This is a genomic window from Streptomyces sp. NPDC002088, from assembly GCF_040296605.1.
GTDB lineage: Bacteria > Actinomycetota > Actinomycetes > Streptomycetales > Streptomycetaceae > Streptomyces.
On sequence record NZ_JBEOXO010000048.1, the window covers coordinates 1 to 40,469 of the forward strand.

Here is a 40,469-nt window from a genome sequence, read left to right on the forward strand (position 1 = left end):
TGCAGGAGCTCGACCTCGTCGCCTATCTGCGGTTCGCGTCCGTCTACCGGGCGTTCGACTCGCTCGAGGACTTCGAGGCCGCGATCGCGGAACTCCGGGAAGAGACGGGTCACCCCGCCGCGGACGACGATGACCGCGCGGACCGTGAGAACGATGCAGGCGTGGTCGCGGGGAGCCAGGAAGAACATCACGGGCCCGGAGGGACTGCCCAAGTCCCCGAGCCCGCCCACGCCGCCGACTGACCGGCGGGCCGGAGCCGGACGGAGACACCGGATCCGGCCGCGCGGCGGCGATCGAAGACCTGTTGCGGGCGGCAGCGTGAGGATGCCCGCAACACCAGACAGAACACCGTGCCCCGGGAACATCGGGGCACTTCAGGGCGTTTTTGCCCGTACAGGGAGGCGGCATGACAGAGACGGCGAGCGGTCCGGCACGGAGTTCCCGCGCCAAGGGCACCAAGGCGAACAAGGGACTGCGTATCGAGCGCATCCACACCACTCCCGGCGTGCACCCGTACGACGAGGTGGCCTGGGAGCGCCGTGACGTCGTCATGACCAACTGGCGCGACGGCTCGATCAACTTCGAGCAGCGTGGCGTCGAGTTCCCCGACTTCTGGTCGGTGAACGCGGTCAACATCGTCACCAGCAAGTACTTCCGGGGTGCCGTGGGCACCCCGCAGCGCGAGACCGGCCTCAAGCAGCTGATCGACCGCATCGTGAAGACGTACCGGAAGGCCGGCGAGGACTACAAGTACTTCGCCTCGCCCGCCGACGCCGAGATCTTCGAGCACGAGCTGGCGTACGCCCTCCTGCACCAGATCTTCAGCTTCAACAGCCCCGTCTGGTTCAACGTGGGCACCCCGCAGCCCCAGCAGGTCTCCGCCTGCTTCATCCTGGCCGTCGACGACTCCATGGAGTCGATCCTCGACTGGTACAAGGAAGAGGGCATGATCTTCAAGGGCGGCTCCGGCGCCGGCCTGAACCTCTCCCGCATCCGCTCCTCCAAGGAGCTGCTCTCCTCCGGCGGCAATGCCTCCGGTCCGGTCTCGTTCATGCGCGGCGCCGACGCCTCCGCCGGCACGATCAAGTCCGGTGGCGCCACCCGCCGTGCGGCCAAGATGGTCATCCTCGACGTCGATCACCCCGACATCGAGGACTTCATCGAGACCAAGGTCAAGGAGGAGGAGAAGATCCGCGCCCTGCGCGACGCGGGCTTCGACATGGACCTCGGTGGCGATGACATCACCTCCGTCCAGTACCAGAACGCCAACAACTCGGTCCGCGTGAACGACGAGTTCATGAAGGCCGTCGAGAACGGCGAGAAGTTCGGCCTGCGTGCCCGTATGACCGGTGAGGTCATCGAGGAGGTCGACGCCAAGTCCCTGTTCCGCAAGATGGCCGAGGCCGCCTGGGCCTGCGCCGACCCGGGCATCCAGTACGACGACACGATCAACAACTGGCACACGTGCCCGGAGTCCGGCCGCATCAACGGTTCGAACCCGTGCAGCGAGTACATGCACCTGGACAACACGTCCTGCAACCTCGCCTCGCTGAACCTGATGAAGTTCCTGAAGGACGACGGCAAGGGCCACCAGTCCTTCGACGCCGAGCGCTTCGCCAAGGTCGTCGAGCTCGTCATCACCGCGATGGACATCTCCATCTGCTTCGCGGACTTCCCGACCCAGAAGATCGGCGAGAACACGCGTGCGTTCCGCCAGCTCGGCATCGGCTACGCCAACCTCGGCGCCCTGCTGATGGCGACCGGCCACGCGTACGACTCCGACGGCGGCCGTGCCCTCGCCGGCGCGATCACCTCCCTGATGACCGGTACGTCGTACCGCCGCTCCGCCGAGCTCGCCGCGGTCGTCGGCCCGTACGACGGCTACGCCCGCAACGCCGACGCCCACAAGCGCGTCATGAAGCAGCACTCCGACGCCAACGGCACGGCCGTCCGCATGGACGACCTGGACACCCCGATCTGGGCCGCCGCCACGGAGGCCTGGCAGGACGTCGTGCGCCTCGGCGAGCAGAACGGTTTCCGTAACTCCCAGGCGTCCGTCATCGCCCCGACCGGCACCATCGGTCTCGCGATGTCCTGCGACACCACCGGCCTCGAGCCCGACCTCGCCCTGGTCAAGTTCAAGAAGCTGGTCGGCGGCGGCTCGATGCAGATCGTCAACGGCACCGTCCCGCAGGCCCTGCGCCGCCTGGGCTACCAGGAGGAGCAGATCGAGGCGATCGTCGCCCACATCGCCGAGCACGGCAATGTGATCGACGCCCCGGGCCTCAAGCAGGAGCACTACGAGGTCTTCGACTGCGCCATGGGCGAGCGCTCCATCTCCGCGATGGGCCACGTCCGCATGATGGCCGCGATCCAGCCGTGGATCTCGGGCGCCCTCTCCAAGACGGTCAACCTCCCCGAGACCGCCACCGTCGAGGACGTCGAGGAGGTCTACTTCGAGGCCTGGAAGATGGGCGTCAAGGCGCTCGCCATCTACCGTGACAACTGCAAGGTCGGCCAGCCGCTCTCCGCGAAGACCAAGGAGAAGGAGAAGGCCGAGGTCACGGCGAAGGCCGAGGAGACCATCCGTACCGCGGTCGAGAAGGTCGTCGAGTACCGTCCGGTCCGCAAGCGCCTCCCCAAGGGCCGTCCCGGCATCACGACGTCCTTCACCGTCGGCGGCGCCGAGGGCTACATGACCGCCAACTCCTACCCGGACGACGGTCTCGGCGAGGTCTTCCTGAAGATGTCCAAGCAGGGCTCCACCCTCGCCGGCATGATGGACGCCTTCTCCATCGCCGTCTCCGTCGGCCTCCAGTACGGCGTGCCGCTGGAGACGTACGTCTCGAAGTTCACGAACATGCGCTTCGAGCCGGCCGGCATGACGGACGACCCGGACGTGCGGATGGCGCAGTCGATCGTCGACTACATCTTCCGTCGCCTGGCGCTGGACTTCCTGCCCTTCGAGACGCGCTCGGCGCTCGGCATCCACTCCGCCGAGGAGCGCCAGCGTCACCTCGAGACCGGCTCCTACGAGCCGACCGAGGAGGAGGTCGACGTCGAGGGCCTGGCCCAGTCGGCCCCCCGCCAGACGGACCTGAAGGCCGTCGTCGCGCCGAAGGCCCAGGTCGAGGAGGCCAAGCCCGCTCCGAGGCAGGCCCACACCAGTGCCGAACTGGTGGAGATGCAGCTGGGCATCCAGGCCGACGCCCCGCTGTGCTTCTCCTGCGGTACGAAGATGCAGCGGGCCGGCTCCTGCTACATCTGCGAGGGCTGCGGCTCGACCAGCGGCTGCAGCTGATCCCGGGAAGTGATGACGCGTCGTGTCGTGAGCCCGAAAAGCCACTGACGTGTAGTCCCTGAGCAGAGGGGCGCCGACCCTGTGTCGGCGCCCCTTTTCTCGTCGGCACCCGGACCGGCGCCGGGCGCCCGTAGCCTGCGATCATGACAACAACGCAGTTGTACGAGGGCGATGTCGGCGAGCTCTCGGCGGTAACCCGCGACGCGGCCCTGGAGGCGCTCGTCGCCGACCTCCGATCACCCGATCCCGCGGTGCGCGACGACCGGGCCTACGTCACGGCCGCGCGCTGGATACCGGACCTCGACCCGGCAGAGCGGCAGGACCTCGGCGACCGTATGGCCGCGTACTTCACCGATCCCGCACTCCAGGCCCGCACCTTCGCACCGCTGGTCCTGGCGCGGATCGTCGAGGCGGGGTACTGGAGCGAGATGTGGTGGCGCCCCTTCGCCGACTGGTACCCGGCGGAGCAGGACCTCCGTGGGTACGATCCCGCGCTCGGCTGGCTGCACGCCGCCGCGCATGGAGCGGACCTGTTGGCCGCCCTGGCCCGGCATCCTGGGCAGGACCCTCAGCCACTGGCCGAGTTGGCGGTCGATCGGCTGCTGGCGCCCACCGACCACCTCTTCGACGCCCAGGAGGACGACCGTATCGCCTACGCGCTCGCCAGGATCCTGAGCCGCCCGGACCTCACCGCGGCGCAGTCCGTGGCGTGGCTGGAACCGATCGCCGAGACCTTTCGCGCGGGTGAGCCGGGACCGGTGCCCGCCTGGGTCTCCAACACCGTGCGGACGCTGCGCATGCTCTACGTGCTGGTCGACCGCGGTGTGCGCACCCGCAACACCGACGAGCCGCCCCGCCCGGTCACCCACCGGGTACAGGTCCTGGAAGCCCTGGCAGACACACTCACGATCGTCGCCCCCTACATGGGGTGAGGGGCAGGGCCGCTACGCCCTGCCCATGGTCCTGGTGAAGGTCGCGGGGTCGTCGTCGAAGCCCTCGACACCGGGGTGGAAAGTCCACCCTCCGGAGGAGTCGCGGACGAACTCCGCGACCGTCGCCGCCGTGGAGCCGAGGACGCTGCCGAAGTCGTCGTCGGCCAGGACCGTGTAGCCCTCGCGGATGCGCAGCCCCGGGTTGAGGACGCCGACGAAGGTGCGGCGCGCGGAGCGCTGCTGGATGACCACGCCGACCACCACGCGCGCGTACCGGCCGTCGAGCCGGTCGAGCTCCAGCGTCATGACCTCGTCCCAGCCGAACCCCTTGCCGTCCTTGCTGTCCCGGTTGAGGTAGATCGTGCCGTCAGGGGAGCGGCTGTCGAAGTGCACGACGTAGGCAGGGGCGCCATGGGGATCGCCCGCGACATAGGTCGCGGCGACTATGTCCAGGTCGGTGGGTGATTCCCCCGCGGGACTCGGGTCCCACTTCAGCGCGACTTCGACCTTGCGGATGCCCTTGCTGAGGCCGCTCACCGGACTCCCCTTCCCCGTGTCCCCGAATGCCCTCGGACCGAACTGCCGGTTCGTCAGGGCGGATTGTCCATCCTGCCACGCGCGCGTGGCGATCGCGCGGCTGCTCTCGGTCGGACAGTGACGGGTGCCACGCTCCGGGCCGTACGATGGCGCGGTGCTGGTCAAGTGGATTCGCTGCACCGTGGTGGACCGCCGCGGCTTCGAGCGGGGGCAGCGAAAGTGGGCGGGGCTTCTGGGGGAGCCGGGGTTTCGGGGACAGGGCGGGGGCTGGAGCAGGCGGCGGCCCTCGGTGGCGCATGTCTTCGCGTTCTGGGAAAGCCGTGCCTTCTACGACTCCTTCATGGCCCGCTCGCACGACCGGCTGGCGGCGGCCCAGGCCGGCACGTTCAAGGACATCCAGGTCAAACTGTTCGACTACCGCTTCGACGTGAAGACCGGCTTCGAGCCGCGCTTCACGGACGCGGACCTGATCCGGGTGGCCCTCTGCCGCGCCCACGAGGAACGCGCCGAGCACTTCACCCTCATGCAGGAGAAAGTGTGGAACCCCGCGATGGCAGGCTCGCCCGGGATGATCCGCGGGCTGTTCGGTGAGGCGCCGGGGCACGAGTTCCTGGTGCTCTCCATGTGGCGCTCGGAGGCGGAACACGGCAAATACCGCATCGAGCGGGTGGAGCGGCTCGCCCTGCGGGCCCAGACCGAGGCGGACGTCGCCTCACTCACCGGGGACATCGTGGAGATGGAACCGATCTGGACGGTGTGATTTTCGGCGCGTTTCATCGTGTGCCCTTGTGGCCCCTGGCGCGGGATCTGTGTGACCTACGCCGTATGGGACCCGTACGAGTGCTCGGTGGGCCCTCACTCGATCTAGGGTTTCGGCATGGCACGACCACGGCGCATCGTCCTTGTCCGGCACGGCGAGTCAACGGGCAATGTTGATGACACCGTCTACGAGCGTGAGCCCGACCACGCACTGGCCCTGACCGAACGGGGGTGGTGGCAGGCCGAGGAGACCGGCAAACGCCTGCGCGAGGTGTTCGGCCGCGAGCGCGTCAGCGTGTACGTCTCCCCGTACCGCCGTACCCACCAGACCCTCCGGGCCTTCCATCTCGACCCCGAGCTCATACGGGCGCGTGAGGAGCCCCGGCTGCGCGAGCAGGACTGGGGAAACTGGCAGGACCGCGACGACGTACGCCTGCAGAAGGCCTATCGGGATGCGTACGGGCACTTCTTCTTCCGCTTCCCCCAGGGGGAGTCCGGTGCCGATGTGTACGACCGGGTCGGTGGCTTCCTGGAGAGCCTGTTCCGCAGTTTCGAGGACCCGGACCATCCGCCGAACGTGCTCCTGGTGACCCACGGCCTGGCGATGCGGCTGTTCTGCATGCGTTGGTTCCACTGGACGGTCGCGGAATTCGAGTCACTGTCGAATCCGGGGAACGCCGAGATGCGGATGCTCGTTCTCGGGGACGACGGCAGGTACACGCTGGACCGGCCGTTCGAACGTTGGCGAGATCCGGAGCCGTACGGGATCACCGGATAGAGTGGCAGAGCGATGACCGCTGAATCCTCACACGACGGGCGCCTGGACCGCGCCCTGGCGAGCTTGCGCGGACTGGCGGTGGGGGACGCGCTGGGCTCGCAGTTCTTCGTGCCGGTGAACTATCCGCTGCTCAAGCATCGCGAGCTGCCGCCCGGCCCCTGGCAGTGGACGGACGACACGGAGATGGCCTGCTCGGTGGTCGCCGTCCTGGCCGCTCACCACCGCATCGACCAGGACGCCCTGGCCCTCTCCTTCGCCGAGCACCACGACTTTGACCGAGGGTACGGCCCGGCGGTCAACCGGCTGCTGCGCCTCGTCCGGGAAGGGGGCGACTGGCGCGAACTGGCCGCCGCGCTCTTCAACGGACAGGGGTCGTGGGGCAACGGAGCCGCGATGCGGATCGCCCCCTTGGGCGCCTACTACGCGGACGACCCCGAACAGGCGACCCACCAGGCGGAGATCTCCGCCTACCCGACGCACCAGCACCGTGAGGCAGTGGTCGGCGCCATGGCGGTCGCCGCGGCCGCCGCGCTGGTCGGCGCCCCCGGTGGGCCGCCCAGCGCCGAGGCGCTCCTCGACGGCGTTGTCGCGCTCGTCCCGAAGAGCGCCGTCGGCGCGGGCCTGCGGCGCGCCCGGGACATGCTGGACTACGGCGACGCTGCCACGGTCGCGGCCGTGCTGGGCTGCGGGCGGCGCACGACCGCCCATGACACCGTGCCCTTCGCTCTCTGGTCGGCCGCGCGGGCGCTGGGCGACTACGAACAGGCGTTCTGGACGACTGCTCAGGTCGGCGGGGACGTGGACACGACCTGCGCCATCGTGGGCGGGGTGCTGGCCGCTGGGAAGGCGGGGGCTCCGCCGTCCGGCTGGGTGGAGCAGACGGAAGTCCTCCCGAGCTGGGTCGCGACGTCTGCCTGAGGGGGTCCCGTGCGCGACGGCTGCTGCGGCGTCGAGCGCTCTCCCAGGGGCTGCTCCGGGAACTCCCGTCTCCTCTGAGCGAGGCTGCGTGCTCGCTGGAAACTCTCCGTGCCCGATGGGAACTCTGTGTGACCGTCCGGGCGTTGTCACGACATCCGCTGTGCGACACATGGGGCGCACAGCGGATGTCATGGGAGTGGCGCCGGGGGTGGTCAGGATGCGAGGGGTGCTCAGGATGCGGGGGATGGCCAGGAAGTTCTCGTCGACTGTGGACGCGGTGCGGGTGACCGGACCGTCGTTCATGCCGTCGGTCCCTCGGACGCGGCCCGGTCACCCGTGGTCCCTCGCGGCCCCGGCCGGATCAGCCGGCCACGGGGCCTGCCGTTCCCGCCAGAGCCTCCAGATCGCTCTTGCGGACCCGGATCACCAGCCAGGCGGTCACCAGGGCGAGCAAGGCCATGGCGGCTGCCGGGACGAAGGCGGTGGAGATGCCCTGGGCGAGCACCTCGTGGCCCCAAGGGGCGGGCAGTTGGTGCGTCCTGCTGAACTCCGCCTTCTGCTCTGCCGATCCGTTGGCGAGGAACTTCGGCAGTTGCTTCTCCGCCTCGTCCTTGCTGGCCGTGCCGAACACCGTCGTCAGGATGGACAGGCCGAGCGATCCGCCCACCTGCTGTGTGGCGTTGAGCAGCCCAGACGCGGCGCCCGCCTCGTGCTGGGCGACCCCGGAGACCGCGGTGACCGTCACCGTGACGAAGTTCAGGCCCATGCCGAAGCCGAACACCAGCATCGGACCCAGCACTCCGCCGGGGTAGGAACTGTCGGGACTGATGAAGGTCTGCCAGGTGAGCCCGATCGCGACGAGTGCGGAGCCGGTGAGCAGGAACGGCTTGGGGCCGAGAGCCGGCAGGAAGCGCTGCGACAGGCCCGCCCCGAACGCGATCGCGACCGTCACGGGAAGGAAGGCGACGCCCGCCTTGATCGGGCTGTAGCCCAGTACGTTCTGCACGAACAGCACGATGTAGAAGAACATGCCGAACATCGCCGCGGCCAGGCTCAGCATGATCACGTACGTGCCCGACCGGTTGCGGTCAGCGAACATCCGCAGCGGGGTGATCGGCTCCTTGGCCCGCCTCTCGATGAACACGAAGGCCAGCAGCAGCACCACCGCGGCAGCGAAGGAACCGCGGGCAAGACCGTCCCGCCAGCCCTCCTCGGCCGCGCGGATGAAGCCGTACACCAGGGACGCCATGCCCACCGTCGAGGTCAGCGCGCCCGCGATGTCGAAACGTCCGGGATGCCGGTCGGACTCGCTGATGTAGAGCGGCGTCAGCACGGCGATCAGTACACCGATCGGCACGTTGACGAAAAGCACCCAGCGCCAGTCGAGCCATTCGGTGAGCATGCCGCCCGCGAGCAGACCGATGGCCCCGCCGCCCGCGGACACCGCGGCGAAGACACCGAAGGCCCGGTTCCGCTCCGGGCCCTCCGGGAAGGTGGTGGTGATGAGCGCCAGCGAGGTGGGCGACGCGATCGCGCCACCCACGCCCTGCAGAGCGCGGGCCGCGAGCAACTGCCAGGGTTCCTGGGCGAGTCCGCCCAGCAGCGAGGCGAAGGTGAAGAGCAGGATGCCGGTCATGAACACCCGGCGGCGTCCCAGGATGTCACCGGCTCGGGCGCCGAGCAGCAGCAGGCCGCCGAAGGTGAGCGTGTAGGCGCTGACCACCCAGGTGAGATCGGTCGTGCTGAACTTGAGCGCGTCTTGAATGTGCGGGAGAGCGATGTTCACAATCGTCGCGTCGAGTACCACCATGAGTTGGCAGGCCGCGATGACGGTGAGTGCTATGCCGGGATGCCCCTCCCGGCGAGCCGCTCCTGGCTTCTGGTTCTGAACCAACTGAGAGGTTGTCACTATGGGTCCCCCACAAGTGCCTTAGTGAACGCTCGCGTTCACTGTCGCGCCAACGGTAGTGAGTCCCCAGTAGTGAACGCAAGCGTTCACTTAACGTTCTGTCGCTCGGTGAGTCCCCCTTCGCTGCCGCGTGGCGTGTCCCCCATCCCCGGAAAACCCCCTCCCCTGCTCACTGGAGATGCTCAGATGGTTACTTCGCGCTGGACGGCCGCCCCCGCTCGGACAGCCTCCCTACGCCGGCGCGGCGCCGTGCTCGAACGCGCGATCCTCGATGCCGCGCTGGAGCAACTCGGCACGGTCGGCTGGAACGGCCTCACGATGGAGGGAGTCGCCGCCGGCGCCCAGACGGGCAAGGCTGCGGTCTACCGGCGCTGGCCGACGAAGGAGGATCTGGTCGCGGACGCGCTGCAGGCCGGACTGCCGCGCCTGGACGCGGCGCCCGACCTGGGGAGCGTGCGCGCGGACCTGCTCGAGCTGTGTCGGCAGGCGCGCGCGGCGATGTTCTCGCGTCCCGGCTTCGCGCTGCGCTCAGTGATTCACGAATGCGACCATGCCCAGGCTGAACGCTTCCATGCGGTGATCATCGGGGGGGTCGTGGAGCCGACCATAAGGCTCCTGCGGGAGGTCATCGAGCGTGGTATTGAGCGGAGTGAGGTGCGGTCCGACGCGGTAAACGGTTATGTCCTCGATGCCATCCCGGCCATGATGATGTATCGATCAAAGATGTGCGCAAGCGAATGGAATGACCAGGACGTCGAGGAAATGATCGACCAGTTGATGCTGCCGCTGCTGCGTTCGATCAGTGTCTGAGCGCGGTCCGCGGCGGCTGTGAGCGTGCTTGGGCCAACCGGGGTGTCGTACCGGGATCCCGGCGGCGTACGCTAAGGGCGCCATGCCGTACGAACCGCCTACTCACACCGTCGAGCGCTCCCTCCGCGCCACGACCGGAGCGAAGGTCATTGCCGGTGTCGACGAGGTGGGGCGCGGTGCGTGGGCCGGTCCCGTCACCGTCTGCGCGGCGGTCACCGGACTGCGCCGGCCCCCGCAAGGGCTCACCGACTCGAAGCTGCTCACCGTCAAACGCCGTACCGAACTCGCCCTGGAGCTTCGGAAGTGGGTGACGTCGTACGCCCTGGGACACTCGTCCCCGGAGGAGATCGATGACCTGGGGATGACGGCGGCGCTGCGGCTCGCGGCGGTGCGCGCCCTCGATGCCCTGCCGGTCCGCCCTGATGCGGTGATCCTCGACGGGAAGCACGACTACCTCGGTACTCCCTGGATGGTCCGAACGGTCATCAAGGGCGACCGGTCGTGCGTGGCGGTTGCGGCGGCCTCGGTGATCGCCAAGGTTCAGCGCGACAAAATGATGGCCGAACTGGGTATCGACCATGCAGACTTCGGTTTTGCGGACAACGCCGGGTATCCGTCACCCGTGCACAAGGCCGCACTGCAGGAGTGGGGCCCCACCCCCTACCACCGGTTGTCGTGGGCGTATCTTGATGCGCTGCCCCAGTGGCGGCATCTCAAGAAGGCCCGCAGCTGGGCGGACGGACGCGTTCCGGAGATCGAGGGTCAGCTCGGCTTCGACTTCTGACGATTCCGCTCGCGCTGATGTGCCACCCACTGGCGCGAGCCGCACCAATGTTTGATAAATAACAGCTCATGCCTCTCATTCCCGAGGAGCCTCAGATTCACGAGAGTGCCCAGGGTCCCCGCGCCACTCCGGCCAGCGGCCGTACCGCGCCGACCCCCCGCCCCGTACCCGGTCCACGCCCCGCGGCTCCGTCGCGCCCCGGTCGTCCCGGTCCTCTCCGGCCCGCGCCGCCGGTGCAACGCACGCCACGCGACGTGGCCGTGGCCAAGCCCGAACCGTCGGGCCCGGCTGTCCCTGTCCCTTCCGCTGCGGCGACCCCGCAGCTCCAGCTGATCCCGGCCTCGGCCGAAGGTGCGCTCGACGCTGCCGAGGAGGCCGTGGACCTGCTCCTGGACTCGGGTCGCGTCCCCGGTGACGTTCTTGTGATCACCACCGGCGATCCGCACCCCTGGGCCGCTCACGAGCTGTCCTTCGGTGAAGCCTCCTATTGGGTACAGCACGACGCGCGCGACGACGTCTTCTACGCCGACGCCACCATCGCGGGCCGTGCCGGATCCCGTCCGGTGGTCGTCGTTGCCGTCAACGGCGGCCCCGCCGCCGCTGCCGCCACCGCCCTGTCGCTCGCCCGTGCCAAGGCCGGTGCCCTGCTGATCGTCTGCGGCGACCCGCAGCAGATCAACTCGGTGCTGGGCGCGGGCGTCTGAGCCGGTTCCGCCGGTCCCGGCGGAGGCCGGGAGCGACGGAGGTGCCGTTGCGACGGCACCCGCACAGTGGGCACTTCGGTATGCCCGGACGGCCGTGGGCGCGCGCAGTGCGCGTGCCTCCGCCCGGTCCGGGATACGCCGGTGCCGGTGTCGGCGCCGTGAGGCAGCCGCCTCGGCGCGGTTCCCTGTCGCAGGGCGGCGTTCCGGTGCGCGGCGGCCTGACCGTTTGCGGGCACTCCGCGTCTGTCGGGTCGTACGAATCGGCGTCGGCAGTGACGTAGCGGCCGGGTGATGCCGGGCGGGGCTGCCGACGGGGCTCTCGATGCACGAAGACGCGTGCCCTCCGGAGTAGAGCTCCGTCGGTGGCCCTCAGCGGGCGGCGGCGCGGCGCAGGACCTCCGAGGCGGCGCCGCCGGTGCGGGGCAGCAGCAGTGGAGGCGCCTCGGAAGTCGTGAAGGGCTCCGGCGCCGAGTCGGCATTGGGACGACGGCCGCCGCGGCCCTCGCCGAGGACCTGCCAGCCGTCGTGCGTCAGCGTGATGTACGCCCCGCAGCGCAGCCCGTGCAGCGTGCAGGCGTCGCGCAACCCCCACATCCACGCGCCGTCCTCCTCCGTCCAGCGCGCGTCGCCCTCACGGCAGTAGAGCAGTACGGCGGTGCGCACCGGGGTGCGGCGCCGCAGGTCGTGCGGGATGACCCGGCGCAGCTGGGCGAGCAGCGCATTGCGGAACATCCAGCCGTCCGCCGGAGCCGAGCGGCGAGTGAACGAGGCGCTCGCCCGCACTCGTTCGTCCGGGTCGAGCACGGCCACGATCGCCGTCTCCGGCTTGGGGTGGTGCCGGGTGTGGAGGCCGCTCACGACCTCCCGGGGGTTGCGCAGCAGCGGGATCCCGGCGGCGGCCCACTCCGCGGGTTCGAGCATGCGGCTGGCGGAAGCGGCGGACGTGGATGTCGACAACGATGCTGCCGAGGACGGAGCGAATCCGAAGGTCACGGTCCTCCCTTCGGCTACGCGCCCACACTGCGGGCGGGTCGGATTCGGGGGAGCGCACACCGCAGCAGAGCCCTACCTGATCACGGACGAGCCGTGCGGGGAGCGGACTTCAATTCTTCCTGTCGAACTTGGATGCGGCAACGAGCAATTGGGGCCACCGACCCGTATGCGGCGGTGTGTGACTTATATCCCTACCCCGTGTTTCACCCCGCGATGCGAGGGGCCGCAGCGGGCGGCACGTTCGACCCGAGTGAGGGGTGAGGTGCGGAGGATTCGAACGAGTGCGGCCGCGTGGCCGCCCGGTCAGCCCCGCACGCCGAGCACCAGCGGCAGCACCCCCTGGGCGCCGGCGCGGCGCAGCACCCGGGTCGCGACCGCGAAAGGCCGGCCGGTCTCGGAGAAGCCGTCCACGGGGAGCACCGACCCCCGGGCCTCGGCGCTGAGTCCCGGCGGGCCGCAGAAGTGGGAAGGCATTCGAATCAAGGCCGAATTGCTGACCTGACCTGCGCAAACGGATGGTCACGCTGGGTGAGGTGGCCCTTTGTCCTTGTCATCGGGTTGCATGGGGGCATGGACAACCTGGAGCTCCGCACTGAAGCCGACGCCATCCTCGCTGAGCTCGTCGGTGCCCCGGGGGGTTCGGCGCGACTGCGAGAGGACCAGTGGCAGGCGGTGGCGGCCCTGGTGGAGGAACGACGGCGTGCCCTGGTGGTGCAGCGCACCGGCTGGGGCAAGTCGGCGGTGTACTTCGTGGCCACCGCTCTGCTGCGCCGGCGTGGCTCCGGCCCGACGGTGATCGTCTCGCCGCTGCTGGCGCTGATGCGCAACCAGGTCGAGTCGGCGGCGCGGGCCGGTATCCGGGCGCGCACCATCAACTCGGCCAACCCGGAGGAGTGGGACACCATCTACGAGGAGGTCGAGCGCGGCGAGACCGACGTTCTCCTCGTGAGTCCGGAACGCCTCAATTCTGTGGATTTTCGCGATCAGGTGCTGCCCAAGCTGGCAGCCACGACCGGTCTGCTGGTGGTCGACGAGGCGCACTGTATCTCCGACTGGGGCCACGACTTCCGCCCCGACTACCGTCGGCTGCGGGCGATGCTCGCTGAGCTTGCCCCCGGCGTGCCGGTGCTGGCGACCACTGCGACCGCGAACGCGCGGGTCACTGCGGATGTGGCCGAGCAACTGGGTACCGGTGCCGGTGAGGCCTTGGTGCTGCGGGGCCCGCTGGAGAGGGAAAGCCTGCGGCTGGGTGTGGTCCAGTTGCCGGACGCCGCGCACCGCCTGGCCTGGCTCGCCGAGCACCTGGACGAACTGCCGGGCTCCGGAATCATCTACGCCCTCACCGTCGCCGCAGCCGAGGAGGCCACCGCCTTCCTGCGGCAGCGCGGCTTCCGGGTGGCCTCCTACACCGGGCGCACGGAGAACGCCGACCGGCTGCAGGCCGAGGTCGACCTGCAGGAGAACCGGGTCAAGGCGCTGGTCGCGACTTCGGCGCTGGGCATGGGTTTCGACAAGCCGGACCTGGGCTTCGTGGTCCATCTCGGCTCGCCGTCCTCGCCGATCGCGTACTACCAGCAGGTGGGCCGCGCGGGCCGAGGGGTGGCTCACGCCGACGTGTTGCTGCTGCCGGGCAGGGAGGACGAGGCGATCTGGCGCTACTTCGCCGATACGGCCTTCCCGCCCGAGGCGCAGGTCCGTCAGACCCTCTCGGCCCTCGCCGGTGCGGGACGGCCGCTGTCCGTGCCGGCCCTGGAGGCGGCGGTGGATCTTCGGCGTACCCGTCTGGAGACGATGCTGAAGGTGCTGGACGTCGACGGGGCGGTCAAGCGGGTGAAGGGCGGCTGGATCTCCACCGGCGAGCCGTGGGTCTACGACTCCGAGCGGTACGCCTGGGTCGCCCGGCAGAGGGCGGCCGAGCAGCAGGCCATGCGCGATTACGTGAGCACGGCACAGTGCCGGATGGAGTTCCTGCGCCGGCAGTTGGACGACGAGGGTGCGATCCCGTGCGGCCGTTGCGACAACTGCGTGGGAGCCTGGGCCGATTCCTCGGTTTCGGCGGAGATGTTGACGGGGGCGGCGAAGGAACTGGACCGTCCGGGGGTGGAGGTCGAGCCGCGCCGGATGTGGCCGACGGGGATGCCCGCACTGGGCATCGACCTCAAGGGGCGTATCCCTGCCAAGGAGCAGTGCTCCACTGGGCGCGCCCTGGGGCGGCTCTCGGACATCGGCTGGGGCAACCGGCTGCGCCCGCTGCTGGCTGAGAACGCGCCCGATGGGCCAGTGCCCGATGATGTCCTGCGGGCCGCGGTGGCGGTCCTCGCCGATTGGGCGCGCTCTCCGGGCGGCTGGGCATCGAATGTTCCGGACGCTGTTGCCCGGCCGGTGGGAGTTGTCGCTGTGCCGTCCCTGGCCCGCCCGCAACTGGTCGGTTCCCTCGCCCAGGGGATCGCGGCCATCGGCCGCCTCCCCTTTCTGGGCACCTTGACGTACACCGGGCCGAGCGGCGTGCACGCGGCACGTCGCAGCAACTCCGCTCAACGCCTCAGGGCGCTGTCCGGTGCCTTCGCTGTCCCTGAGGAGCTGGTTGGTGCCCTGGTCGGCTCTCCGGGCCCCGTCCTGCTCGTGGACGACTACACCGACTCCGGCTGGACCCTCGCCGTCGCTGCCCGCCTGCTCCAACAGGCAGGCAGCGAACAGGTCCTTCCCTTGGTCCTCGCTGCGGCAGGCTGAGCTCCCCCGTGTCGTGGGTGGGGCCGAACGCGTCGCCCCTGCCGTGGTGGGCAGCGCGCCGCCTACCTCCTGCAAGCCACTGGTCCTCGCGCAGCCGTGCCGCGCCGGTGGCGTCCCCGCGAGGCGGGCGAGGACCGCGTCGGCGGCCGTCCGGAGGTCCGCGTGGCACGTGTGCTCCATGCGTCCCGTACGACACGACCGCACTGACAGACGGCGGATGCGCCACAGGAATGCCGTCATGACGTGTTCCTGATTGAAGTTATCCACAGGGCAAAGCGGAACTTCGCAATCCGCGAGATCGTCGGCGCATGACGAATCACGGCGAAACGACTGGATCATTCGAAAACGGCGACATGGCGCGACGCGCAGACATGGAACGGGCCGCGTTCGACGGCCCCACCGGCACGCACCAGGTCACCCTGCGCACCCCGGCCGAACTGGCCGACGCCCTGCCATACCTGCTCGGGTACCGCCCTGAGGACAGCATCGTGCTGGTCGCCCTGCACGACAAAGGCGGACGGGGCCGGTTCGGCGGCCGGGCCCGGCTCGGCATCCCGGCCGGTTCCGACGACTGGGCCTCCGTGGCACGGCAGTTGGCGCACGGACTGGTGACGGGCAGCGAACGCCGGGGCGCCCGGCCCGAGCAGATGGTCGCCTACCTCTGCCAGGAACCGGGGCAGGGCGAGTCGGGCCGGCAGGTCATGGAACGGCTGCGGCCTCTGGCACAGAGCATCCGTGTTGAGTGCGGTCTCCTCGACGTGCCGGTCATCGAGGCGCTGTGCATCTCGGGCGGCCGCTTCTGGTCGTACTGCTGCACAGGTGAAGCGTGCTGTCCGGCCGAGGGTGTCGTGATGGGCCTGCCCGGCACCTCCGTGCTGGCTGCCGCCGCCACCTACGCCGGACTCCAGGTGCGCGGCACACTGCGAGAGTTGCGGGCCAGGCTGCTGCCCTGGGAGACGCCGGCCGCGCTCGAGCAGGAGGTCGCCCTGGACGGCGCCAGCCGGAACCTGGTCCCCAGGATCCTGGACGACACGAGCCGTGCCCATGTGGCGGACGAGACGTTGGCACTGGCGGAGCGGGTCATGGGGCGCTTCGCCGAGGCGCCGACCGTTTCCGGCACGTTCATGACCGACGGCCGTGACGACGAACTGCTGGAACACGACGAGGCCGCGGCGCTGATTCTCGGCCTGCAGGACCGTACGACCCGCGACTTGGCGGCCGCATGGATGGAGGGTGACGAGGCAGGTCCCGCACTCCGTCTCTGGCGCGCACTGGCCCGCCGCTGTGTCGGGTCCTACGGCGAACACGCCGCAGCGCCCCTCACCCTGGCAGGCTGGGTCGCCTGGTCGACCGGCGACGACCTGGAGGCCCGAGAGGCCCTGGCCATGGCGCTGGGTGCCGACCCTGGGTACCTCTTCGCGCGTCTGCTGCACCAGGCCTGCAACGAGGGCCTGGACCCGGAGTCGGTCCGTCGCTGCCTGCGTGCCGAGCGCGCGGAACGCGCGAGCCGTGGGTGCCCGGGTGCCGAGCCGACTGTGAGGACGGCACGGGTGGACACCGGCGCTCCGGTACCAAGCGATGTGACTGAGTCGATGTCATGCGATGTGACTGAGTCGATGCTCCGCAACGCGAGTGAATCGATGTCATGTGACGCGACCAGGGCGGTGCCGAGCCGTGCGCCGAGCTCTCCGGTCACGTCGGGAGAGACTCCCCGTCGCCGACGCCGCACGCGTGGCGCCGGGGCCGCAGCGGGTCGCCCCGCCACCGCTCCGACGGGCAGCACGCGGCCACGTGGTTCGGGGAAAGGCACGGAGCGGCGTCGTGGCACCGGTGCGAAAGGCGTGCGTCCTGGGAGCGGTGACACCAAGGGGGAGGCATGAGCGACTGCTGGGGCGCGCCGGCTGCCGCCGCGGATGTCCTCACGTGGGTGGCAGCAGCAGGGCGAGTGGCGGACCGCACCCCAGGGCCGGCACGAGTGTGCTGCCGCGTTGCCACCACTCGCGTGGACGGCAGCAGCGGGACAAGCGGCGGACCGCACTCCAGGGGCCGGCACCAGTGTGCTGCTGCGTTGCCACCATTCGGTGGGGCTGTCCCATGGCGGCCGTGACCCGAAGGAGCCCGGATCCGTTCACCTGAGTGGCGGAACGCATGGACGGGGCGCGCCGCCGCACCCGTGTCCCGCCCCAGCCCTCCGCCCGGCGCCGCCCACGCCAGCGGCGCACAGAGCGCAGAAGAAGTCACCGTATGCACCAGTCCATTCCGCCCTCAGCCGACGACTACCGCTTTGCCGCCGGGAGGTCCGCGCCTTCCCTCCGCTCGGGCACGGGTCCGCCGCCCGCGGACGAATCCGGTGCAGGCCGGGGCCGGACGCCTGTGCCTGTGCCTGCACGCCAAAGCCAGACCCACGCGCCCGCGGATCAAGGCGGGATTCCCGGGCCCACGGGCGAAGGCCCACCTCCTTCGTCCCCAAGCCGAGCCCAGCCGCCTTGGTCCACAGACGCCGCATGGTCTCCGTCCCCGCACCTCAGCCAGGTGCGTCGCGCAGCGGCCGCCCCGTCGAGAGGAACCCCGCATCCAGCCCCGCTCCCGACGGCCCGTCGTGTCGGTGATCTCCCGCCCACCCACACCGCGATGATCTGTGTAGCTCTCCCCGGCCTCGTGATCTCGACGGAACAAGGGCAGCTGACCGGCCGGGGACTGGAGGGGTACTACCGTGCGGGCCGGCGCCTGCTGTCCCGTTGCCAGGTCCGCGTGGCCGGACGCGAGCCGCTCGCGGTTCAGGCGCGGATAACCGCGGCCGACCGGGCCCGCTTCGTAGGAACTCTGCGCGCCTCCCCCTACGCCGGCCCCGATCCGGACGTCGTCGTCGAGCGGATCCGGAACGCGGACGGTACGGAGCGGATCACACTGCACAGTACGGCCCCACGCCCCGTGCGCTTCCCGGTCGAGGTGGCCCTGGGCACGGACCTGGCCGACCTGGGTGCCATCGCGTCGGGCACCGCGGGGCCCGAACTGCCCGCCAGCGTCCACGACTCCGGCCTGCGCTGGTCCTGCGCCACCGGTACGTCGTCGGTCACCGCAGCCCCGCCACCGGCCGACGCGCTGGCCTCCGCGGGACTGCTGCGCTGGGACGTCGAGCTGCCTCCAGGCGGGAGTACCACCGTGGAACTGCGCGTCCGGACGGACGGGGCGGGACGCGTCCGGGCCGTGGGCCGCGCGACGACGAGCCCGCTCGCCGCCGCCCGCGCGACCGGCGACCACCCGGGAGCTCAGGCACTCCTGCGCACGAGCATCGAGGACCTCCAGGCGCTGCTGCTGCGCGACCCGGCACACCCGTCCGACATGTATCTCGCGGCCGGGGCGCCCTGGCGGTGCGGCCTGGCCCCGGCCGAGGCGCTCGCCGCGGCCCGGATGGCCCTGCCCCTCGGCACCCGGCTCGCCACGGGTACGCTGCGCACCCTCGCCCGCACCCAGCTCCCGGGCCCGGGCGCGCGCTCCGGCGTGATCCCTGGGCCGCTGCGCGACGTGGGCCCCCGTCTGCCACCGGCCTGCACGGCCACAGAGGCCACGCTGCTGTTCCCGGCGCTCCTCGCGGAGGCCCGCCGCTGGGGGCTCCCCGAACATGAGACCGAGGAACTGCTGCCGACGGCCGAGCGCTGTCTGACCTGGTTGCGGACCACCGTGGGCGACGGCACGTACCTGTACGACCCGCAGACCGATGGCCCCGCCCGCTGCGAGACGCAGGCCCACGCCCACCGTGCCGCGGTACTCGGCGCCGACCTGCTGGATGCCTGTGGGCGGCCCGGTGGTGTCGGTCTGCGGCAGTGGGCCGAGGCGCTGCGGAACGGGTTTCGGGAGGACTTCTGGGTCGAGCACCCCGGCGGTGGCCGACCCGCGGCCGCGCGCGCCCCGGACGGACGCCTCATCGCGCACCTCGGCGCGTCCGTCGTCCATCTGCTCGACCCCGGTCTGCTGGGCGGGGGTGAATTGGCGCCGGGGCTGCTCGACAAGGTACGGACCGAACAACTCGCCCGGCTGCTCGGTGGCCCCGTCATGGACTCCGGCTGGGGACTGCGTGGGCTCGGCACAAAGGAAGCGGAGTACAACCCGTTCGGCCACCGCGGCGGCGCCGTGCGGGTCCAGGAGACGGCGGTCGCCGTCGCGGGTCTGACCGCCGCGGGGTACGAGAAGGAGGCGACCTCACTGCTACGCGGGGTACTGGCGGCGGCCGACGTCTTCGGCCACCGGCTGCCCGAGATGTACGCGGGCGAGCAGCGCACCGAGGGGAGCGCTCCCGTGCCGCATCCGGCGGCCTGCCGTCCCGCCGCCACCGCGGCAGCCGCCGGAGTCCTGCTGCTTACCACCCTCGCCGGGATCCGTCCCGACGCCCCCGTCGGCACGGTCACGCTGCGCCCCGTGCGCAGTGCGCCCCTGGGCGAGATCGGTCTGACGGGCCTGCGCGTCGCGGGCGCACCCTTCTCCGTACGGGTCAGTCGACTCGGTCTCGCCATGGTCGAGGAGGCGGCCACCGGACTCCAACTGCGAGCCTGACCTCGTACGGCACCGCGGCGCACACAGAATGCCCCCGGGCCCCGCGGGGGGCGGTGAGGTGCATGGCGAGTGGAGTGGATCAGCCACCGATGCCCGACGAAGGGAGTGTTTATCGTCAGGCAGACGACTATGATCGCGGCATGCCCTACGACCCGTCAGCCTTTCCGCCCTTCGCCGTCACCGTGGACCTGGTCGTACTGACCGTGCGCCGCCACGCCCTGTGCGCGCTGGCGGTGCGCAGGGGGGAGCCGCCCTTCCAGGGGCGCTGGGCACTCCCGGGCGGCTTCGTGCGGGCCGACGAGGACCTGTCGCAGACCGCGGCACGCGAGCTTGCCGAGGAAACCGGACTGCACGCGCACGATCCGTCCCTCCCCGTCCAGGACAACGGCGCCCACCTGGAGCAGCTCGCGACGTACGGTGACCCCAAGCGCGACCCGCGGATGCGCGTGGTCAGTGTCGCCCACCTGGCGCTCGCCCCCGACCTGCCCGCGCCCCGGGCCGGTGGCGATGCCAGCAACGCGCGCTGGGCGCCCGTCGAGGAGTTGCTGCAGCAGGGCGGTTACGGCCGTGACGGCGAACCGGTCGCGCCGCTCGCCTTCGACCACGCCCAGATCCTCTCCGACGGGGTGGAGCGCGCCCGCTCCAAGATCGAGTACTCGTCGCTGGCCACGGCGTTCTGCCCCACCGAGTTCACCGTCGGCGAGCTGCGCCGTGTCTACGAGGCGGTGTGGGGCGTGGCGCTCGACCCGCGCAACTTCCACCGCAAGGTGACGGGCACGCCCGGCTTTCTGGTCCCCACCGGTGGTACCACCACGCGTCAGGGCGGCCGCCCGGCCCAACTCTTCCGCGCCGGCGGCGCCACATTGCTCAACCCCCCGATGCTCCGCCCCGAAGTCTGAGCTCAGCTGCCTCGGCGCGCCGGGTCCGCGGCGCGACGGAGTGCAAGGGACCGAGCCAATCGGTCGGCCGCCGTCGAAGCGTGCCGTGCGATGCCCGAAAAATCGGACATAGCGCGCTATCTTGCTTTGGGTGATCCAGGCCTTCGGACTGACCAGCAATCCCCGCAAGGACCTTCCGCCCGCGGTCGACGACGTCTCCTTCGAGGCGCGCGCGGGCCGCGTCACCACGCTGCTCGGAGCTGCGGGCGCGGGCAAGACCACGGCACTGAAACTCATGCTCGAACTTCAACAAGGCCGTGGTATCACCTACTTCAGAGGCCGCCCCCTGCACCGCATCGCCCACCCGTCGCGCGAGGTGGGCGTGCTGCTCGGAGACGTTCCGGGACACCCGGCCCGCACGGTCCGCGGCCACCTTCGCATGCTCTGTGCCGCCGCGGGAGTACCGGTACGAAGGGCCGACGAAGTCCTCGAGGTCGTCGGCCTGGTCAGCCTGCGAGACGAACACCTCGGCACCCTCTCGCGCGGCATGGACCGCCGCCTCGGTCTCGCCTGCGCCCTGCTCGCCGACCCGCACACCCTCGTGGTCGACGGCCCCGCTCAAGGGCTCACCGTCCGCGAGAGCCGATGGCTGTACGGAATGCTGCGCGCGCACGCCACCCAGGGCGGCACGGTCCTGTTCACCACCACCGACTCCAAGGAGGCCGCCCGCACCGCCGACCGGATCGTCACGCTCGAGCAGGGCAGAGTCGTCGCCGACCAGGAGGCCGTGGACTTCGCCCGGACCCGGCTTCGCCCCCGGGTCGCCGTTCGCAGCCCGCACGCCGCGCGCCTCGCCGCCCTCCTCGCCAAGGAGGCCCGCACCGCCCAGCGCTCAGTCGAAGTCGTCCAGGACGGCGGCAATCGTCTCTCCGTCTACGGCAGCACCTGCGCCGACGTCGGCGAGACCGCGTTCCGTCACGGCATCCTCGTACATCAACTCGCCGACGAGACCGGCGACATGGGGCCTGGTGCGGGGGCCGGGGCGTCCGACGAGCGGTTCGACGAGGGGGAGCTGTGGGCCGGGAGCCGTCGGGAGGAGAAACCCACGGTCAATACCGACAGCGCCACCGCCGCAGAAAACCCACGCACGCCCAGCGCGACTCGCAGTACCGACGCACGACACCCCCCGGCCGGCGAGCTGTCATCCGCCGAGGCGCTGCAGCGCCCAGCCGGCTCACCACTACGATCCACCGTCACACCGCCGGGTCCCCGTGCGGCGGCGGCCCGGGCCGACGAACAGACGCCCAGTGCCGTGGCGCCGCCGGGCACTCCCGCCGCACCGACCTCCGCCGACGTGCAGGCGACTGCTCCAGCCCCTCCAGTCCCCGCCGAGGTATCCCCGACTCCCGCTGCCGGGCCACACCTCCCCGAGGCATCACCGGCCCTCACCGAGACTCCCGCAGCCGACGAGGCCGGCCCGTCCGGGCGCCCAGTCGCTCGCCCCCCGCGGACACCGGGCACGCACGCCACGGCGCGCTCCCTTCCTCCCGCCGAGGCCGGCACGCTCGGCGCCCTGTCCGATCTCCCGCCCCCGATCTCCGTCCGCCCAGCCCCCAGCCCGTTGCGCCCCCTTCGCTACGAACTCCGCCGTGCCGCCGGCATCGGCACCGGGTTCCTCACGGCTGCCGCTGTGCTCGTCACCTCGGCCGTCGGCGCCGTACTCCTGGCTCGTATCGGTCACACCCCGCAGCCGCGGCTGTTGGTGGCCTGGCCGCGGGAGCTCCCGCTGCCGCCTGCGGCGCTCGGTGCCGGACTGCTCGGTGCGCTCGCCTTCGGGGACGAGTTCCGCCACCCCGCCCTGGCGGCGGACCGCGGCACCGTGCCCCGCCGGCTGGGGCTGCTCGCCGCCAAACTCCTCGTTTCCGCGGCCACCGCGCTGATGCTGGCCTTCCTCACCGTGGGCTGCGACGCCGAAGTGCTCTATGTCGTATACGGGCGGGAGCTCGCCCAGGTTCCCGCCGGCTGGTTCTCGCTGAGCGCCAGTTGGATCGGGCTCGTGGTCGGTTGCGCCTGGGCCGGGGTACTGGCCGCGGGCGTCTTCCGGTCCACCACCGCCGGGCTCGCCGCGGTGGTCGCCGTGCCGGTAGCCGTCGTACCGCTCGTACAAAAGGTCTTGGAAGGACCGTCCGTGCGGAGGGCGGCCGGCCTCTCCGTGCGGCTGCGCGAGGTGTATCTGCTGCAGTGGCCGTTCGGGGGAGAGCGCTATTTGGCGGGCGCGGCCCGGGTGATCGCCCAACCTGTTGGTGGCGCGCTGACGTTGTCGCTCACCGCTCTGCTCTGCGCATATCTGCTCACGACCCTGCGTAGCAGGGCCCGATGACACCCGTCCGCACGCTTCAATGCCCGGCCTGCACACAACTCCCCGGAGAACGCTCATTTCTTTCCGATAAGGCGTCAATTGCGGCGGCGTGAGCGATCACCCTTTCGTGTGCTTTTCACCAAAGACCTCAAGGGAGTTGGAGACGGCGCCGACAAAGGATCCGTGAGTACCCTTGCGCACACCATGATGACCGCCGCCCGCTCCGCAGACTCCGGCCTCGTCGGCCCGGGCGAACTCGACCGCTATCCCTTCGCCGAGGCCTCTGTCGCCGACCGCGTCGGAGCCCCCGTGTGGGAGGGCGCAGACCCGGAGCTGGGTCGCGTGGGCCGACGCGCCGCGGGCAGCCGCGGGCGCGGGCTGCACGGCCAACTTGTTCAGCAGCTGGGCCAGATGATCGTCTCCGGTGACCTGGGCGCCGACCGTCCGCTGGTGCCGGAGGAGATCGGCCAGCGCTTCGAGGTCTCCCGGACCGTCGTCCGCGAGTCGCTCCGGGTCCTGGAGGCCAAGGGCCTGGTCAGTGCCCGCCCGAACGTGGGCACACGCGTGCGCCCCGTCAGTGACTGGAACCTCCTGGACCCGGACATCATTGAGTGGCGGGCCTTCGGACCGCAGCGTGACGACCAGCGCCGCGAGCTCAGCGAGCTGCGCTGGACGATCGAGCCCCTCGCCGCCCGGCTCGCTGCCGGACACGGACGCGAGGACATCCAGCAGCGGCTGGCCGACATGGTCGAGATCATGGGCCATGCCATGGGACAGGGCGACGCGCTCACCTTCTCCCGGGCCGACGCCGAGTTCCACTCGCTGCTCATCCAGGTTGCGGGCAACCGAATGCTGGAGCACCTCTCCGGGATCGTGTCCGCCGCCCTCCAGGTCTCCGGCGGTCCGGTCGCGGGCTGTGAGCGGCCGAACGAGGCGTCCCTGGCGCATCACGGCAGGATCGTCGACGCCCTCGCCGCCGGCGACGGTGCGGCGGCCGAGACGGCCATGCGTCACCTTCTCACTGTCCACCCCGAGGTGGAGCGCGTGGTGCCCGCGCCACGCGAGCACTGACTGCGCACCACGGGTGGCCCGGCCGGAGATGTCTCCCCCCTCCTGTGACATCGCCCGGTCGACGCACCGTCCCCCGCCGGACCCCGCAGGAGCCTCCGGTTCCTGCGGGGTCCGGCGGTGCGACGAGGCGGTGACTGCATCGGAGCGGTCCCGACCGGCGATGCGGGTGACCTCATCTGTCAGGATTTGACCGCTTTTGAGCGATTACGGGGTGTGACTCGGGCCACGCAGATTGGGCGTAACGCTCGTGGAGACAACGCGATGACCTAAGAGGTGACAGTCGTGGAGGGAATACGGACGCCATTTGTGGCGCTGTGCTTCCTCCCGGCCCCCGCCCGCGCCGTCGGCCCATCTCCAAGGCCGGTGGTCGGCTCCCGTCGATCATGGACGGGGCCGGAAGCCGTTTTCCAACGTTCCGAGAGGTTGTTCGTGTCGGCCAGCACATCCCGTACGCTCCCGCCGGAGATCGTCGAATCCGTCTCTGTCATGGCGCTCATTGAGCGGGGAAAGGCTGAGGGGCAGATCGCCGGCGATGACGTGCGTCGGGCCTTCGAAGCTGACCAGATTCCGGCCACTCAGTGGAAGAACGTACTGCGCAGCCTCAACCAGATCCTCGAGGAAGAGGGTGTGACGCTGATGGTCAGTGCCGCGGAGCCCAAGCGCACCCGAAAGAGCGTCGCAGCGAAGAGTCCGGTCAAGCGCACCGCGACCAGGACGGTCGCGGCGAAGACCGTGACCACCAGGAAGGCCACCGCCACCCCGGCGGCCCCCGCCGACCCTGCCGGTGCCGATTCCGCCGACGAAGCCGCGATCGCCAAGAAGGCCGCGGCCAAGAAGGCGACCGCCAAGAAGACTGTGGCGAAGAAGACGACCGCTGTCGCCAAGAAGACGGCGGCCAAGAAGACCAGCGCCAAGAAGGACGACGCCGAGCTGGTCGAGGACGAGGCGCTCGAGGAGGTCAAGGGCGGCGCCGAGGAGCCCGAGGGCACCGAGAGCGCCGGCTTCGTGCTCTCCGACGAGGACGAGGACGACGCGCCCGCCCAGCAGGTCGCGGCCGCCGGTGCCACCGCCGACCCGGTCAAGGACTACCTCAAGCAGATCGGCAAGGTCCCCCTCCTCAACGCCGAGCAGGAGGTCGAGCTCGCCAAGCGCATCGAGGCGGGCCTGTTCGCCGAGGACAAGCTGGCCAACGCCGACAAGCTGGCGCCGAAGCTCAAGCGCGAGCTGGAGATCATCGCCGAGGACGGCCGCCGCGCCAAGAACCACCTCCTGGAGGCCAACCTCCGTCTGGTGGTCTCCCTGGCCAAGCGCTACACCGGCCGCGGCATGCTCTTCCTGGACCTTATCCAGGAGGGCAACCTCGGTCTCATCCGCGCGGTGGAGAAGTTCGACTACACCAAGGGCTACAAGTTCTCCACGTACGCCACCTGGTGGATCCGTCAGGCGATCACCCGCGCCATGGCCGACCAGGCCCGCACCATCCGTATCCCGGTGCACATGGTCGAGGTCATCAACAAGCTCGCACGCGTGCAGCGCCAGATGCTCCAGGACCTGGGTCGCGAGCCCACCCCGGAGGAGCTGGCCAAGGAACTCGACATGACCCCGGAGAAGGTCATCGAGGTCCAGAAGTACGGCCGCGAGCCCATCTCCCTGCACACCCCGCTCGGCGAGGACGGCGACAGCGAGTTCGGTGACCTCATCGAGGACTCCGAAGCCGTTGTCCCGGCCGACGCGGTCAGCTTCACGCTCCTGCAGGAGCAGCTGCACTCCGTCCTGGACACGCTCTCCGAGCGCGAGGCGGGCGTCGTCTCCATGCGCTTCGGTCTCACCGACGGTCAGCCGAAGACCCTCGACGAGATCGGCAAGGTGTACGGCGTCACGCGCGAGCGCATCCGTCAGATCGAGTCCAAGACGATGTCCAAGCTGCGTCACCCGTCGCGTTCCCAGGTACTGCGCGACTACCTCGACTAGGCCGTAGTCGTACGACGCCGAAGGCCCGGTTTCCCGCGAGGGGACCGGGCCTTCGTGTGTGCGTGCGGGTGCGCGCCGCAACGCTCTGGATCACTCTGGGTCTCCGATGAACACTGCAGAGTGAGGAGCGTGCATGTGCCGTCCTTTTGTCCGGGCCCTGACCCGGCCCCTGGTACTGGCAGCCGTGGCGGCGGTCATACCACTGGTGTCCGCCGCCCCCGTGGCCGCCGACAGCATCGTTGTCGGCGGTTTCCCTGTCGACGTGTCCAGCAGTCCGTGGACGGTTGCACTGTCCAGCCGTGACCGGTTCGGGGGTACGCGGGCGGGCCAGTTCTGCGGCGGTGTGGCGGTCGGCCCGACCACTGTGCTCACTGCCGCCCACTGCCTCAGTGAGGAGGTCCTGGGAGCACCGCCGCACCGTGCGAGCGACCTCAAGGTCATCGCGGGCCGTACCGACCTGCTCTCGCCCCAGGGCCAGGAGATCGTCGTACGTGACACCTGGGTGAATCCGAACTACGACAGTTTCAGTAACGCAGGGGACTTCGCCGTGCTGACCCTTGCGGCGCCCCTGCCGACTGGCTCTGTCATCGGGATGGCGGCCGCGGGTGATCCCGTCTACGAACCCGGAACGGCCGCCACAGTCTACGGATGGGGTGACATCACCGGGGCCGGCGACTACGTGCGCAGCCTACGGGCGGCGCGCGTGCATGTGCTGCCTGATGCTCTGTGCGAGCGCGCCTATCCGGACGGTGCCGACAGCGCGTATCTCGCCGCGACCATGCTGTGTGCCGGTGAGGTCAGTGGCGGCCGCGACGCCTGTCAGGGGGACAGCGGCGGGCCACTGGTGGCCGCGGGGAAGCTGATCGGGCTCGTGTCGTGGGGGAGCGGCTGTGGGGAGCGGGGGAGCCCCGGCGTCTACACGCGCGCGTCCGACGTCGTACGAGCGCTCGGCAAAGCCGACGCCCGTCCCGCCGTGGCGCGAGGGTCGTAGGAGCCCTTCTGGCGGCAGCTGAGCACCGCTACGACACGAGCGAACACGGAACGGATCCCTTATGGGACCGCTCACCGTGCCCGCCGCCCCGAACGCAGCGTTTACGAGGCGGGCGGCCGCCCCCGAGTGCGGGGCGGCCGCCCGTGCGCCGGTCTGTGCCGGGGCTGGCTCGTCGTGGATCCGAAGCGTCAGCGTTCCTCGTCTGAGGAGGATTCGGGAACGGACGTCAGCCGCTCCGTCTCGTCCTGTATCTCAGCGGCGATCTTCTTGAGTTCCGGCTCGAACTTGCGGCCATGGTGGGCGCAGAAGAGCAGTTCTCCGCCGCTCAGCAGGACGACGCGCAGGTATGCCTGGGCGCCGCAGCGGTCGCAGCGATCAGCGGCCGTCAGTGGGCTCGCGGGGGTCAGAACAGTAGTCACGTCGCCTCTTCTCTAGCTCGACGAGCTGTCGTACCAGGGTCAACATCCAACCAGCCCCAAAACGTTCCCGCTCGTGGCTTTTCCTCGAAAAAATCTTCCGAGGCGGCAGGTTGCTGCCGGTTTGGCGGCGAAGGTGCCGTATTGCGTGTCTGTCGGCTTACGGTTTCGCACTGTCGGTCATGGTCGGCGCCCTCCCGGCTGGGTTGCCGGTTTGTTCATGAGGACGTGCCCGGAGCCTAAATGGTTCATGCCTCGAAGGGAACGTGATATGTACTTCACTCCAACGAGGGATCGAACACGCATACGACTCTGGACTAGTCTGAGTTCAGAAGAGGGTGGCGTTACAACGGCTCTACCAGGCCTCGGTACCCTCTTGGCGGTGACCCAAGCCGCGCCCTTACCCAGAAGGGCCCCTTTCAAAATTCAGCGAGGAGCGAACCGCGTGACCGCCGAAACGTCCGTGCCGTCCACAGCGCTGCTGGCAGGAGCAGACCGGGACGGTTCCAACTACACCGCGCGGCACCTGCTCGTCCTCGAGGGGCTCGAGGCCGTACGCAAGCGCCCGGGTATGTATATCGGCTCGACCGACAGTCGCGGTCTGATGCACTGTCTGTGGGAGATCATCGACAACTCCGTGGATGAGGCCCTCGGTGGCCACTGCGACCACATCGACGTGATCCTGCACGACGACGGCTCGGTGGAGGTGCGGGACAACGGCCGAGGCATCCCGGTCGACGTCGAGCCCAAGACCGGCCTGTCCGGCGTCGAGGTCGTCATGACCAAGCTGCATGCCGGCGGCAAGTTCGGTGGCGGCTCGTACGCGGCCTCCGGCGGTCTGCACGGCGTCGGTGCCTCCGTGGTGAACGCCCTGTCGGCCCGGCTGGACGTCGAGGTGGACCGTAGCGGCCACACCCACGCGATCAGTTTCCGGCGCGGTGTTCCCGGTGCGTTCGCCGCTGAGGGCCCGGATGCCGAGTTCGACGCCACCGGCGGCCTGCGCAAGGCCAAGAGGATCCCGAAGACACGCACCGGCACACGTGTGCGGTACTGGGCCGACCGGCAGATCTTCCTCAAGGACGCCAAGCTCTCTCTGGAGAACCTCCACCAGCGCGCTCGCCAGACCGCGTTCCTGGTGCCCGGCCTGACCATCGTCGTCCGCGACGAGTACGGCCTGGGCGAGGGCGGCAGCAAGGGCGAGGAGTCCTTCCGCTTCGATGGCGGCATCAGCGAGTTCTGCGAGTACCTGGCCACCGACAAGGCCGTCTGCGACGTCCTCCGCTTCACCGGACAGGGCACCTTCAAGGAGACGGTCCCGGTCCTGGACGACCACGGTCAGATGACCCCGACCGAGGTCACCCGGGAGCTCGGCGTCGATGTCGCGCTGCGGTGGGGAACCGGCTACGACACGACACTCAGGTCGTTCGTCAACATCATCGCCACCCCCAAGGGCGGTACCCACGTCGCCGGCTTCGAGCAGGCCGTCGCCAAGACGATGAACGAAGTCCTGCGCGCAAAGAAGCTGCTGCGTGTCGCCGAGGACGACGTCGTCAAGGACGACGCCCTGGAAGGCCTGACCGCCGTCGTCACCGTCCGCCTCGCCGAGCCGCAGTTCGAGGGCCAGACCAAGGAGGTCCTCGGCACGTCAGCGGCCCGCCGCATCGTGAACACCGTGATCTCCAAGGAGCTCAAGGCCTTCCTGACCTCCACGAAGCGCGACGCCGCGGCCCAGGCCCGCGTAGTCCTGGAGAAGGCCGTCGCCGCCGCCCGTACGCGCATCGCGGCGCGCCAGCACAAGGACGCGCAGCGCCGCAAGACGGCCCTGGAATCCTCCTCGCTGCCCGCCAAGCTCGCCGACTGCCGCAGCGACGACGTCGACCGCAGTGAGCTGTTCATCGTCGAGGGGGACTCCGCGCTCGGCACCGCCAAGCTCGCCCGGAACTCCGAGTTCCAGGCGCTCCTGCCGATCCGCGGCAAGATTCTCAACGTTCAGAAGTCGTCCGTGACGGACATGCTCAAGAACGCCGAGTGCGGCGCGATCATCCAGGTCATAGGAGCGGGGTCCGGCCGGACCTTCGACATCGAAGCGGCCCGCTACGGCAAGATCATCATGATGACCGACGCCGACGTGGACGGCTCCCACATCCGCACCTTGCTGCTGACCCTGTTCCACCGCTATATGCGTCCCATGGTCGAGGCGGGCCGGGTGTTCGCCGCGGTGCCGCCGCTGCACCGGATCGAGCTGACCCAGCCGAAGAAGGGCCAGGACAAGTACATCTACACGTACTCGGACCGTGAGCTGCGCGACAAGCTCATGGAGCTCCAGAGCAAGGGCACCCGGTACAAGGACTCCATCCAGCGCTACAAGGGTCTGGGTGAGATGGACGCCGACCAGCTGGCCGAGACGACCATGGACCCGCGCCACCGCACCCTGCGCCGCATCAACCTCTCCGACCTGGAGGCCGCGGAGCAGGTCTTCGACCTGCTGATGGGCAACGACGTGGCGCCCCGCAAGGAGTTCATCTCGAGCTCGGCGGCGACACTGGACCGGTCGCGCATCGACGCGTAGCCATTGCGCTTGGCTTGGTCCGGGGGTCGTCTTGGATCGGATCCGGCTCGGGTCGGGTGGCGGTTTGGGCGGTGGTGGCGTTCGGGCTAGGGCGGGGTGCCGCCTTGGGAAGGTTCGGGGCATCCCGGCGGCTTGTCCGGGGGTTCGTGGTGACGCTGAAGGTGCCGACACGGCGGAGGAGGCAGCGACGAAGCCCGCGCGGGTCGTGGTCGCGGACGATCCGACCGTCGTCCGGGAGGGCATCGTGATGCTGCTGGGGCTGCTGCCCGGGATCGAGGTCGTCGGCGCCGCGGCGGACGGGGGCGAGGCGGTGAAGCTGGTGGCCGAACTCGCCCCGGACGTGGTGCTGATGGACTTGCGCATGCCGCGCTGCGACGGGGTGGAGGCGACCCGGCGCATCCGGTCGGAGCATCCCGGGACGCAGGTGGTGGTCCTTACGACCTATGCGGACGACGACTCGCTGTTTCCGGCACTGAGGGCAGGTGCCCGCGGTTACCTCACGAAGGACGCCGGAGGCGACGAGATCGTGCGGGCCGTGCACAGTGTGCTGTCCGGGGAGGCAGGGCCGGCGCCGAGCATCCAACGGCGGCTGCTGGAGCGTTTGTCGGCCACTGCATGTCTCCACCGCGACTGTGAAGACCCACATCAACAACCTGTTCGCCAAGACCGGCCTCAAGGGCCGTGCACACGCGGTGCGTTACGCGTATGCGAAGGGAGTGGTTCGGCCGCCAGCGGGGTGAGTCACCTGATGGAGTGAAGAGCAGGAAGAAGAAGAGTCAGGGATCTTCCCGTTCTGTCCATGCTTGGGCATGCAGTCAAGCAACGGCCGCCCGCGCGGAGACGAGGGCGGCCCCGAGAGTCCGGACGAGAACTACGAGCGGCTTGCTCCGGCCCCCGCGGGAGCACCGGTAGTCCCGCCTTACGACGACCCCTGGTACGACGCCCTCGCCTCGGGCTGGGGTGAGGCGGCCGCCGCGCACACACCAGTGGCCCCCGTTCCACAGGCACGCCGCGTGCAGGAGGACGGGGCGGTGGCTGCGGCCGGCATCTACCTCGAGGTGCAGCGGAGCGCGGCCTTCCAGGAGGTGCGCAGTCGGTACCGGAGGTTCGTGCTGCCGGCGGTCGCCGTCTTCTTCAGCTGGTACGTGGGGTACGTGGTGACCGCGACGACCGCACCCGGCTTCATGGCGCGGCCCGTGGCGGGGGCCGTGAACGTGGCGATGCTCGCCGGGCTCGGCCAGTTCCTCACCACGTTCCTGCTCACCTGGGCCTACGCCCGCCATGCGCGGCTGCGCAGGGACCGGGCCGCGCTCGAACTGCGCTGGGACACCCAGGAACTGACACGCGGAGTCAGAGGCGGTGCCTCGTGACGGGCAATCACCAGACGTTTGCACTGCTGCTGTTCAGTGGGTTCATCGCCGTCACACTCGGGATCACGACTTGGGTGAGCCGCCATCGGCACGGTTCGGCGGAGGAGTTCTATGCGGGCGGTCGGCTCTTCTCACCCATGGAGAATGGTTTTGCCATCGCGGGTGACTACATGTCGGCCGCTTCCTTCCTCGGTATCTCCGGCCTCATCGCGCTGTTCGGCTACGACGGTCTGCTCTACTCGGTGGGCTTCCTCGTAGCCTGGCTGGTCGTGCTGTTCCTGGTCGCGGAACTGGTGCGCAACTGCGGCCGGTTCACGCTCGCCGACGTGGTCGCGGCGCGTATGAGGGAGCGGCCGGTGCGGATCGCGGTGGGAACTTCCTCGGTCACAGTGTCCGTTCTCTATCTGGTGGCGCAGATGGTGGGCGCGGGCAGCCTGGTCGCACTGCTCCTCGGACGGACGGATGAGGCAGCACAGGCCTGGACCGTCATCGGCGTCGGCGCACTCATGGTGATCTATGTGTCGTTGGGAGGGATGCGGGCCACCACGTGGATCCAGATCGTCAAGGCGGTCCTGATGCTCGGGGGCACCGTCGTGCTGACCGCCCTCGTCCTGGCGCGTTTCCACGGGAACTTCGACCGGCTGCTGCTCACGGCGGCGGAACGCAGCGGCCATGGGGATGCGTTCCTGGCGCCCGGACTGAAGTACGGCGGTGACTGGACCGCGCGTTTCGACTTCATGAGCCTGGGGCTGGCACTCGTACTCGGTACGGCCGGGCTGCCGCACATCCTGTCCCGCTTCTACACCGTGCCCACGGCACGGGCCGCACGGCGCTCGGTCGTGTGGTCGATCGGGCTCATCGGCGGCTTCTATCTGATGACGATCGTCCTCGGGTTCGGAGCGGCCGCGATCGTGGGACCGGATGCCGTGCGGGCGTCGAACGCGGCCGGGAACACGGCGGTCCCGCTGCTGGCGCTCGACCTGGGCGGTGGAGCGGACTCGACGGGAGGAACCATTCTCTTTGCGATCGTTGCCGCCATCGCCTTCGCCACGATCCTTGCGGTGGTCGCCGGGATCACGCTCGCGTCCTCGGCGTCCGTGGCACACGACCTGTATGCATCACTGCGGCGCCGGCGAGCGGATCCGTACAGCGAGGTGGCTGTGGCGCGGGCCGCTGCGGTCGGCATCGGTGTGGTCGCGATCGCCCTGGGCCTGTTGGCCCGTGACTTCAACGTTGCGTTCCTCGTAGGGCTCGCCTTTGCCGTCGCCGCGTCCGCAAATCTGCCGGTGCTGCTCTACTCGCTGTTCTGGCGCGGTTTCACCACGCGCGGCGCCGTATGGGCCGTGTACGGCGGGCTGATTCCGGCGCTGGTGCTCGTCGTGCTGTCGCCGGTGGTGTCGGGCGGTCCGGAATCGCTGTTTCCGGGCGTCGACTTCCAGTACTTCCCGTTGCAGAACCCCGGGCTCGTCTCGATCCCGCTGGGCTTCGTCGCGGGCTGGCTCGGCACGGTCACCTCGGCCGAGCTGCCGGACGAGGCCAAGCACGCCGAGACCGAGGTGCGGTCGCTGACGGGAGCGGGGGCCGCATAGCCGCACAGGGGCGGCTCCCGCACCGCCGTACGGCCGCTTCGCTGTCGTACGCGCTGTCTCCGTCGACGTACCCGCTGCCCCTGTCGTGGTACGGCTGCTGCCGTCGGCCGTACGCCTACGGCGCCACCCATGCGTAGCGGTGCTCCGGGCGGCCGGTGTCGCCGTATCTGAGGGTGAGGCGGAGGCGGCCGGCCTGTTCCAGATGGCGGAGGTAGCGCTGGGCCGTGGAGCGGCTCAGGCCGGTCTCGGCGGCGACCTCGTGGGCGGACAGGGGGTGGTTCGCGCGGTGCAGTACGGCGCAGATCAGGTCCGTCGTCGGCTCCGAGTGGCCGCTCGGCAGCCCCGGTGACGACGGCACCGGGGCCGTGCGCAGGGCACCGAAGATCCGGTCGACCTGCTCCTGGCCGGCGATGCCGCGGCCCCCGACGCGGTCGACGGTGCGGCGCAGGGCCGCGTAGGAGTCCAGGCGGGTGCGCAGCGCGGCGAAGGTGAACGGTTTCACGAGGTAGTGCAGGGCGCCGAGGCGCATCGCGGCCTGCACGGTCGTCACATCACTGGCCGCCGTGATCATGATGACGTCGGTGCCGTGCCCCTGTTCCCGCATGCGGTGGACGAGCTGGAGGCCTGTCCGGTCCGGTAGGTAGTGGTCGAGCAGCACCAGGTCGATGGCGCCGTGCTCGACAGCGGCCAGGGCCTGGGCGGCGCTGTGCGCGCGGGCGGCGACCCGGAAGCCGGGAACCTTTCCCACGTACTTGGCGTTGATCTCGGCGACACGGAAGTCGTCGTCCACGACCAGGACGTCAATCATTGGCCCTCTTTTCCTCAAGGCCAGGCGGGCGCGTTAAGCCCGTGTTTCGGCTCCGCAGTTCTAGCGCGAGCAAAACGAGCACAACAGGCTCTTGCGAGCAAAAGAACGGCTAGCGCTCAGAAGACTGCTGCTGTGGCGCGGGCCACACCTACGGTCCTCGGCCATGAGCGCAGACACCAGCCCCGCCATCGAGCTACGGGGCGCGAGCAAGATCTTCAGGACCCCGTCGGGGGGTCTGCACACGGCCGTCAGGGAACTGGACCTCACGGTCGGGCGTGGCGAGTTCGTGGCGGTCGTCGGCCCCACGGGCTGCGGCAAGTCCACCACGCTGACCCTGGTCAGCGGCCTGGAAGAGCCCACCGAGGGCGAAGTTCTGGTCTCCGGCGAGCCGGTTCGCGGCGTGGGCGGCAAGGTCGGTTTCGTCTTCCAGCAGGACGCCACCTTCCCCTGGCGCACCGTCCTGTCCAATGTGATGGCCGGCCCGCGCTTCCGCGGCGTGCCCAAGGCGGAGGCCAAGCAGAAGGCGCGCGAATGGCTGGCCCGGGTCGGGCTCGCCGCCTTCGAGGACCGCTACCCGCACCAGCTCTCCGGTGGTCAGCGCAAGCGCGTCGCCCTCGCCGCGACCTTCGTCAACGATCCCGAGATCCTGCTGATGGACGAGCCCTTCTCGGCGCTCGACGTGCAGACCCGGGCCCTGATGTCGGACGAGTTGCTGGAGCTGTGGGAGGGCACGGGTGCCTCCGTCGTCTTCGTCACCCATGATCTGGAGGAGTCCATCGCCCTGGCCGACAAAGTCGTCGTGATGACGGCCGGGCCCGCCACCGTCAAGCAGGTCTTCGACATCGACCTGCCGCGGCCGCGCAAGGTCGAGTCGGTGCGCCTCGAGCCGCGGTTCATCGAGATCTACCGCGAGATCTGGGAGTCGCTCGGCGAAGAGGTCCGCATCACCCGCGAGAGGGGTGCCGCCCATGTCGCCTGAGATCCTGCCCGAGGCCTCGGTGGCACTGACCATGACCGAACCCGGCAACAAGACGAACCGCGCCCACTCACGCGCGCGTGCCGCCCGCAGACGCAAGATCGTTGTAGCAGCCGCCCGCGCCCTGCTTCTGATCGCCGTCCTCGGTCTGTGGGAGGTTCTCTCCCGGACCAAGGCCATCGATCCGTTCAACTTCTCGATGCCCTCGAAGATCTGGGACCAGATCTACACCTGGGTGACCCATGGGACCGCGCTCGGATCCCTGGGCGAACAGATCTGGTACACGCTCTACGAGGCGCTGCTCGGCTGGGTCTTCGGAGTGGTCGGCGGTGTCGTGTGCGGCATCGCCCTCGGCAGGATCACCTTCCTCGCCGATGTCCTTGGTCCATACATCAAGGTGCTCAACTCCATACCGAGGATCGTCCTCGCTCCGATCTTCGTGATCTGGTTCGGACTCGGCCCCGCATCCAAGGTCGCGTCGGCCGTCGTCCTGGTCTTCTTCCCGGTGTTCTTCAACGCCTTCCAGGGCGCCCGCGAGGTCGACCGCAACCTGGTGGCCAACGCCCGGATCCTCGGCGCGAGCGACCGCCGGGTGACCCTTCAGGTGGTCATCCCGTCCGCCACCTCGTGGATCTTCACCAGCCTCCACGTCAGCTTCGGCTTCGCTCTCATCGGCGCCATCGTCGGCGAGTACATCGGCGCGACCAAGGGCATCGGCCTGCTCGTAGCCCAGTCCCAGGGGACCTTCAACGCGGCCGGTGTGTACGCCGCGATGGTCATCCTCGCTGTCGTCGCGCTCGTCGCCGAGGGACTGCTGACCTTCGCCGAGCGCCGCATCTTCCGGTGGAAGCCGTCGGACTCCGACGACTGAGCCCCTCTTCGACGCCTCCTCTCCTGCTCCTCCTCTTCCCCCCGCACCGCCTTCTCACAAGGACGTGAACCGCCATGCGCAAGACCGCCAGATACGCCGCCCTGGCAGCCGCCGGCCTGCTCGGCCTCTCCTCCCTCACCGCCTGCGCCAACGACGCCGCCAGCACCGCGTCCTCCGGTTCCGGCAGCAAGGGTGACGGAAAGGGCGAGAAGGTCAAGATCATGGTCGGTGGCCTGGACAAGGTCATCTACCTGCCGGCGATGCTCACGCAGCGGCTCGGCTACTTCGACGCCGAGGGCCTCGACGTGGAGCTGCTGAGCGAGCCCGCCGGCGTGCAGGCCGAGACCGCGCTCGTCTCCGGCCAGGTCCAGGGAGCGGTCGGCTTCTACGACCACACCCTCGACCTTCAGGTGAAGGGCAAGGCCGTGGAGTCCGTAGTGCAGTTCTCACACGCGCCCGGCGAGGTGGAGATCGTCTCCACCAAGGCCGCCGGCGACATCACCTCGCCCCAGGACTTCAAGGGCAAGAAGCTCGGCGTCACCGGCCTGGGTTCCTCGACCGACTTCCTCACCAAGTACCTCGCGGTCAAGAACGGTGTGAAGGTCAGCGAGTTCACGCCGGTCGCCGTGGGTGCGGGGCCCACCTTCATCTCGGCGCTCCAGCAGGGTGCCATCGATGGCGGTATGACGACCGACCCGACCGTCGCCACGATCCTGGACAAGAAGGCGGGCAAGATCCTCCTCGACATGCGGACGCCCGAGGGCTCGCAGGAGGCGCTCGGCGGCCCGTACCCGTCGTCCAGTCTGTACATGCAGACCGACTGGGTGAACGGCCACAAGGACACTGTCCAGAAGTTGGCCAATGCATTCGTCAAGACGCTCAAGTGGATGTCCACCCACAGCGCCTCCGAGATCGCCGACAAGATGCCCGCCGACTATTCCCAGGGCAACAAGACGCTCTACGCGGAGGCCATCAAGAGCACGCTGCCGATGTTCACCGAGGACGGCGTGATGCCCGCCAACGGACCCGAGACGGTTGAGAAGGTGCTCAAGGCGTTCAACCCCAACATCCAGAACGCGGACGTGGACCTGAGCAAGACGTACACGACCGAGTTCGTCGAGAAGACGGCGGGCTGACATACCAACAGGGGGAGGGCACGGTTCCTTCCCCCGCCCCCACGGGCCGTGCCCTCAGGCGCGGGTCGCCCACACGTAACGGTGTTCCGGGCGGCCCGCGTCGCCGTACTTGAGGGTCAGTCTGGCCCGGCCCGTGCGCTCCAGGAGCTTCAGATAGCGCTGGGCGGTCTGGCGGCTCACCCCGGTCCGGTCGGCGATCTCCTGGGCCGACAGGGGGCCCTCGGCGTTCATCAGGGACTGGCGTACCAGCTCCGCGGTGGTCGGGGAGTGTCCCTTGGGCAGCCCGGGCTCCGAATGCGCGGACAGCGCGCCGAAGATGCGGTCCACATCGGCCTGTTCCGCCTCGCCGCCGCCGTCGAGGGTGCGGCGCAGCTCCGCGTAAGCCTCCAGCTTGGCGCGCAGGCCGGCGAAGGCGAACGGCTTGACCAGGTACTGCAGCGCGCCCTGCCGCATCGCCGCCTGCACCGTCGAGACGTCCCGTGCCGCCGTCACCATGATCACGTCGGTCTGGTGGCCGCGTCGGCGCATCTCCTGGACGACATCCAGCCCGGTCTCGTCGGGCAGGTAGTGGTCCAGCAGGACCAGGTCCAGCCGGGGCAGCGCCTCCAGCTGACGCAGCGCGTCGGCCGCGCTGTGCGCCTCGCCGGCGACGTGGAACCCCGGCACCTTCTCGACGTAGGCGGCATTGACCCGGGCGACCCTGGTGTCGTCGTCCACGACCAGGACCTCGATCACAGCGACTCCTCCTCGACTGCGGACTGCGCGGGCCCGCTGAGGGCGGGTTCCAGGTCCGGCTCGGCCAGCGCCTCGGGCAGGACGACGGTGAACTCCGCGCCCCCGCCGTCCGCCTCGCTCACCGTCGCCCTGCCGCCCTGCCGCTCGGCGAGCCTGCGCACCAGGGAGAGACCGATTCCGCGCTTCCCGTGCACGGGCGGCTTCTTCGTGGACCATCCCTCGGTGAAGACCAGTTCCCGTTGTTCCGCCGGGATTCCGGGTCCCGTGTCCCGTACCCGGAGGACGGCGGTACTGCCCTCGGCGCGCAGTTCGACCTCCACGCGCGCGTGCGGTGTGCCCGCGACGGCGTCCAGTGCGTTGTCCACCAGGTTGCCGACGACCGTGACCAGCCCCCTGGGATCGATCAGCCGGTCCGGCAGCCGGGTGCGGTCCGAGACCCACAGGGCGACGCCGCGCTCGGCCGCGACGGTCGCCTTGCCGACCAGCAGCGCCGCGAGCAGCGGGTCCCTGATCTTCTCGGTGACCTGTTCCGCGGTGGCGCGGTGGTCACCGACGACCTCTCCGACGAACTCCACGGCGTCGTCGAACATCTCCAGCTCGAGCAGCCCGAGCAGTGTGTGCATCCGGTTGGCGTGCTCGTGGTCCTGGGCGCGCAGCGCGTCGATCAGGCCGCGCGTGGAGTCGAGTTCCCGGCCGAGCTGCTCCAGCTCGGTGCGGTCACGCAAGGTGGCGACGGCGCCGCCGTCGTCGGTGGGCATGCGGTTGGCGACCAGGACGCGCTGACCGCGGACGGTGAGCAGGTCGGTGCCGGTCACCCGGCCGGCCAGGACGTCCGCCGTACGTCCCTCACCGAAGGCCTCGTCCGGAGAGCGGCCGACGATCTCCTCGCCGATGTCCAGCAGGCGCTGCGCCTCGTCGTTCAGGAGGCGTATGCGGCCGGTGCGGTCCAAGGCGACGACACCCTCCCGTATGCCGTGCAGCATCGCCTCGCGTTCCGCGAGCAGCCCTGAGATGTCCGAGAAGGCCAGGTCCCGGGTCTGCCGCTGGACCCGCCGGGAGAGCAGCCAGGCCGCCAGCGCACCGACGGCGAGGGCGCCACCGGCGTACGCGAACAATCCCGGGATGGCGTGGATCAGCCGTGCCCGCACGCTGTCGTACTCGATACCCACCGACACCGCACCGATGATCTCGCCGTCGCCGTTCCGCAGGGGCACCTTGCCGCGGGCCGAGCGTCCCAGGGTGCCGCTGTCGATCTCCATGACGTCCTTGCCGGCCAGGGCCTCGCTGGGGTCGGTCGAGACGATGCCGCCGACCTGCGCGGGGTCCCTGTGCGACCAGCGCACGCGCTCCTTGTTCATCACCACGACGTACTCGGCCCCGCTGGCCTTCCGGATCCGCTCCGCCTCCCGCTGCACCGGCCCGTCGACCGACGGAGACGTGCTCTCGAGGTCCTTGGCGATCTGTGGCTGGGCGGCGGTGGTCTGCGCGATCGCGAGCGCGCGGCGCATCGCCTGGTCGTCCAGCTGGTCGCTGAGCGGTGCGAGGAACAGTCCGGTCGCGAGTACCGCGACTCCCGCGGCGATCGCCACCTGCATCAGCAGGACCTGCGAGAACACACGGCGGGGCATTCCCAGGCGCAGGCGGCGTGCGGGGGGAGTGGGGCTCATACCCATGACGGTACGTGGGCGCGCGGCGCTTGCGGCAGGGGAGTGGCGTGGATCTCTTGACCAGCGCTTGGGAAAGCGGGGAGGGGGAGTGGCAGCAGGGGCCGCCACGTGGCGGCCCCTTGTAAAGCCGCCATCCGGTACCGGCATCTTCGGCGCGGCCGCCTCCGACGGCTCGCGTCGGTTCGGCCGTCTCCCGGTACGGCCGCGAAACGTCAGCTCGCCAGCGCCGCCGCCAGTTCGCGCACCGCCACCACGTCCATGCGGGCCGGTGCGCCCAGGACCGACGTCCCGCAGCTCTCCGGGCGGGGCGGCAGAGAGGCGCCCTGGGCCACGATGACCCGCCAGTGGCGGCCGTCGGCGTGTGCGACGGTCACCTCCCAGCGTGGCGCGGCACCGTCCGTCCGTACGACGCTCAGCGCGCCCGCCGCGTTTTCGCCCGCCGCTGTGCGTACGGCCAGCTCGGCCGCCTGTCCGGGCCGCTCCCAGGCGGAACTCCCACGGCACCCCTCCACGACGATCCGGCCCTCCTGGACGCCGTGCAGGATCTCCTTGACAGCGTGGGCCTCGACCCGTCCGTACGCGTATCCGTGCGGGAGGACGAGCACCGTCGGCGAGAAGCGATGACCACCCAGATGGGTGACCTCCCAGACGCCCTCCACTCCGGAGCCGGCGAGTTCCGCCGCGAGGGGGCGGCCGAGCAGGGCGCAGCAGCGGTCGCGCTTGCCGTTGGTGCAGACGAGTGCGAGCGGGTCGCCGGTGTGGGGCCGACCTTGCAAGGCGGCGCCGAAGGTCCGGTGGTCACCGCTGCCGAGGGCGGCGAAGTCCAGGTCCAGCAGGCGCTCCGGGGCGGTGGTCGTGGCGCTGTGGAGCCACACGTTTCCGGGCGTGGTGTGGGCCGCGTACACCTGCCGTGTGCGAGGCGTGCCCAAGTCGGCGTGGCGGCCCGGGCGGCGGATGAGGGCGATGCGTACGCCCGTGTCCTGCGTCGCCGCTGCCAGGGCGCGGCCGAGTGCCGGATCCAAGTGGCTCGAAGTGAGCGCCTTGGCACCCCACGGACCCGGCTGTTCCAGCAGGAGCCAGGTTCTCGCAGTGGCCGCGGTTCCGGAAATGGGCTCGTCGAGGTCCCGCGAGACGGTCGCGCACGTACTCACAGAGGTGAGCCTAACCTGACTTGGCGCTGGGTGACTTCCGGCCGCGCCTGTGTCCTGCTCCTCGCCGTGTGCTCTACCAGGTTCATCGGCAGGGCTCCGCCGTTTACGGCGGGGTGTAGCCGATCTGGTCGTAGCGGCGCGGAGCGCCGCAGGGTCCGGTTTGTCCATGAGCCGACGCGGAGCGTCGGGGCTGCTTCGCGGCGGA

The 40,469-nt window shown here is 69.9% G+C and carries 31 protein-coding genes and 2 pseudogenes; 24 read left to right on the forward strand and 9 right to left on the reverse strand.

Going from position 1 to position 40,469, the window contains the following annotated elements:
• From ABT114_RS47535 to ABT114_RS47545, 3 genes and pseudogenes are all read left to right on the forward strand, one after another.
• A pseudogene (locus ABT114_RS47535) lies at positions 1–242 on the forward strand (transcriptional regulator NrdR); the annotation flags it as partial.
• A 164-nt stretch (positions 243–406) separates the two neighbouring features.
• The gene (locus tag ABT114_RS47540) at positions 407–3,301 is read left to right on the forward strand and encodes a vitamin B12-dependent ribonucleotide reductase (RefSeq protein WP_351152834.1); all 2,895 of its coding nucleotides are present in this window, start codon (positions 407–409) and stop codon (positions 3,299–3,301) included.
• 143 nt (positions 3,302–3,444) lie between these two features.
• A complete protein-coding gene (locus tag ABT114_RS47545) occupies positions 3,445–4,233 on the forward strand; it encodes a DUF2785 domain-containing protein (protein ID WP_351152837.1) in 789 nt (262 codons plus the stop codon).
• 12 nt (positions 4,234–4,245) lie between these two features.
• Here the strand turns inward: ABT114_RS47545 and ABT114_RS47550 are convergent, their stop codons facing one another.
• Complete coding sequence (locus ABT114_RS47550; protein ID WP_351152840.1) at positions 4,246–4,770, reverse strand: TerD family protein; 525 nt, start codon at positions 4,768–4,770, stop codon at positions 4,246–4,248.
• A 154-nt stretch (positions 4,771–4,924) separates the two neighbouring features.
• Here ABT114_RS47550 and ABT114_RS47555 point away from each other — a divergent pair, with 154 nt between their 5' ends.
• The 3 genes from ABT114_RS47555 to ABT114_RS47565 all read left to right on the forward strand — a co-directional run bounded on the left by ABT114_RS47555 (position 4,925) and on the right by ABT114_RS47565 (position 7,225).
• Positions 4,925–5,530 carry a YdbC family protein gene (locus ABT114_RS47555; protein ID WP_351152844.1) on the forward strand — a complete coding sequence of 202 codons (606 nt, stop codon included), beginning with the start codon at positions 4,925–4,927 and terminating at the stop codon, positions 5,528–5,530.
• 117 nt (positions 5,531–5,647) lie between these two features.
• On the forward strand, positions 5,648–6,307 hold the full coding sequence (locus ABT114_RS47560) for a histidine phosphatase family protein (protein ID WP_351152847.1): 660 nt from the start codon (positions 5,648–5,650) through the stop codon (positions 6,305–6,307).
• Between the two features lie 12 nt (positions 6,308–6,319).
• Positions 6,320–7,225 carry an ADP-ribosylglycohydrolase family protein gene (locus ABT114_RS47565; RefSeq protein ID WP_351152850.1) on the forward strand — a complete coding sequence of 302 codons (906 nt, stop codon included), beginning with the start codon at positions 6,320–6,322 and terminating at the stop codon, positions 7,223–7,225.
• Positions 7,226–7,586: 361 nt separating this feature from the next.
• Here ABT114_RS47565 and ABT114_RS47570 read toward each other — a convergent pair whose 3' ends face one another.
• Complete coding sequence (locus tag ABT114_RS47570; protein ID WP_351152853.1) at positions 7,587–9,134, reverse strand: MFS transporter; 1,548 nt, start codon at positions 9,132–9,134, stop codon at positions 7,587–7,589.
• A 186-nt stretch (positions 9,135–9,320) separates the two neighbouring features.
• Between ABT114_RS47570 and ABT114_RS47575 the strand changes: the two genes are divergently transcribed.
• The 3 genes from ABT114_RS47575 to ABT114_RS47585 all read left to right on the forward strand — a co-directional run bounded on the left by ABT114_RS47575 (position 9,321) and on the right by ABT114_RS47585 (position 11,432).
• Complete coding sequence (locus tag ABT114_RS47575; RefSeq protein ID WP_351152856.1) at positions 9,321–9,944, forward strand: TetR/AcrR family transcriptional regulator; 624 nt, start codon at positions 9,321–9,323, stop codon at positions 9,942–9,944.
• A gap of 82 nt (positions 9,945–10,026) precedes the next feature.
• A complete protein-coding gene (gene rnhB, locus ABT114_RS47580) occupies positions 10,027–10,728 on the forward strand; it encodes a ribonuclease HII (RefSeq protein WP_351152859.1) in 702 nt (233 codons plus the stop codon).
• Between the two features lie 68 nt (positions 10,729–10,796).
• The gene (locus tag ABT114_RS47585; protein ID WP_351152862.1) at positions 10,797–11,432 is read left to right on the forward strand and encodes a hypothetical protein; all 636 of its coding nucleotides are present in this window, start codon (positions 10,797–10,799) and stop codon (positions 11,430–11,432) included.
• 369 nt (positions 11,433–11,801) lie between these two features.
• Here the strand turns inward: ABT114_RS47585 and ABT114_RS47590 are convergent, their stop codons facing one another.
• Positions 11,802–12,425 carry a hypothetical protein gene (locus tag ABT114_RS47590; protein ID WP_351152865.1) on the reverse strand — a complete coding sequence of 208 codons (624 nt, stop codon included), beginning with the start codon at positions 12,423–12,425 and terminating at the stop codon, positions 11,802–11,804.
• A gap of 303 nt (positions 12,426–12,728) precedes the next feature.
• Complete coding sequence (locus ABT114_RS47595) at positions 12,729–12,899, reverse strand: hypothetical protein (protein ID WP_351152921.1); 171 nt, start codon at positions 12,897–12,899, stop codon at positions 12,729–12,731.
• Positions 12,900–12,995: 96 nt separating this feature from the next.
• On the opposite strand from ABT114_RS47595, the gene ABT114_RS47600 reads away from it, so the two are divergent.
• The 8 genes from ABT114_RS47600 to ABT114_RS47635 all read left to right on the forward strand — a co-directional run bounded on the left by ABT114_RS47600 (position 12,996) and on the right by ABT114_RS47635 (position 26,976).
• Complete coding sequence (locus ABT114_RS47600; protein ID WP_351152868.1) at positions 12,996–15,155, forward strand: RecQ family ATP-dependent DNA helicase; 2,160 nt, start codon at positions 12,996–12,998, stop codon at positions 15,153–15,155.
• Between the two features lie 308 nt (positions 15,156–15,463).
• Positions 15,464–17,035 carry a DUF4192 domain-containing protein gene (locus ABT114_RS47605; RefSeq protein ID WP_351152871.1) on the forward strand — a complete coding sequence of 524 codons (1,572 nt, stop codon included), beginning with the start codon at positions 15,464–15,466 and terminating at the stop codon, positions 17,033–17,035.
• 751 nt (positions 17,036–17,786) lie between these two features.
• Positions 17,787–19,706: a glycogen debranching N-terminal domain-containing protein gene (locus ABT114_RS47610; RefSeq protein WP_351152874.1), complete on the forward strand. Its 1,920-nt coding sequence runs from the start codon at positions 17,787–17,789 to the stop codon at positions 19,704–19,706.
• A gap of 140 nt (positions 19,707–19,846) precedes the next feature.
• The gene (locus ABT114_RS47615) at positions 19,847–20,605 is read left to right on the forward strand and encodes an NUDIX hydrolase (RefSeq protein WP_351152877.1); all 759 of its coding nucleotides are present in this window, start codon (positions 19,847–19,849) and stop codon (positions 20,603–20,605) included.
• A 130-nt stretch (positions 20,606–20,735) separates the two neighbouring features.
• Complete coding sequence (locus tag ABT114_RS47620; protein WP_351152880.1) at positions 20,736–22,964, forward strand: ABC transporter ATP-binding protein; 2,229 nt, start codon at positions 20,736–20,738, stop codon at positions 22,962–22,964.
• Positions 22,965–23,126: 162 nt separating this feature from the next.
• Positions 23,127–24,014 (forward strand): FadR/GntR family transcriptional regulator, encoded by an 888-nt coding sequence (locus ABT114_RS47625; RefSeq protein WP_351152883.1) that lies wholly within the window; start codon positions 23,127–23,129, stop codon positions 24,012–24,014.
• Between the two features lie 429 nt (positions 24,015–24,443).
• Positions 24,444–25,985 carry an RNA polymerase sigma factor gene (locus ABT114_RS47630; RefSeq protein WP_351152885.1) on the forward strand — a complete coding sequence of 514 codons (1,542 nt, stop codon included), beginning with the start codon at positions 24,444–24,446 and terminating at the stop codon, positions 25,983–25,985.
• Positions 25,986–26,118: 133 nt separating this feature from the next.
• Positions 26,119–26,976: a S1 family peptidase gene (locus tag ABT114_RS47635; RefSeq protein WP_351152888.1), complete on the forward strand. Its 858-nt coding sequence runs from the start codon at positions 26,119–26,121 to the stop codon at positions 26,974–26,976.
• 188 nt (positions 26,977–27,164) lie between these two features.
• Here ABT114_RS47635 and ABT114_RS47640 read toward each other — a convergent pair whose 3' ends face one another.
• Complete coding sequence (locus tag ABT114_RS47640; protein ID WP_351152891.1) at positions 27,165–27,395, reverse strand: DUF7455 domain-containing protein; 231 nt, start codon at positions 27,393–27,395, stop codon at positions 27,165–27,167.
• A gap of 442 nt (positions 27,396–27,837) precedes the next feature.
• Here ABT114_RS47640 and ABT114_RS47645 point away from each other — a divergent pair, with 442 nt between their 5' ends.
• The 4 genes and pseudogenes from ABT114_RS47645 (at position 27,838) to ABT114_RS47660 (ending at position 32,920) form a co-directional block, all read left to right on the forward strand.
• Positions 27,838–29,961 carry a DNA gyrase/topoisomerase IV subunit B gene (locus tag ABT114_RS47645; protein WP_351152894.1) on the forward strand — a complete coding sequence of 708 codons (2,124 nt, stop codon included), beginning with the start codon at positions 27,838–27,840 and terminating at the stop codon, positions 29,959–29,961.
• Positions 29,962–30,166: 205 nt separating this feature from the next.
• Positions 30,167–30,701: pseudogene (locus ABT114_RS47650) on the forward strand (response regulator transcription factor).
• Positions 30,702–30,770: 69 nt separating this feature from the next.
• On the forward strand, positions 30,771–31,331 hold the full coding sequence (locus ABT114_RS47655; protein WP_351152897.1) for a DUF485 domain-containing protein: 561 nt from the start codon (positions 30,771–30,773) through the stop codon (positions 31,329–31,331).
• Positions 31,328–32,920, forward strand: coding sequence for a monocarboxylic acid transporter (locus ABT114_RS47660; protein WP_351152900.1), 1,593 nt, complete (start codon positions 31,328–31,330; stop codon positions 32,918–32,920). The genes ABT114_RS47655 and ABT114_RS47660 overlap by 4 nt, the downstream gene beginning before the upstream one ends.
• Positions 32,921–33,035: 115 nt before the next feature.
• Here ABT114_RS47660 and ABT114_RS47665 read toward each other — a convergent pair whose 3' ends face one another.
• A complete protein-coding gene (locus ABT114_RS47665) occupies positions 33,036–33,728 on the reverse strand; it encodes a response regulator (protein WP_351152902.1) in 693 nt (230 codons plus the stop codon).
• Positions 33,729–33,891: 163 nt separating this feature from the next.
• Here ABT114_RS47665 and ABT114_RS47670 point away from each other — a divergent pair, with 163 nt between their 5' ends.
• The 3 genes from ABT114_RS47670 (at position 33,892) to ABT114_RS47680 (ending at position 36,711) form a co-directional block, all read left to right on the forward strand.
• Positions 33,892–34,707: an ABC transporter ATP-binding protein gene (locus tag ABT114_RS47670; protein WP_351152905.1), complete on the forward strand. Its 816-nt coding sequence runs from the start codon at positions 33,892–33,894 to the stop codon at positions 34,705–34,707.
• Positions 34,697–35,575 carry an ABC transporter permease gene (locus tag ABT114_RS47675; RefSeq protein WP_351152908.1) on the forward strand — a complete coding sequence of 293 codons (879 nt, stop codon included), beginning with the start codon at positions 34,697–34,699 and terminating at the stop codon, positions 35,573–35,575. The genes ABT114_RS47670 and ABT114_RS47675 overlap by 11 nt, the downstream gene beginning before the upstream one ends.
• A gap of 74 nt (positions 35,576–35,649) precedes the next feature.
• Positions 35,650–36,711, forward strand: coding sequence for an ABC transporter substrate-binding protein (locus ABT114_RS47680; protein ID WP_351152910.1), 1,062 nt, complete (start codon positions 35,650–35,652; stop codon positions 36,709–36,711).
• Between the two features lie 54 nt (positions 36,712–36,765).
• Here the strand turns inward: ABT114_RS47680 and ABT114_RS47685 are convergent, their stop codons facing one another.
• From ABT114_RS47685 to ABT114_RS47695, 3 genes are all read right to left on the reverse strand, one after another.
• On the reverse strand, positions 36,766–37,446 hold the full coding sequence (locus tag ABT114_RS47685; protein ID WP_351152913.1) for a response regulator: 681 nt from the start codon (positions 37,444–37,446) through the stop codon (positions 36,766–36,768).
• Positions 37,443–39,113 carry a sensor histidine kinase gene (locus ABT114_RS47690; RefSeq protein WP_351152916.1) on the reverse strand — a complete coding sequence of 557 codons (1,671 nt, stop codon included), beginning with the start codon at positions 39,111–39,113 and terminating at the stop codon, positions 37,443–37,445. Before ABT114_RS47690 ends, ABT114_RS47685 begins: the two co-directional genes overlap by 4 nt.
• A 212-nt stretch (positions 39,114–39,325) precedes the next feature.
• Positions 39,326–40,264 carry a ferredoxin family protein gene (locus ABT114_RS47695; RefSeq protein WP_351152919.1) on the reverse strand — a complete coding sequence of 313 codons (939 nt, stop codon included), beginning with the start codon at positions 40,262–40,264 and terminating at the stop codon, positions 39,326–39,328.
• Positions 40,265–40,469: the final 205 nt, after the last annotated feature.

Bases quoted from the DNA above. Each gene is read 5' to 3' on its own strand.
- ABT114_RS47540 (WP_351152834.1), top strand. From the start codon at position 407: ATGACAGAGACGGCGAGCGGTCCGGCACGGAGTTCCCGCGCCAAGGGC.
- ABT114_RS47545 (WP_351152837.1), top strand. From the start codon at position 3,445: ATGACAACAACGCAGTTGTACGAGGGCGATGTCGGCGAGCTCTCGGCG.
- ABT114_RS47560 (WP_351152847.1), top strand. From the start codon at position 5,648: ATGGCACGACCACGGCGCATCGTCCTTGTCCGGCACGGCGAGTCAACG.
- ABT114_RS47565 (WP_351152850.1), top strand. From the start codon at position 6,320: ATGACCGCTGAATCCTCACACGACGGGCGCCTGGACCGCGCCCTGGCG.
- ABT114_RS47575 (WP_351152856.1), top strand. From the start codon at position 9,321: ATGGTTACTTCGCGCTGGACGGCCGCCCCCGCTCGGACAGCCTCCCTA.
- rnhB (WP_351152859.1), top strand. From the start codon at position 10,027: ATGCCGTACGAACCGCCTACTCACACCGTCGAGCGCTCCCTCCGCGCC.
- ABT114_RS47585 (WP_351152862.1), top strand. From the start codon at position 10,797: ATGCCTCTCATTCCCGAGGAGCCTCAGATTCACGAGAGTGCCCAGGGT.
- ABT114_RS47595 (WP_351152921.1), bottom strand. From the start codon at position 12,899: ATGCCTTCCCACTTCTGCGGCCCGCCGGGACTCAGCGCCGAGGCCCGG.
- ABT114_RS47600 (WP_351152868.1), top strand. From the start codon at position 12,996: ATGGACAACCTGGAGCTCCGCACTGAAGCCGACGCCATCCTCGCTGAG.
- ABT114_RS47605 (WP_351152871.1), top strand. From the start codon at position 15,464: ATGACGAATCACGGCGAAACGACTGGATCATTCGAAAACGGCGACATG.
- ABT114_RS47610 (WP_351152874.1), top strand. From the start codon at position 17,787: ATGATCTGTGTAGCTCTCCCCGGCCTCGTGATCTCGACGGAACAAGGG.
- ABT114_RS47615 (WP_351152877.1), top strand. From the start codon at position 19,847: ATGCCCTACGACCCGTCAGCCTTTCCGCCCTTCGCCGTCACCGTGGAC.
- ABT114_RS47635 (WP_351152888.1), top strand. From the start codon at position 26,119: ATGTGCCGTCCTTTTGTCCGGGCCCTGACCCGGCCCCTGGTACTGGCA.
- ABT114_RS47655 (WP_351152897.1), top strand. From the start codon at position 30,771: ATGCAGTCAAGCAACGGCCGCCCGCGCGGAGACGAGGGCGGCCCCGAG.
- ABT114_RS47665 (WP_351152902.1), bottom strand. From the start codon at position 33,728: ATGATTGACGTCCTGGTCGTGGACGACGACTTCCGTGTCGCCGAGATC.
- ABT114_RS47670 (WP_351152905.1), top strand. From the start codon at position 33,892: ATGAGCGCAGACACCAGCCCCGCCATCGAGCTACGGGGCGCGAGCAAG.
- ABT114_RS47675 (WP_351152908.1), top strand. From the start codon at position 34,697: ATGTCGCCTGAGATCCTGCCCGAGGCCTCGGTGGCACTGACCATGACC.
- ABT114_RS47680 (WP_351152910.1), top strand. From the start codon at position 35,650: ATGCGCAAGACCGCCAGATACGCCGCCCTGGCAGCCGCCGGCCTGCTC.
- ABT114_RS47690 (WP_351152916.1), bottom strand. From the start codon at position 39,113: ATGAGCCCCACTCCCCCCGCACGCCGCCTGCGCCTGGGAATGCCCCGC.